Source organism: Kitasatospora sp. NPDC056076 (assembly GCF_042266305.1).
Lineage (GTDB): Bacteria > Actinomycetota > Actinomycetes > Streptomycetales > Streptomycetaceae > Kitasatospora.
In genome coordinates, this window is record NZ_JBHJWG010000001.1 from 50683 (window position 1) to 108353 (window position 57671).

General features: G+C 73.7%; 48 protein-coding genes (1 of these 48 running past the window's edge). 17 read left to right on the forward strand and 31 right to left on the reverse strand.

All coding sequences use genetic code 11. The features are described 5' to 3' along the window. Positions 1–148: 148 nt before the first annotated feature. Complete coding sequence (locus tag ACFC1T_RS00305; RefSeq protein ID WP_375881600.1) at positions 149–568, reverse strand: CU044_2847 family protein; 420 nt, start codon at positions 566–568, stop codon at positions 149–151. A 123-nt stretch (positions 569–691) separates the two neighbouring features. Between ACFC1T_RS00305 and ACFC1T_RS00310 the strand changes: the two genes are divergently transcribed. Further along, entirely contained in the window at positions 692–1924 is a 1233-nt protein-coding gene (locus tag ACFC1T_RS00310) for a hypothetical protein (RefSeq protein WP_375881603.1), read from the forward strand. Here the strand turns inward: ACFC1T_RS00310 and ACFC1T_RS00315 are convergent, their stop codons facing one another. The 7 genes from ACFC1T_RS00315 to ACFC1T_RS00345 form a co-directional block, all read right to left on the reverse strand. Continuing rightward, on the reverse strand, positions 1925–2518 hold the full coding sequence (locus tag ACFC1T_RS00315) for an NUDIX hydrolase (protein ID WP_375881606.1): 594 nt from the start codon (positions 2516–2518) through the stop codon (positions 1925–1927). An 8-nt stretch (positions 2519–2526) separates the two neighbouring features. After that, entirely contained in the window at positions 2527–5646 is a 3120-nt protein-coding gene (locus ACFC1T_RS00320; RefSeq protein WP_375881609.1) for a trypsin-like peptidase domain-containing protein, read from the reverse strand. A 167-nt stretch (positions 5647–5813) separates the two neighbouring features. Then, entirely contained in the window at positions 5814–7145 is a 1332-nt protein-coding gene (locus ACFC1T_RS00325) for an ATP-binding protein (RefSeq protein ID WP_375881612.1), read from the reverse strand. Beyond that, positions 7142–7903 carry a two-component system response regulator CseB gene (gene cseB / locus ACFC1T_RS00330; RefSeq protein WP_375881614.1) on the reverse strand — a complete coding sequence of 254 codons (762 nt, stop codon included), beginning with the start codon at positions 7901–7903 and terminating at the stop codon, positions 7142–7144. Before cseB ends, ACFC1T_RS00325 begins: the two co-directional genes overlap by 4 nt. After that, a complete protein-coding gene (locus tag ACFC1T_RS00335) occupies positions 7900–8763 on the reverse strand; it encodes a hypothetical protein (protein ID WP_375881617.1) in 864 nt (287 codons plus the stop codon). Before ACFC1T_RS00335 ends, cseB begins: the two co-directional genes overlap by 4 nt. A gap of 222 nt (positions 8764–8985) precedes the next feature. Beyond that, complete coding sequence (locus ACFC1T_RS00340; protein WP_375881619.1) at positions 8986–9801, reverse strand: class F sortase; 816 nt, start codon at positions 9799–9801, stop codon at positions 8986–8988. Continuing rightward, positions 9794–10267 carry a hypothetical protein gene (locus ACFC1T_RS00345; RefSeq protein ID WP_375881622.1) on the reverse strand — a complete coding sequence of 158 codons (474 nt, stop codon included), beginning with the start codon at positions 10265–10267 and terminating at the stop codon, positions 9794–9796. The genes ACFC1T_RS00340 and ACFC1T_RS00345 overlap by 8 nt, the downstream gene beginning before the upstream one ends. A gap of 357 nt (positions 10268–10624) precedes the next feature. Here ACFC1T_RS00345 and ACFC1T_RS00350 point away from each other — a divergent pair, with 357 nt between their 5' ends. Genes ACFC1T_RS00350 through ACFC1T_RS00360 form a run of 3 tightly spaced genes read left to right on the forward strand, consistent with a single transcriptional unit; the run spans position 10625 to position 13449 of the window. Then, positions 10625–10762, forward strand: coding sequence for a hypothetical protein (locus ACFC1T_RS00350; RefSeq protein ID WP_375881624.1), 138 nt, complete (start codon positions 10625–10627; stop codon positions 10760–10762). A 60-nt stretch (positions 10763–10822) separates the two neighbouring features. Then, on the forward strand, positions 10823–12634 hold the full coding sequence (locus tag ACFC1T_RS00355; RefSeq protein ID WP_375881627.1) for an ABC transporter ATP-binding protein: 1812 nt from the start codon (positions 10823–10825) through the stop codon (positions 12632–12634). Next, the gene (locus ACFC1T_RS00360) at positions 12631–13449 is read left to right on the forward strand and encodes a serine/threonine-protein kinase (protein ID WP_375881629.1); all 819 of its coding nucleotides are present in this window, start codon (positions 12631–12633) and stop codon (positions 13447–13449) included. The genes ACFC1T_RS00355 and ACFC1T_RS00360 overlap by 4 nt, the downstream gene beginning before the upstream one ends. Positions 13450–13479: 30 nt before the next feature. Here ACFC1T_RS00360 and ACFC1T_RS00365 read toward each other — a convergent pair whose 3' ends face one another. Then, positions 13480–14328: a hypothetical protein gene (locus ACFC1T_RS00365; protein WP_375881632.1), complete on the reverse strand. Its 849-nt coding sequence runs from the start codon at positions 14326–14328 to the stop codon at positions 13480–13482. Positions 14329–14531: 203 nt separating this feature from the next. Here ACFC1T_RS00365 and ACFC1T_RS00370 point away from each other — a divergent pair, with 203 nt between their 5' ends. The 3 genes from ACFC1T_RS00370 to ACFC1T_RS00380 all read left to right on the forward strand — a co-directional run bounded on the left by ACFC1T_RS00370 (position 14532) and on the right by ACFC1T_RS00380 (position 16930). Continuing rightward, positions 14532–15821, forward strand: a complete 1290-nt coding sequence (locus ACFC1T_RS00370; protein WP_375881634.1) for an MFS transporter — start codon at positions 14532–14534, stop codon at positions 15819–15821. A 184-nt stretch (positions 15822–16005) separates the two neighbouring features. After that, complete coding sequence (locus ACFC1T_RS00375; RefSeq protein ID WP_375881636.1) at positions 16006–16239, forward strand: hypothetical protein; 234 nt, start codon at positions 16006–16008, stop codon at positions 16237–16239. Positions 16240–16387: 148 nt separating this feature from the next. Beyond that, entirely contained in the window at positions 16388–16930 is a 543-nt protein-coding gene (locus ACFC1T_RS00380; RefSeq protein WP_375881637.1) for a methylated-DNA--[protein]-cysteine S-methyltransferase, read from the forward strand. A gap of 16 nt (positions 16931–16946) precedes the next feature. Here ACFC1T_RS00380 and ACFC1T_RS00385 read toward each other — a convergent pair whose 3' ends face one another. After that, entirely contained in the window at positions 16947–17993 is a 1047-nt protein-coding gene (locus tag ACFC1T_RS00385; RefSeq protein WP_375881640.1) for an ATP-grasp domain-containing protein, read from the reverse strand. Positions 17994–18322: 329 nt separating this feature from the next. On the opposite strand from ACFC1T_RS00385, the gene ACFC1T_RS00390 reads away from it, so the two are divergent. Together ACFC1T_RS00390 and ACFC1T_RS00395 are read left to right on the forward strand one after the other, a co-directional pair. Continuing rightward, entirely contained in the window at positions 18323–19744 is a 1422-nt protein-coding gene (locus tag ACFC1T_RS00390) for a family 2B encapsulin nanocompartment shell protein (RefSeq protein ID WP_375881641.1), read from the forward strand. 168 nt (positions 19745–19912) lie between these two features. Beyond that, positions 19913–20962 (forward strand): family 2 encapsulin nanocompartment cargo protein polyprenyl transferase, encoded by a 1050-nt coding sequence (locus tag ACFC1T_RS00395; RefSeq protein WP_375881644.1) that lies wholly within the window; start codon positions 19913–19915, stop codon positions 20960–20962. A gap of 95 nt (positions 20963–21057) precedes the next feature. On the opposite strand, the gene ACFC1T_RS00400 is transcribed toward ACFC1T_RS00395, so the two are convergent. Continuing rightward, entirely contained in the window at positions 21058–22098 is a 1041-nt protein-coding gene (locus ACFC1T_RS00400) for an NAD-dependent epimerase/dehydratase family protein (protein WP_375881647.1), read from the reverse strand. Positions 22099–22318: 220 nt separating this feature from the next. Here ACFC1T_RS00400 and ACFC1T_RS00405 point away from each other — a divergent pair, with 220 nt between their 5' ends. Both ACFC1T_RS00405 and ACFC1T_RS00410 read left to right on the forward strand, forming a co-directional pair. Then, a complete protein-coding gene (locus tag ACFC1T_RS00405; RefSeq protein ID WP_375881649.1) occupies positions 22319–23656 on the forward strand; it encodes a DUF1254 domain-containing protein in 1338 nt (445 codons plus the stop codon). An 82-nt stretch (positions 23657–23738) separates the two neighbouring features. Continuing rightward, positions 23739–25073, forward strand: a complete 1335-nt coding sequence (locus ACFC1T_RS00410) for a DUF1254 domain-containing protein (RefSeq protein WP_375881652.1) — start codon at positions 23739–23741, stop codon at positions 25071–25073. A 257-nt stretch (positions 25074–25330) separates the two neighbouring features. On the opposite strand, the gene ACFC1T_RS00415 is transcribed toward ACFC1T_RS00410, so the two are convergent. Beyond that, positions 25331–27277, reverse strand: a complete 1947-nt coding sequence (locus ACFC1T_RS00415; RefSeq protein ID WP_375881655.1) for a hypothetical protein — start codon at positions 27275–27277, stop codon at positions 25331–25333. Between the two features lie 150 nt (positions 27278–27427). Between ACFC1T_RS00415 and radA the strand changes: the two genes are divergently transcribed. Together radA and disA are read left to right on the forward strand one after the other, a co-directional pair. Then, entirely contained in the window at positions 27428–28975 is a 1548-nt protein-coding gene (radA, locus tag ACFC1T_RS00420) for a DNA repair protein RadA (protein ID WP_375881658.1), read from the forward strand. Positions 28976–29177: 202 nt separating this feature from the next. Beyond that, a complete protein-coding gene (disA, locus tag ACFC1T_RS00425) occupies positions 29178–30236 on the forward strand; it encodes a DNA integrity scanning diadenylate cyclase DisA (RefSeq protein WP_350507754.1) in 1059 nt (352 codons plus the stop codon). A 194-nt stretch (positions 30237–30430) separates the two neighbouring features. Here disA and ACFC1T_RS00430 read toward each other — a convergent pair whose 3' ends face one another. Beyond that, the gene (locus tag ACFC1T_RS00430) at positions 30431–31297 is read right to left on the reverse strand and encodes a hypothetical protein (protein WP_375881660.1); all 867 of its coding nucleotides are present in this window, start codon (positions 31295–31297) and stop codon (positions 30431–30433) included. A 291-nt stretch (positions 31298–31588) separates the two neighbouring features. On the opposite strand from ACFC1T_RS00430, the gene ACFC1T_RS00435 reads away from it, so the two are divergent. Beyond that, entirely contained in the window at positions 31589–32506 is a 918-nt protein-coding gene (locus ACFC1T_RS00435) for an A/G-specific adenine glycosylase (RefSeq protein ID WP_375881662.1), read from the forward strand. An 81-nt stretch (positions 32507–32587) separates the two neighbouring features. Here the strand turns inward: ACFC1T_RS00435 and ACFC1T_RS00440 are convergent, their stop codons facing one another. Next, positions 32588–34183: an MDR family MFS transporter gene (locus ACFC1T_RS00440; protein WP_375881664.1), complete on the reverse strand. Its 1596-nt coding sequence runs from the start codon at positions 34181–34183 to the stop codon at positions 32588–32590. Positions 34184–34456: 273 nt separating this feature from the next. Between ACFC1T_RS00440 and ACFC1T_RS00445 the strand changes: the two genes are divergently transcribed. Next, a complete protein-coding gene (locus ACFC1T_RS00445) occupies positions 34457–35086 on the forward strand; it encodes a TetR/AcrR family transcriptional regulator (protein WP_375881666.1) in 630 nt (209 codons plus the stop codon). Positions 35087–35104: 18 nt separating this feature from the next. Here ACFC1T_RS00445 and ACFC1T_RS00450 read toward each other — a convergent pair whose 3' ends face one another. From ACFC1T_RS00450 to ACFC1T_RS00525, 16 genes are all read right to left on the reverse strand, one after another. Further along, complete coding sequence (locus tag ACFC1T_RS00450) at positions 35105–36028, reverse strand: M23 family metallopeptidase (RefSeq protein WP_375881669.1); 924 nt, start codon at positions 36026–36028, stop codon at positions 35105–35107. A gap of 439 nt (positions 36029–36467) precedes the next feature. Continuing rightward, a complete protein-coding gene (locus ACFC1T_RS00455) occupies positions 36468–38819 on the reverse strand; it encodes an immune inhibitor A domain-containing protein (RefSeq protein ID WP_375881672.1) in 2352 nt (783 codons plus the stop codon). A gap of 273 nt (positions 38820–39092) precedes the next feature. Continuing rightward, the gene (locus ACFC1T_RS00460; RefSeq protein ID WP_375881675.1) at positions 39093–41612 is read right to left on the reverse strand and encodes an ATP-dependent Clp protease ATP-binding subunit; all 2520 of its coding nucleotides are present in this window, start codon (positions 41610–41612) and stop codon (positions 39093–39095) included. A gap of 669 nt (positions 41613–42281) precedes the next feature. After that, positions 42282–42632 carry an Lsr2 family protein gene (locus tag ACFC1T_RS00465; RefSeq protein ID WP_375881678.1) on the reverse strand — a complete coding sequence of 117 codons (351 nt, stop codon included), beginning with the start codon at positions 42630–42632 and terminating at the stop codon, positions 42282–42284. A 91-nt stretch (positions 42633–42723) separates the two neighbouring features. Next, positions 42724–43260: an amino-acid N-acetyltransferase gene (locus ACFC1T_RS00470; protein WP_375881681.1), complete on the reverse strand. Its 537-nt coding sequence runs from the start codon at positions 43258–43260 to the stop codon at positions 42724–42726. Between the two features lie 9 nt (positions 43261–43269). Then, positions 43270–43734: a BlaI/MecI/CopY family transcriptional regulator gene (locus ACFC1T_RS00475; protein ID WP_375881683.1), complete on the reverse strand. Its 465-nt coding sequence runs from the start codon at positions 43732–43734 to the stop codon at positions 43270–43272. Between the two features lie 249 nt (positions 43735–43983). After that, entirely contained in the window at positions 43984–45540 is a 1557-nt protein-coding gene (gene lysX / locus ACFC1T_RS00480) for a bifunctional lysylphosphatidylglycerol synthetase/lysine--tRNA ligase LysX (protein WP_375881685.1), read from the reverse strand. A 103-nt stretch (positions 45541–45643) separates the two neighbouring features. Further along, complete coding sequence (locus ACFC1T_RS00485; protein WP_375881688.1) at positions 45644–46393, reverse strand: hypothetical protein; 750 nt, start codon at positions 46391–46393, stop codon at positions 45644–45646. Positions 46394–46558: 165 nt separating this feature from the next. Then, positions 46559–47344: a type III pantothenate kinase gene (locus ACFC1T_RS00490; protein ID WP_375881691.1), complete on the reverse strand. Its 786-nt coding sequence runs from the start codon at positions 47342–47344 to the stop codon at positions 46559–46561. A gap of 59 nt (positions 47345–47403) precedes the next feature. After that, positions 47404–48372, reverse strand: a complete 969-nt coding sequence (nadC, locus tag ACFC1T_RS00495) for a carboxylating nicotinate-nucleotide diphosphorylase (RefSeq protein ID WP_375881694.1) — start codon at positions 48370–48372, stop codon at positions 47404–47406. A 4-nt stretch (positions 48373–48376) separates the two neighbouring features. Then, positions 48377–50050, reverse strand: coding sequence for an L-aspartate oxidase (locus ACFC1T_RS00500; RefSeq protein ID WP_375881697.1), 1674 nt, complete (start codon positions 50048–50050; stop codon positions 48377–48379). A gap of 15 nt (positions 50051–50065) precedes the next feature. Further along, positions 50066–50515 carry an aspartate 1-decarboxylase gene (panD, locus tag ACFC1T_RS00505; RefSeq protein WP_375881700.1) on the reverse strand — a complete coding sequence of 150 codons (450 nt, stop codon included), beginning with the start codon at positions 50513–50515 and terminating at the stop codon, positions 50066–50068. 96 nt (positions 50516–50611) lie between these two features. Continuing rightward, positions 50612–51517 carry a pantoate--beta-alanine ligase gene (gene panC, locus ACFC1T_RS00510; RefSeq protein WP_375881702.1) on the reverse strand — a complete coding sequence of 302 codons (906 nt, stop codon included), beginning with the start codon at positions 51515–51517 and terminating at the stop codon, positions 50612–50614. Beyond that, complete coding sequence (locus ACFC1T_RS00515; RefSeq protein ID WP_375881705.1) at positions 51517–52464, reverse strand: Rossmann-like and DUF2520 domain-containing protein; 948 nt, start codon at positions 52462–52464, stop codon at positions 51517–51519. Before ACFC1T_RS00515 ends, panC begins: the two co-directional genes overlap by 1 nt. A 113-nt stretch (positions 52465–52577) precedes the next feature. Beyond that, positions 52578–53267 carry a response regulator gene (locus ACFC1T_RS00520; RefSeq protein ID WP_375881707.1) on the reverse strand — a complete coding sequence of 230 codons (690 nt, stop codon included), beginning with the start codon at positions 53265–53267 and terminating at the stop codon, positions 52578–52580. Between the two features lie 185 nt (positions 53268–53452). After that, a complete protein-coding gene (locus ACFC1T_RS00525) occupies positions 53453–54646 on the reverse strand; it encodes a sensor histidine kinase (protein WP_375882323.1) in 1194 nt (397 codons plus the stop codon). Positions 54647–54811: 165 nt separating this feature from the next. Between ACFC1T_RS00525 and ACFC1T_RS00530 the strand changes: the two genes are divergently transcribed. Both ACFC1T_RS00530 and ACFC1T_RS00535 read left to right on the forward strand, forming a co-directional pair. After that, a complete protein-coding gene (locus ACFC1T_RS00530; protein WP_375881710.1) occupies positions 54812–55828 on the forward strand; it encodes an SAM-dependent methyltransferase in 1017 nt (338 codons plus the stop codon). Further along, complete coding sequence (locus ACFC1T_RS00535) at positions 55825–56994, forward strand: NADH-quinone oxidoreductase subunit D (RefSeq protein WP_375881712.1); 1170 nt, start codon at positions 55825–55827, stop codon at positions 56992–56994. Before ACFC1T_RS00530 ends, ACFC1T_RS00535 begins: the two co-directional genes overlap by 4 nt. A 225-nt stretch (positions 56995–57219) precedes the next feature. Here the strand turns inward: ACFC1T_RS00535 and ACFC1T_RS00540 are convergent, their stop codons facing one another. Next, positions 57220–57671, reverse strand: partial view of a hypothetical protein gene (locus tag ACFC1T_RS00540; protein ID WP_375882325.1) — the 3' portion only. The gene runs 373 nt beyond the window's last position; only the last 452 of its 825 coding nucleotides appear in the window; the start codon falls outside the window, past its right edge; its stop codon occupies positions 57220–57222.

The window sequence follows — 57671 nt, forward strand, 5'->3', positions numbered from 1 at the left end:
GTCCCTGGTGGCGGGCTTTTTATTTTGTCCGGGGGGGGGGGGGTCTCCCACCCGGCGGGGGGGCCGGGGGCGGGGCCGGGGGGGGCGCCGCCAACTACACTCTCCCCGCCGCCCCCTCCGTGCGTCGGGGCGTCCGTGCGGGACGTGGTCAATCGGTGGCGGCGGCCGGTGGGCCCGATTCCTTCGGCTCTTCGGATTCCGATTCCGATTCCGCTTCCTCTGTCTCTTCCTCTTCGGCCTCGGGGCGCACCGTGGCGGTGGTCCCCTCGTCCTTCTTCCAGGTCGCCGAGACCTTGAGGGAGGCCTTGCCGCTGGATCCCGCGACGGCGCTCACCAGGAGGCCGGACTTGACGGAGAGCTCGATGCCGAATTCGAGGGTGAACTCGTCCGGGGCGGCGGCCCGCAGGCCCGAGCGGACGCTGCCCACGACGGCATGGAGGGTGTCCGTGAGGTCGTCGAGCCGGTAGGTGAGGCCGCGGAAGGCCACGTCGCGGGGGCCGCCCTCGTCCTCGACGCGGGCCCAGAAGGTGCCTCCGTCGGGTGTCTCGACCCGGACGAGGTCCGACATTCCGCCTCCAAAAATGGCGTCGATTCCGCGCAAGCGAAGTGCGGGATTCCGGAAGCCGGTGGCTGGCCGGCGCCCTATTATCCCCGACGGGAACTCCGGTGGAGGGGCGAAGGGTTGGTACCGATGGGCACGGAATCGCCGCCGGTGGGCACGGAGCGGATCTACCTCTCCGACGTGGAGCCGCACGCCGCGGCGCCGATCGACCGGGCGTCCGACCTGCGGTCCCGGGTGCTGTTGCACGTGCTCTTCGCCGACGCCCTGTTGATCGGGGACTCGCAGAGCCTCAACAACCGGTACTTCAGGGCGCTGGTCTCGGCCGAGGAGGCCCGGCAGGTCCCGTGGGCGGAGGAGGGCGCGGAACTGCCGGACCTCGCCCCGCTGCTGGAGTCCGGCCGGATCCGGGTCGCGGTGCGCGCGGGGAGGACCCTGCGGGAGATCAGGGACGACCACAGGCGGCGGAACGTGACGAACGTGCCCGAGCCCGGCTACGTCGCACGGCTGACGGCGATGTCGGCGGCGCACGCGGTGGGCTACGACGGGACGGCGGTGGCGGCGCGCTTCAAGGCCGGTGTGCTGGCCAGGATCGACGTCGCGAGCCGGCACGCCACCGGTGGCACCCGGGCCGCGCTGGAGGACGCGCGGAGCTGGATCGCCGACCAGCAGCCCTTCGACTACAAGGCGCTCAGGGACTGGCTGGACAAGTACCGGGTGAAGGACCCGGGCAGCAGCGCCGAGCTGATCCTCGCGCTGCAGTCGGTGGACGAGTGGGCGGGCGAGTCCTACCGCCGGGCCCTGCCCGGCGTGCTGGACGTCGGCATGGCCGGACCGCGGGACGGGTCGGGCACCCTGTCGGCCGCGCGGAGCCGCCGGATCGTGGAGGAGGCCGGGTTGCCCGCTGTCATGCTCGACAACCTCCTGCTGTCCCAACTCCCCCTGGAGGTGGTGCTGGAGGCCGTCGAGCAGCCCTCCCGGAACGCCCTGGTGCGGGAGCTCGGCCAGGTGCGCCGGGGGCTGCGGCCGGACGACGCGGTGCTGCGGCAGTCGGTCGGCGAGTTCAGCGCGTGGATGCTGGAGGCGTTCGAGCGCACCTTCCGCGGTACGGACGGCCTGGCGTGGGCGCGGCTGCGGAGCGAGACCCGGCTGATGCGCTTCCGGCTGGACGAGGACACGGTGACCGGTCGGCTGGGGGTGGGCCTCGAAGTCCGCGGGGCGCCGCTCGACGGGGCCCGGGACCTCTCGCTCGACGTGGTGGCCGGGTTCGGCGCGGCCGCGCCGGACGGCGACGAGGTACGGGTGGCGACGGGGCCGCGGCGGCACCTCGACCCGCTGCACCGGATGATCACCCTCGGCGGCTGATCACGCCCTGACGGTCGGGGACAGCACGCCGGAGTCGGCGGCCGCGAGGGCGTAGGCGGCGAGCGTGACCCCGCAGGTGATCCGGCCCCCGCGGAGCCACTCCGCCATCTCCTCCGGGGAGACCCAGACCGGCGGGCTCACCGACTCCATCGCCTCCGGCCGGGCGGAACCCTCCTCCGAGGGGAGCACGGTGGCGCAGCAGACGTGGATGCCGGTCTCGATCAGCCCGGTGTCCGCGTGCACCAGTCCGAGGGTCCGCACGGAGGAGGCCGAGAGGCCGGTCTCCTCCCGGAGTTCGCGAGCGGCCGCCTCCTCCGGGCTCTCGCCCGGCTCGCAGCCGCCGCGCGGGAACTCCAGGGAGACGGCGCCCACCGGGTAGCGGTACGAGGGCACCAGGGCGATGCCCTCGGGGCCGACCGGGACCACCACCACACCGGTCTGCGCCCACTGCCAGCGGAGGTACTTGCCGGGTGCGCCGCCCGGGCCGACGACGAGGTCGTTGTTGAGCTGCCCGAAGCGGTTCGCGAAGACCTCGACGGCCTCGTGGCGCAGGATCGGGGCGGGCGTGGCGGACGTCCGGTCGTCGATGGTCATGGCGCTCCCTACCGGCTGTCGGGTGGGCCTCCGGTGGGACGGCCCCGTTCGCCATGATCTCCCATGGCGGCCAGTTGCTCCACCCAAGAGTTCGTCTCGGCCGAAAACTCCCGTATCTCGCCACCGAGTTGGACCAGCACCCGCAGGGACTGCCGTTGGTCCGCGAGGCGTTGACGGTCCCCGGCGGGAAGGTCGGCGCGCAGGTGCGCGGCCTCCCGCATGGCGAGGTACGCCTCCCGGTCCCGGCCGGCGCCGATCAGGGCGAGCGCCTGCCGGTGCAGCCCGTCGGGCAGCCGGGCGAGGTAGCGCCCCGGGTGCCGTTCGGCCAGGTCGCGCAGCAGGGTGACGACCCGTTCGCCGGCCGCCACCGCCTCGGCGGTCCGGCCGGTCCGCCGGTGGCACTCGGCGAGCACCTCGACGCAGGACAGCAGGGTGGCCTCCTGTCGGACCCCCGGAGCGGCCGCCTCGCACAGTCGTACGCTGCGGGCGGCCTCGCCGTGGGCCGCGTCCACCTGGCCGTCCTCCAGGCGCAGTACGGCGAGGAGGCTCAACGCGGTCGCGGTGTCGAGCAGCCGGACCTGCCGCAGCCGGTCCCTCGGTTCGGTGTCGGCGAGCAGTTCCTCGTAGTGGGCGACCGCGGACCTGCTCTGCTCCAGGGCGGGCACGGTCCGGCCGGCGTGGTGCAGCAGCAGGCTCAGGTTGTGGAGCGCCGTCGCGTACTCCGGGAGGTGGCGTCCGGTCTGCTGGACCAGGTCGCGACTGAGCCCGACGGCCTGCCGGGCCGCGGTCAGGGCCGCCGTGTCCCGCGCGCCGCCGGGGCCGGCGGGGTCGGCGTCGTGGCCGGTGCCGTTGTAGCCGGTGCCGTCGGGGTCGACGTCGTCGAGCCGCAGGCTGTAGCCGACCAGCCTGCGCAGCCTCAGCAGTTGGTCCGCCTCGGTGAACTCCTCGTCGGGAAGCTCCAGGAGCCGGCGCAGGACGACGACCGAGACCGGCGACATGCTCGACGGATAGCCGGGCAGCCGCTGTTCCACGGCGGTGAGCAGCGGGGGCTCGCAGGACTCCAGGGCGGTCAGCATGACGGCCGCGAGGGGCTCGGCGTGGGGCAGCAGGGCGCCGTTCGCCGCCAGCGCGGGCAGGAGCACGTCCGGCCGGTCGGCGACGGCGCGCGCCAGCACGGCGTCCAGGGCGCGGTGCGCGGGGTGGGCGGCGATCCGGCCCACGTCCGTGCAGCCGCGGGCGCGGGCGAGCACCTCGACGGCCGCCTTCGCCGCCTCGAACCGCTCCTGCGCGGGGACGGCGAGGGCGGGGTCCGTACGGGTGGGGACCGTACGGGCGGGGTCCGTACGGGCGGGGGACAGCAGCGCGGTGAGGTACGCGTGGGTGTGGCCGGAGCTCTCCGGGGTGCTGAGCACCCGGCGGGCGAGGACCTCGCCGATCCGGTTCGGCCGCAGCGGGGCGACCTGGCCGCCCTCGGCGGGGTAGACCGCCCACAGCGCGGTGCTGACGCGGAGCATGTCGGGGACCGGCCGGTGCGGGAGGACCGCCGCGTGGACCTGCTCCAACACCGCGACGAGATCGGCCCGTTGCCTGCCGGGGGCCAGCGTGGGGACCAGCAGGAGCCCCGCGGCCAGCAGCCTGCCGCTCTCGCCGGCGAACGACTGCTCCCGGGGATCCCACCAGGTGAGCGTGGAGTGCCAGATCCTGATCTCGTGGTCGCAGACCCGTTCGAGCGGATCGCCGTCCGGGGACCAGGTGCGGCCCTGGCGCAGCGTCAGGACCGCGTCCAGCGCGAGTGCCAGCACCCCCAGGAGCGAGCCCTCCCGGTCGGCGCGGGCGTCCAGGGTGGACGGCGGGGTGAGTCGCGGGGAGCCGAGCCGCTCGGCGAAGACCCGGAAGGCGGTGGCGGCCACGGAGGCGTCCCCGGGGGCGGGGACGGTCCTGGCGAGCTGGACCACGCTCGCGTCGGCCAGTACCCCGTCGTCGAGGCCGCTCTGCAGCGCCTGCCAGAGCGGCTTGTCCGCGCGGGCGAGCAGCAGCACACGCAGCCGCATCCGGTCGGGCCCGTACCGGTCGACGTGTTCGAGCAGGGCGCAGACGTCCTCCGGCCGGGCCTGGGCGTGGTCGAAGACGACGAGTACGGGGATCCCGTCGGCGAGGGCGGCGGTGAGCCCCGCGGTCCACTCCGGCCGGTCCAGCGCCTTCCGCTCCGCGACGCCGGCGATCCAGCCCGCCCCGCCCATGAGGCCGCACAGTTCGGTGGCGAGCCGGGTCTTGCCGGAGCCGCCGGGCGCGTGCAGCAGACGCAGCAGGAGGTCGGGCTCCTCCTCGCACCACCGTCGGAGGTCCGCCAGTTCCGGGCGGTCCAGGAACGGCATCGCCCCGTGGGTGAGGAGTTGGGCCGGGGTCGGCGGACGTCTGCTCGGCCGGGGGCGGTCGCGTCCGAACAGCCTGTTCTGCCGTCCGGCCCGGTCCAGCGCGAGGTCGCACCAGTCGGTGCCGGGCCGGTGGTGCCCGTCGTTGGCCTCCGCCAGGGCGGGGAAGTGGGCGCGCACCGCGTCGACCGGGACCAGCCAGCCGCCCGCCTCCTGCCGGTCGTCGCGCGAGGTCTTGAGCACCCCGCACACCCGGCCGGTCCGGAGGTCGAGCACCGGGCCGCCGCTGAACCCCGCGACGACCCGGTCGCCCTGGAGCCTGACGAACCGCCCGCTCCCGCCGGCCACGTGGAGGCGCAGGCTGTCGTGCTGCGGGCCCGACTCCAGGGTCTCGTGGCTGAATCCGTGCACGACCACCTCGGTGCCCTCCTGGGGGGCGCGCTCGCCCAGCCACACACCGGGCAGTGGCAGCGGCTCCCGGAGGTGCAGCAGGGCGAGGTCGGGGAAGCCCTGGACCCGGACCGCGGGGTCGGGTTCGGGGAACACCGCGCCCACGTCGGCGACGAGGGTGCGGCCCTGGGCCGTCACCGTCACCTCCAGGTGGCCCTGGACGACGTGGGCACAGGTCAGCACGGTGTCCTCGGCGACCAGGAACCCGGAGCCGAGGCTCCCCGGGGCGTCGATGGCGACCGTGTGCGAGGCGGCCAGCCGGCTGAGCTCCTCCCGCCGCCGCCACGCCGCGTCCTCGTCCGTCACTTCCGCTCCTCCCCGGGCCCGGCGCGCCGGTCGTCCCGGGGCGCCGGTTGTCACGGCACCAGGGTTCCGTCCGGCGTCGGCGGAATCCAGAGGCTGTGGCGGTTCGGGAGTTCGCCGGTGGCGGACAGGGGGTGGCCGGGCGGGAGTTCGCTGAACGCCGGACAGCCCTAGCCGGGCGGGAGGGTGAGGGTGGCGACGGCGCCGCCGGCGGGGTGGTTGGTGAAGGTGAGGGTCGCGCCGATGACGCGGGTGTGGCCGGTGGCGATGGTGAGGCCGAGGCCGTGGCCGCGGCCGCGTTCGGGGGCGTTGGTGCGGAAGCGCTGGGGGCCGTGGTGGAGGAGGTCGTCGGGGTAGCCGGGGCCGTGGTCGCGGACGGTGATGCGGCGGCCGTCGACGTGGAGTTCGACCGGGCCGGCGCCGTGGCGGTGGGCGTTGAGCAGCAGGTTGCCGAGGATGCGGTCGAGGCGGCGCAGGTCGGTGCGGACCTGCTGGTCGGCGGTGTCGGAGGTGCCGGTGGTGTCGGAGCTGATGTCGACGGTGACGTCGAGGCCGGTGAGGGTGACGGTGCGGCGGACGGCGCGTTCCAGCGGGACGGCGGAGAGGTCGGGGGATTCGACGTCGGCGTCCAGGCGGGAGACCTCCAGGAGGTCCTCGACCAGGGCGCGCAGGGCCTGGACCCGGTTCTGCACCAGTTGGGTGGGGCGGCCGGGCGGCAGCAGTTCGGCGGCGGTGACCAGGCCGGTGAGCGGGGTGCGCAGTTCGTGGGCGACGTCGGCGGTGAAGCGCTGTTCGTCGGCGAGGCGGCGGTGCAGGGTGCGGGACATCAGGTCGACGGCGGCGGCGAGGTCGGCGACCTCGTCCCTGCCGTCGACGAGTTCGCCGATCCGGGTGTCGGTGCCGCCGGCCGCGATGCCCCGGGCGGCGGTGGCGGCGGTGCGCAGGCGGCGGCTGATCCGGTCGGCGACGAGCACGCCGGCCAGCACGGTGGTGAACACCGCGGCGACCACGGTGATCAGGATGATCCGGTCCAGGTCGGCGATCGCCCGGCGGTCCTGGGTGAAGTCCACCCGGACGGAGAGCACCCCGCCCTGGACCGGGCCCGCCGCCCACATCGACTCGCCCTGCGGGTCGGCGGCGAGGAGCGAGCCCTGCCGGCCGGTGGCGGCGAGTTCGCGCAGCCGGGCGGGGAGGGCCGGGTCGTCGACGGCGGCGCCGGGGCCGGGGGTGCCGCGGCCGTAGTCGGTCAGCGCGGAGCCGAGGGCGGTGGCGGCCGCGGTGCGGGCCTGGTCGACGTGCTGGCGGATCATCGCCTGGTGGACCAGCAGGCCGACGGTGACCGCGACCAGGACGGAGATGGTGGCGACGGCGGTGGCGATCTGCCGGCGCAGGGTCATGCGCCGCAGGGCCATGTGTCGCAGGGATATGCGCCGCAGGGCCAGGTGCCGCAGGGGTACGCGCCGCAGGGTCGTGTGCCGCAGGGTCGGCCGGCGCAGGGTCATGCCGGGCGCCGCAGCTTGTAGCCGAAGCCGCGGACGGTCTCGATCCGGCCGGAGCCGATCTTGGCGCGCAGGCGCTGCACGTGGACGTCCACCACCCGGGTGTCGGCGCCCCACTCGTAGTCCCAGACGCGCTCCAGCAGCGCGGAACGTTCCAGCACGATGCCGGGGGCGGCGGTGAACTCCAGCAGCAGCCGCAGTTCGGTGGGGGTGAGCGGGACGAGGCGGCCGTCGACCCGTACCTCCATGCTGTCGGTGTCCACCTGCAGCCCGTCGACGGTGCGGAGGGAGGCGGCGGAGGGCGCGACGGGGTCGTCGAGGACCTCGGGGGCCGGGGTGACGGCGGCGGCCGGGCCGGGGTCGACGGCCGGGGCGACCCGGACGCGCCGCAGCACCGTACGGATCCGGGCCACCAGGACGGCGCTCTCGAACGGCTTCACCACGTAGTCGTCCGCGCCCGCCTCCAGGCCGGACACCACGTCGACCGGGTCGGTGCGGGCCGACATCATCAGGATCGGCAGCTGGCTCTCCTCCCGGATCCGGCGGCAGAGGCCGACGCCGTCGAGCAGCGGCAGCATGACGTCCAGCAGCAGCAGGTCGGGGCGGACGGCGTGGAAGGCCTCCAGTCCCTCCAGGCCGTCGGCGGCGGTGGTGACCGGGAAGCCGTAGCGCTCCAGGGCCATCCTGGTGGCCTCCCGGATCACCTCGTCGTCCTCGACGAGCAGGATGTGCGGCTGGGCGGGGGCGGCTGCGGTGGTCATCGCTTCGCTTCCGGGACGACGGCGGGGCCGGACGGCTGGGAGGTGGGTCGGGCGGCGGACGGGGAGGCGACCCCGGCGGCCGGGGGCTGCTTCGGCCCCGAGGAGGGGCGCGCCGGGCCGGGGACGGGCACGGGGACGCGGTCCGGGCCGGCGGCGGACGTCGCCTCGGCGCCCGGGTCGGCGGTCGGGAGCAGGCCGACGCCGTCCACCCGCCGCTCGACCAGGGCGAGCCGGTGCCCGTCCCAGTGGTAGTGGCTGCTGGTGCGGGTGGCGTAGGTGGTCGGCTCGTACAGCCAGAGGTCGGAGTCGACGGTCGCCGCGCTGGACATCTGCTGGACCTGGGCCCGCAGGATCGGTACGACCCGGTCGTCGGCGAGCGTGTAGACGTGCAGCACGAGGGCCCCGGGGGTGGCGACGGCGGTGATCAGCTCGGGCCGGCCGTCCCCGGTGAGGTCGCGGAACTCGGGGGCCCGCACCTCGCACCCGGCGCAGGAGTCGAGCGCGCGGCGCTCCTCGGCGCTCACCGCCGGGTCCTTGGCGAGCAGGGCGCGGACGTCGACGGCGGCGAGGTCGTGCCCGGGCACGGTCAGGTCGGGTACGGGCTGCGGCGGGGCCTGGGAGGTGGCGTCGGTCGGGGACGTGGGCGGCGGCGGCGCGGTGGCCAGGTCGGGCCAGAGCGGCTTGGCCACCGCGGACGGGCTGGGCGGGGCGACGGCCGGGCGCGGACCGTCGTCCCGCAGGCCGCCGGGGGCGGCGCGGCCGAAGGCCAGGACCCCGAGGGCGGTCAGGGCGGCGAGGACGGCGAGGGCGGCCGCGGGGACGGCGCCGGGGCGGCGGCGGAGCGGGGTCGGTGCTGCCACGGTCGGTGCTCGTCCTCCTCGGTCGCGGTCGGGCCTCTGACGCCGGGCGTCTGGTGTCGGACGTCAGGCGGGCGGTCGGTCGGGCGTCGGACGTCCGGCGTCAGGTGTCGGACGTCAGGCGGTCGGGCGTCCGGGTCCCGGAGTGGGACGCGGTGGGCCGCGGCGTCGGTTCGTCGCTCCCCGTGGTCGTCCCCAGTTCTACCGGGCCCGGCTCCGGCCCGGTCAGGCCGGGTCGGCCAGCACGATGATGTTGTCCGTCCAGTGCCCGTCCGGGCCGATCCGTCCGCCGCAGGTGATCAGCCGGAGCGCGGGCCCGGGGGTGTCGCCGTAGACGGCGTCGGTGGGGAAGCGGTCCTTGGCGGCCTGGAGCAGGCTGCGGACGGTGAAGTCGACGGTGCGGCCGTCCGCCCGCCGGATCCCGATCCGGTCGCCCACGTGGAGTTCCGGCAGGCGCTTGAAGACCGCCGGGCCGTTCTTGGTGTCGAGGTGGCCGATCAGGACGGCGGGGCCGGCCTCGCCCGGGGCGGGGCCGTTGCGGTACCAGCCGACCTGGTCGGCGTGGTCGGCCGAGGGCACCTGGACGGTGCCGTCGGAGTTCAGGCCGAGGTCGGTCACCGGGGCGTCCACGCCGATCGAGGGGATCAGCAGGCGGTTCGGCGGCGAGGGGGCGAGCGGCTGGTCACCGGCGGTCGGCGCGCCGACCGGGGCGGGCGCGCCGGCGGTGGGCGTGGTGGCGGGTGGGCCGGTGGCGGGGGCACCGGCCGCCGGGGCGTGGCCGGAGGTCTCGATCCGCACCACCGGGGTGTCGCGGCCGGACAGGGCGAGGGTGCTGCCGAGGGCGATGCAGAGCAGGCCGGCCGTACCGAAGACGCTCCGCCGCAGCAGGCTCGGGCCGGGCGGGGCGGCCCGCCGCCGCCCACGACCGCCCCGCCGGTCGGTCCCCGCCGCCGGGGGCACCCCGGCGCCGCTTCCCCGCCCGGCCGGGTGCGGGGGAAGGGCGCCGGGGTGCCCGGCGGACCCGGGACGGGTGTCAGCCACGCGCACCGGAACGGCGGCGCAGGACGGCGAAGCCCAGCGCACCGGCGCCGACGGCGGCGACGGCGCCGCCACCGACCAGCATCAGCCCGTTGCCGTCGGTCGCGCCCGAGCCGTCACCGGCCTGGGCGGCGCCCTTCGGCACCTCGCGGACCTGCGGCTGGGAGCCGGCCGGGCCGTGCGACGGGGTGGCGGTGGCGGTGGCGACCGCCGGGGCGGCGCCCTCGGGCGCCGACGCCGACGGCTGGCCGGGCTTGGCGGGGGCGGCGCTCGGACGGACTCCGCCGACGGCCGCGCCGCCCGGCGCGGCGTTGGAGGGGGCGGCGGACGGCTTGGCGGGGGCCGGCTGCGGGGTGCCGTCGGCCCAGGCCTGTCCGCCGGTGACGACGGTCACCAGTGCGGCGCCGGTCAGTGCGCAGACGGCCAGCAGACGGCGGGCGGGCGAACGGTCGGTACGGCTCCTGCTCATGGCGGGGGTCTCCTTCGTGGCTCTGGTGGACGCGTCAGTGGCGGGACCGCGGTTCCCGCCAACGGCGCACCGGGGGCGCGGCCCGTGGTGCTGGTACGGCCGGTGCGTCGTCAGTGACGCTAGGAGGGCCGTGTCGCGGTCCCCGCCCGGCCGCGTCACGGTCGCCCATCGGCTGGGTAACGGTCCCCGGGGCGGGCGGAACGGCCCCGTGACGTAGGCGGGGCCGAGCCCGTGACGTACGCGGGAACGGCCCCGTCAGGAGACCGAACCGGGCCCGCGCCGAACACCGCTGAGCATCCCCGCCCGCCCGTCCGTACCTCCCGGTGTGGGGGTACGACCGAGTGAAAGGTGGCAGTGATGAGCATCCTCGCCAACCTCCTGCCGGCGATGCGGCAGTCCCGCAAGGACCGCGGGCACGACAAGGAGGACCGGAACACCAACAACACGACCAGTCGCGGTCGTCGTCACGGCCGCAAGAACAAGCACGGGCACTGACGACCGACGGACCGCTTCCGGTCCCCTGGTCAGGACGAGCGAGTGTGGTCACTGCGGCGGTTGACGGCCGTCGACACCGGTGACGGCGACGGCCGGACCGATCCGGTCGTCGCCCCGGCGCCGGCCGTGTCGCTGCGGCGCACGTTCCGGCGGTTCTGGCCCTACACCCGCGGGGGCCGGCGCTGGCTGGCCCTGCTGGTGGTGGTCGTCCTGTTCGGCCCGGTCGTCGACGCGGCCATGGTCTGGCTGTTCAAGATCGTCGTCGACGACGTGCTGGTGCCGCGCAGGTTCGGGCTGTTCCTGCCGGTCGCGCTCGGCTACGCCGGGCTGACCGTGGTGGCGGGGGCCCTGGACTTCGCGGACCAGACGCTCTCCACCTGGGTCAGTGAGCGCTTCCTGCTGGCCCTGCGGGCGGACGTGTTCCGGCACTTGCAGGGCCTCTCGCTGGGCTTCTTCGAGCGACGGCGGCTCGGCGACGTGCTGTCGCGGCTGACCGCGGACGTCGAGGCGGTCGAGACCTTCCTGCTCTCGGGCGTCCTGGACGCGGTCGCGTACGTCGCCGAGCTGGCCGTCTTCCTGGGGGTGCTGTTCTACCTGCGCTGGGACCTCGCGCTGACCGCGCTGGTGGTCGCGCCGTTGTTCTGGCTCACCGCCCGCCGGTTCTCGACGAGGGTGAAGGACGCGTCCCGGGAGCGGCGGCGCCGCAGCGGTTCGGTCAGCGCCCTCGCGGAGGAGACGCTGGGCAACATCGCGCTGGTGCAGGCGTACAACCGGCAGGACTGGGAGCAGGACCGGTTCCTGCGGGAGAACCTGGCGCGGTTCCGGGCGACCATGGCGGCGACCCGGCTGCGCGCCCTGTTCGCGCCGATCGTGGAGATGCTGGAGCTGGTCGGCGCGCTGATCGTGCTCGGGCTGGGCGCCTGGGAGTTGGTCCACGGCCGGCTCACCCTCGGTGAACTCCTCGTCTTCGTCGCCCTGTTGAGCCGGCTCTACAGTCCGATCCAGGGCATCGGGCGGCTCAGCAACGGCTTCTTCTCGGCCTCGGCCGCCGCCGAGCGCATCATCGAACTCCTCGACCAGCAACCGCAGGTGGCCGATCCGTCGCGGCCGCTGCGCGCCGCCCGGGTGCGCGGGGCGGTGGCCTTCGACGGGGTGTGGTTCCGCTACCCGGGCACGGCCCGCGCCGCGCTGTGCGACCTCTCGCTCCGCGCCGAGCCGGGCGAGACGGTGGCCCTGGTCGGCGCGAGCGGGGCCGGCAAGTCGACGGTCGCCAAACTCCTGCTGCGCTTCTACGACCCGGAGCGCGGCGCCGTCCGGCTGGACGGCATCGACCTGCGCGACCTGGCACTGACCGACCTGCGCGAGCAGGTCGCCGTGCTGTGGCAGGAGACCCTGGTCATCCACGGCACCGTCCGGGAGAACATCGCCTACGGCCGCCCGGGCGCCACCGACGCCCAGATCACGGCCGCCGCCCGGGCCGCCGACGCCCACGAGTTCGTCAGCCGGCTCCCGGACGGCTACGACACGGTGGTGGGCCAGCGCGGGCGGCTGCTGTCCGGCGGCCAGCGCCAGCGGATCGCGATCGCCCGGGCGATGGTCCGGGACGCGCCCGTCCTGCTGCTCGACGAACCGACCACCGGCCTCGACCCCGAGTCGGGTCGGCGGATCCTGGAACCGCTGGGGCGGCTGATGAACGGCCGGACGACGATCATCATCTCGCACAACCTGCTGACCGTACGGAACGCCGACCGGATCGTCCTGCTGTGCGAAGGCCGCGTGGTGGCCTCCGGCAGCCACCGCCACCTGCTCGCCCACGACGACGACTACGCCCGGCTCGCCCGGGCCGCGACCCCGACGGAAGTCGCGCGGTGAGCTCCCGGGAGCCGATGACCGCCGGGGCGCCGATCGCCCCCGGCTACCAGGTGCTCGCCCACCTCTGCCGCACCGGCTGGCTGGACGTCTACGACGCCTGGAGCGAGGAGCGCGACTGCCGCTGCGTCGTCAAGGTGCTCCGGCCCGACCACCGCCGCGACCGCGAACTGCGCGAGCGCCTGCTCCGGGAGGGCCGCTGGCTGACCGCGTTCACCCACCCGCACCTGGTGCGCGGCTACGGCACCGGTGAACGCCCGCAGCCGTACGCGGTGCTGGAGACGCTCAGCGGTGAGACCCTCGCCCACCTGCTCGACCGCAGCGCACGCCGCCCGGCCGCCACCGACCTCACGCTGCTCGGCCTGCACCTCTGCTCGGCGGTGCGCTACCTGCACGGCCGGCACCTGCTGCACCTCGACCTCAAGCCCGCCAACGTGGTGATCGACTGCCGCCGCGCCAAGGTGCTCGACCTCAGCATCGCCCGCCCGCCGGGCCCGGGCCGTCCGGGGGCCGGCACGGACGGCTACCTCGCCCCCGAGCAGCTCCTGGGCGGCGACCTCACGGCGGCCACCGACGTCTGGGGCATCGGGATCACCCTGTACGAGGCCGCCACCGGCGAACTCCCCTTCGACGGCGAGCCGTTGACCCCGGCGCCCCCGGTGTCCCGACGCCGCCGGCTGCCCCGCCCGCTCGCCGGGGCGGTCGACGCCTGCCTGCGGCTCGACCCGGCCGACCGGCCGTCACCGGCCCAACTGTCGGCGGTACTCGACGACTTGCTCCCGCAGCGCCGCCGCGCTGTCATGCCGCCGGAGGGGTAGTCGAAGGCGCGCGGCCAGGCCCTGTCCGGCCTACCGGGCCCGGGACCGCAGCTGCCGCAAGGTCCAGCCGGCGCCGGGCGGTTCGGACAGCGGACGGGTGTGGGCGGTGAAGAGCTCGGCCGCGCGGCGGTAGGAGAGCCGGGCGCGGCCGGTGTGGGGGCAGCGGTCGGCGGCGGGGGTGCCGGCCGGGGCGCGGCGGTCGGTGAGGAAGAGCGGGCCGCCGGCGCGACCGGCGACCAGCAGCGGGAGCAGCCGGGCGGTGCCGGTGCCCCAGCGGAGCCCGGGGCGGTCGGAGCGGGGGCGGGTGCGGCGGCCGGGGAGGTCCAACTGGTCGGTGTCGAGGGCCAGGACGGACTCGATGGCGGCGCCGGACTCGTGCAGCAGGTGCCAGAGCGTCTGCTCGCGCAGCGGCGCCCGGCGGGCGAACAGGGCGCGCAGCTGCTCCTCGCCCAGCGGGCCGCCCCCGGCCCCGCCCCCGGTGCCGCCCCCGCCCTCCGCCGGTTCGGCGGGCAGCGGGCCGGGGCGCAGGGCGGTGCTCGGGTCGCCGTCGATCCAGCCCTGGGCGCGCCACCAGGCCACGGCCGCGCGCAGGGTGGAGAGCTCGCGGTTGAGCGTGCGCGGGTCGGTGGCGGCGGCGCGGCGGGCGACGGCGGTGTGCAGCCGCCCGGGGGCGTCCGGGTGGTCGAGCAGGGCGAGCGGCAGGACGGGCGGGCGGGCGCGCCGCCGTTCGGGGCCGGTGGGGGCGGGTCGGTCGGCGAGCGCCCAGGCCCAGGTGCGGAGGGCGATCCGGTAGATCCGCCGGGAGCCCTCGGAGAGTCCGGAGGCGGTCAGGTAGCGCTCGACGGCGAGGCCGTACTCGACCGGGGGGAGCTCCGTCACATCGGCCTTCTTCCGCAGTAAACGACCGGCTCACATCACCGTCCAGGTTAGCGGTGATCCGCAGTAAACCGCAGTTCAGTGGCCACGAAAGGGCCGATTTACTGCGGCAGAACCGACCCCTCCCGACATTGAGGCGAAAAGGCTCAACTTTTCCCCCGGAAACCCTTGAACCCGGCTCCCCGGCGCGCGCAGACTGACTGCCCATGGCAGTGGAAACCGAACGGACCCCGGCCCGCCCCCGGCGGCCGGGAGACCGGCTCGCCGTGCTGCGCGAGCGTGAGTTCACCCGCTTCTTCGTCGGGTACACGACCTCCCTCCTCGGCTCCTCGATGGCTCCGGTCGCGGTCGCCTTCGCGGTGCTCGACGGCGGCGGCGCGGGTGGCGGCACCGGCGGCAGCGGCACCGACCTCGGCTGGGTGATGGCCGCCCGGATCCTCCCGGTGGTGCTGGTCCTGCCGGCCGGCGGGGTGATCGCCGACCGGCTGGGCAGCCGCCGGCTGATGCTGGGCACGGACGTCCTGCGCGGCCTCGTCCAGGCGCTGTTCGCCGCACTGCTGGCGGCCGGGCACGCTCCGGTCCCGGCGATGGTCGTGCTGGTGGCGGTGTGGGGGGTCGGCGAGGGGCTGTTCATGCCCGCGTTCGGCGCGATCGTGCCCGCTCTGGTGCGCCGCGAGGAGCTGCGGGCGGACGGCAACACCCTGCTGGGGCTGGCGCGTTCGGTGTCCACGGTGGCCGGGCCCGCCCTGGCCGGGCTGGTCACGGCGACCCAGGGCCCGGCCGCGGTGCTGCTGATCGACGCGCTGACGTACGGCGTCGGGGCCCTGGCGCTGGCCGGCCTCCGGCTGCCCGGGCGGGTGCCGGCCGGTGGCGGGGAGTCGATGCTGCGGGACCTGCGCTCCGGCTGGTCGGAGTTCACCGCGCGCCCGTGGCTGTGGATCACCACCGTGCAGATGGGCCTGTTCAACCTGCTGGTCTGGGCCCCGTTCCTGGTGCTCGGCCCGCTCACCGCGCAGCGGGAGCTGGGCGGCGCCCGGGCCTGGGGCCTGGTGATGGGCGTGTACGGGGCCGGTGCGGTGCTGGGCGGGCTGTTGATGCTCGGTCGCCGCCCGGGGCGTCCGCTCGCGGTGGCGACCGTGGCCGGTCTGGCCTGGGCGCTGCCGTCCGCGGCGCTGGCGGCGGGGGCGGCGCTGCCCTGGGTGGTCGCGGGGGCGCTGGTGGCGGGGGTCGGTTCGGCGGTCTGCGGGACGCTGTTCAGCACCACCACCCAGCGCTGGGTGCCGGCCGAGCTGCTGGGCCGGCTGACCTCCTTCGGGGCGCTGGGCGCCTTCGTCCTCGGCCCGCTGGGACTGGCGGCGGCCGGTCCGCTGGCGGACCGGTTCGGCACCGGTGACGTGTTGTTGCTCGGGGCGGTCTGGCAAGTGGCCGCCGGGGCCGTAGTGTTGGGCCTACCGGCCGTACGGAATCGACGCTGGGAGGAGGGCCCGGGCAGCTGACCCACCCCTCGGACGGCTCCGGGGCGCACCCCCGGCCACCACCGGTGCGGCCCACCGCGCACCGTGACCGGCCGGCCCCGGAGTGCCGCCGGTCGCTCCGCCCACGCGTGCGTGCCTCCGCGGCGGGCGGGGTGGCCGGGTCGGTCGTACGGTGGAGGGGCGGGGGTCACGGAGGAGGTTGACCATGCCCGGTTCGCTCACCATCGGCCACCACCAGGCCGCGGCCGTCCTGGACCACACCGATGCCGAACGGCTGGCCACCGTACTGGCCGAACTGGCCTACCTGCTGGAGATCCCGGGACCGAACCGGATCAACGAGGCGCAGCTCGCCGTGCTGTGCGAGGGCCGGGCGCCGGACCGCGCCGAACTGTCGCGCTGGGCGCGGGCGCTGTCCGCCGAACTCAAGGGGCAGCACTGAGACCGGGGCCGCTCCCTTCCGGTACCCCGAGCCCGCACAACACCTCCGGCGCCCCGCCGCCCCGCCGTACGATGGCGAGCGGGGCGGACCAGCCCCTCGGACGCCGGTACGCCCGCCGTCCGACCCGGTGGAGGGCGGGGGCCCGAGCGTGCCGCAGTCGTCGTTGTCCTGGCTGACCGTGCCCACCCCGCTGCCCAGCGGCCCGATGCACATCGCGGTGACGCCGCTGGGCGTGGCGGCGGCCGGTTACGGCGGGCGGGACGGCGAGGTGCCGCCGTGCACCGACCCGGCGAAGATCGCCGCCGTGACCGAGCGGATCGGCGCCTACCTGGCGGGCCGCACCCGCGAGTTGGGCCTGCCGATCGACTGGAGCCTCAGCTCCGGGCCGCACCGCGCCGTGCTGCGCACGCTCTGGGAGCAGGTGCCGTACGGGCAGACCGTCACCTACGGCGAACTGGCCGCCCGCAGCGGGGTGTTCGAGGACGTCACCGAGCCCGGCCTGGCCGCCCGGACGGTCGGGCAGATGATGGCCGCCAACCCGGTCCCGCTGCTGGTGCCCTGCCACCGGGTGGTGGCGGCGGACGGGATCGGCGGCTTCGGCGGCGGCCGGGTCGGGATCGACGTGAAGCGCTGGCTGCTCACCCTGGAGGGGGTGCTGGAGCCGACGCTGGACTGGAACGGCCCGCTCTAGGGCCGTCGGCACGTCCCTACGACCGCACCGGCACCCGCCGCGGCAGCACCGGCTGGATCCCCGACACCAGGGTGTACTCGATCCCCGCCACGTCCGGCGGCCCGCCGGCCTCGACCCGCTCCCCGAGCGCCAGCCGCACCGCGTCCCAGGCCAGGTTGAGCCCGCACAGCCCCAGTTGGTACAGCCCGGCGGCCGGGCGGGTGTTGACGTCGATGACCACCGGCCGCCCCTGCCACTCGCGGAACTGGACGTTGCACAGGTACGCCATCCCGCTCGCCGCGACCAGCCGCCGTACGGGCTCCAGGTAGCGCTCGTCGGTGGTGAAGCCCCGGCGGCGGCCGTCCTTGGTCCGTCCGACCACGGTGAGCGGGCGGCCGTCCCGGTCGGCCAGGCAGTCCACCGAGACCTCCGGCCCGTCCAGGTAGGGCATCACCAGCAGGTCGAGCGGCTCGCCCCCGGCGGCGGGGGCGGCCAGTGCCGCGGCCACCTGGTCGACCTGCACCCGGTGGTCCCAGCCGGCCAGCCGGGCCGGGTCGTACGGTTTCCGGGTGAGGACCCGGAAGCCCGCGCCGCCCGCGCCGGTGGTGGGCTTGAGGCAGGCGGTGTGCCCGTCGTTCTCGATCCGCCCGACGGCGGCCAGCAGTTCGTCCGGGGTGCGGACCCGCCACCAGGGCGGGGTGGGCAGTCCGGCGGCGGCGATCGCGGCGTAGCCGTCCGCCTTGCCGGCGAAGGCGGCGACCGCGGTGGCGGGCGGGCAGAGCAGGGTGGTGCCGAGGGCCTCGAACTCCGGTCGGGCCAGGGCGACGGCGAGTTGGTGCAGTCGGGGGAGGAAGACGTCGACGGAGTGCCGGGCGCAGTAGTCGAGCGCGTAGCGGACGTAGGCGTCGGTGGGCAGGTCGGCGGGTTCCGGGGTGCCGTGGTCGGCGGCGGCGAGCACGGGGGAGTCCGGGTCGGCGTGGGTCGCGTGGACGACCACCGGGCGTGTGCCGGTGCGCAGTTGCTCGATGAAGTGGACGTTCTCGGAGTAGGTGCGGTTCAGCCAGACCCGTACGGGTGAGTTCATGCGACGCCTCCCGGACCGTAGTTGACGAAGGGTCAGGGCACCCTAGCGGTCCGTTCGACGGCTTCGAACGGCAGGGTGGGCGCGGACCGGATCTGTCAAGGGGTGGCGCGGACGGGGCGGTCGATGGGGGAAGATGGCGGGTCGGAGTCCGGTAGTTTCGAATAAATAGTCGAACAAATATCGATCAGGTGATCTAGTCGTACTATTTGTTCGGTTATTCGGAACCACTCGAATGAGTGATTGCGGGACGCCCCCGAACGGGCCCACCATGAAGCTGCAACATGAATGCGCAAGGCGACACTTCATCGGGCATGCGAAGGGCCTCCCTTATGTCGACCGAAACCAATGCCGGTATTCCTGCGCCGGGCGCGCAGCCGGAGATCCGGCAGCAGCAGTCACTGAGCACGGCGGGCGCGCGGAACCTCGCCACCACCACCAAGTCCGCGCCCCAGATGCAGGGCATCAGCCCGCGCTGGCTGCTCAGGATGCTGCCCTGGGTGGAGGTCTCCGGCGGCACGTACCGGGTCAACCGCCGCCTGCGCCACAAGGTCGGCCGCGGCCGGGTGGGTTTCGTCAAGACCGGTTCCGAGGTGCGGATCGTCCCGCAGACGCTGGCCGAGGTGCCGGTGCTGCGCGGCTACCAGGACGACGCGGTGCTGGAGGAGCTGGCCGGCCGCTTCGTGCAGCGCCAGTTCGCCCCGGGCGACGTCCTGGTCACGGCCGGCACGCCGATCACCGAGGTCTTCCTGATCGCGCACGGCAAGCTGGACCGGCTCGGCACCGGCAAGTACGGCGAGGAGACGGTGGTCGGCACCCTCGCCGACGGCGACCACCTGGGCGACGAGGCGCTCCAGGAGGAGGACGGCGCCTGGCCGTACACCGTCCGCGCCGCCACCTCCGGCACGGTGATGGCGCTCGCCTGGCCGTCCTTCCAGGAGCTGCACGACCGCTCCGAGTCGCTGCAGCTGCAGATCATGGAGTACCTGAACGGCTTCCAGCAGGCCCAGAACAAGCACGGCGAGGCGGCGATCGGCCTCTCCGCCGGCCACCAGGGCGAGTACGACCTGCCCGGCGCCTTCGTGGACTACGAGCTCAAGCCGCGCGAGTACGAGCTGAGCGTCGCCCAGACCATCCTCAAGGTGCACAGCCGCGTCGCCGACCTCTACAACCAGCCGATGAACCAGACCGAGCACCAGCTCCGGCTGACCATCGAGGCACTGCGCGAGCGCCAGGAGCACGAGCTCGTCAACAACCCGGAGTTCGGGCTGCTGGAGAACGCTGAGTACGACCAGCGGATCCAGACCCACTCCGGCCCGCCCACGCCGGACGACATGGACGAGCTGCTCAGCCGCCGCCGCAGCACCAAGATGTTCCTGGCCCACCCCAAGGCCATCGCCGCCTTCGGCCGGGAGTGCAGCAAGCGCGGCCTCAACCCGGGCACCGTCGAGGTCGAGGGCAAGCACGTCAACGCCTGGCGCGGGGTGCCGATCTTCCCGTGCAACAAGATCCCGATCATCGGCGGGCACACCAGCTCGATCATCGCGATGCGCGTCGGCGACCACAACCAGGGTGTCGTCGGCCTGCACCAGACCGGAATTCCGGATGAATACCAGCCGGGCCTTTCGGTCCGGTTCATGGGAATCGACGAGAAGGCCATCATCTCCTACCTGGTGAGCGCCTACTATTCGGCCGCGATCCTGGTCCCGGACGCCGTCGGCGTGCTGGAGAACGTGGACGTCGCCCAGCGCTGACGACGGGCTCCCGGCTCGGCCTCCGAGCCCGAATCCGCGCCGCCCGGCCGGGGCACCAGCCACCGGCCGGGCGGCGCGCCGCGGTGTGCACGGCCACCGGCCCGCCGCCCCGGCGCAACCCGGCCGCCCGACGGGCCGGCCGTCCCACGACATACGGGGGAGGAACCCATGACGAGCTCCACGCTGGAGCGGGACCACAAAGAGGGCCACGAGGCCGCGGACATCCTCGCCCGCGCCCGCGGCCTGGTCGACCCGGTCCTGCGGGCCGCCGTCGACTCGCTGCCCGGCACGATGCGCAAGGTCGCCGGGTACCACTTCGGCTGGTGGGAGGCGGACGGCACGCCCTCCGAGTCCTCCTCCGGCAAGGCGATCCGCCCGGCGCTGGTCCTCGCCGCCGCCCAGGCCCTCGGCGGCACCCCCGGGACGGCCGCCGCCGCGGCCGCCGCCGTGGAGCTGGTCCACAACTTCACCCTGCTCCACGACGACGTCATCGACCGGGACGACACCCGCCGCCACCGGCCCACCGCCTGGCGGGTGTTCGGCACCACCGAGGCCATCCTGGCCGGCGACGCGATGCACTCCCTGGCGCTGCGCCTGGTCGCCGAGGACGCCCACCCGGCCGCCCGCGGCTCGATCCGCCGGCTCGCCGACTGCGTGGTCGAGCTCTGCGAGGGCCAGCAGATCGACTGCGCCTTCGAACAGCGCAACGACGTCTCGCTCGCCGAGTGCCTGGCGATGGCCGAGGCCAAGACCGGCGCCCTGCTCGGCGCCGCCTGCGCGATGGGCGCGCTGTACGGCGGCGGCTCCGAGGAGGCGGCCCGGGCGATGGACGGCTTCGGCCGCGAGATCGGCCTGGCCTTCCAGCTGATCGACGACCTGATCGGCATCTGGGGGGACCCGACGGTCACCGGCAAGCCGGTCGGCGCGGACCTGGTCGCCCGGAAGAAGTCGTTGCCGGTGGTCAAGGCGCTCGGCTCCGGCACCCCCGCCGGGGCCCGGCTCGGCGAGCTCTATGCGCTCGAACGCCCGCTCACCGCTGAGGAGTTGGCGCAGTGCGCGGCCGCCGTCGACGAGGCCGGCGGGCGCGGCTGGGCGCAGGGCGAGTCCTGCGAGCGGATGGCCGCGGCGATGGCACAGCTGGCCGTGGCCGTACCGGAGCCGGCCGCGGCGGACGAACTGCTGGCGCTGGCCGAACTGGTGACCCGCCGCAGCCACTGAGCGAGGCCCGCCGGGGCGGGGACCGGCCCCCGCCCCCGCCCCCGCGCTCAGGCTCCGCGCTCAGGCTCCGCGCGAGGCCCCCGCCCCCGGGCGCCTCACCCGTGTGCGGCCAACAGCCGCTGCTCCTTGGCCGGTTCGATCCCCTGGGTGAACGGCGCCCCCGGCACCAGCTTCCGCCCCTCGGCGTCGGTGTCCTCGGCCGGCCCCCGGGCGCGCAGCCACTCCCAGGTGTCCCGGGCGGTCTCCGCGAACGGGCGGCAGCGCAGCCCGGCCGCCTCGGCGCGGCTGCTGTCGACCTGCCAGATGTACCTCCACTCCGGCAGGTTCGGTGCCCAGAAGGGCAGTTCGAGCCAGGGGTCGACCTGGTCCGGCCCCTCGGCCAGCAGGGCGGCGTCCCCGACCGGGACCAGTTCGGTGCCGGGCGCGCCCGCGAGCTCCCGGCAGGTCTCCAGCCACTGCCCGAAGGTGAGCCGCCCGGGCGGCGCCGTGGTGAGGAACCGGCCGACCGTCCCGGCCGTCAGCAGGTCGAGCCCGAAGGCGGCGAAGTCCCGGACATCGATCACCTGGATGGTCCGCTCCGGATCGCCGGGCGCGAGCACCCGCCCGCCGCGGGCCATCCGCTCCAGCCACCAGGGCAGCCGGCCGCCCAGCTCGTACGGGCCGATCAGGAGTCCGCTGCTGAGCACCAGGGTGCGTTCGGCGCCGAAGCCCGCCAGCACCGCGCGCTCGCCGCCCGCCTTCAACTCGCGCCCGAAGGGCTGGTCGGGCGGGGTGTCGGCGGGGCAGGGGAGGAGCGGGGAGTCCTCGGTGATCACCTGGGTGGCCCAGTCGGCGTAGGCGTGCACCGAGGAGACGAAGGTGTAGTGGTCGGCCCGTCCGCGCAGCAGCCGGGCGGAGAGCGCGGCCTGGGCGGGCTGACGGGCGGAGGTGTCGACGACGGCGTCCCAGCGGCGGCCCTCGACCAGTCGGGCGAGGTCCTCGGCACTGTCGCGGTCGCCCCGGACGGCCTCGACCCCGGGCAGGTCGGGGGCGCTGCGGCCGCGGTTGAAGGTGGTGACCTGGTGGCCGCGGGCGAGCGCCTCGGCGGCGTAGGCACGTCCGAGGAAGGACGAGCCCCCGAGCAGGAGGATCTTCATGCCACTCAGCCTGTCCCCGCCGGCCCGCCGCCACGCCCGGGTTAGCGCTGGGCAGAGCGCCGGACCGGATCCGCCCGCCGCGGGCGCCGCCCGACATGCCACCCCCACCCACCCCCTTTAGCATCCCAGGTGTACCGATCTGCCCCGATCTGTCCTGATCCACCCCTTGTCTGCACTTGTCTGCCCTTGTCTGCCTGATCCGGCCTGGGAGAGCGACAGCATGGTCAACCCGGCACTCGTCGATCCGGCCACCATCCGCGCGACCGCGGCCGAGGCCTGGGTCCGCGCCCACCCCCTCCTGCGGAACTACCGGACCCTCTACACCCAAGCCCTGGACGACGCCGACCCGGGCTACGTCGGCGGCTTCGGCGTCTTCCGCCACACCACCCGGCCGGCCGGGCCCGCCGACACCGACGCCGTCACCCCCGACAACGACACCCTCCCGTCCCGCGCCTGGCTCGACCTGCGCGCCGAACCCTGGGTGCTCTCGGTGCCCGCCACGGACGACTACCGAGCCCTCGCGGTGCACGAACTCGACACCCTGCCCGCCGGGTTGATCGGCTCCCGGACCACCGGCCAGGACGCCGGGGACTTCCTGGTGGCCGGCCCCGACTGGCAGGGCGAGGTCCCGCCCGGCGTCACCGGTGTGATCCGCGCCGCCACCCGGCTGGTCGGCGTCGTCGGCCGCACCCGCCTGCCCGGGGACACCCCCGCCGACCTCACCGCACTACGGGCCGTCCAGGAGCAGTACCGGCTGCGCCCGCTGCACGCGTACGCGGGCACCCCGGCGCCCGCCCCGGCCCCCGAACCGGTCTGGCCGGTCTGGCGCGACGAGGTCCCGGAGGGCGTCGAGTTCCTCACCTTCCTCGACTTCCTGCTCGGCTTCTTCCCGCCGACCGACGCACTCCCGCCCGCCGAGACCGCGCTGCGCGGCCGCCTCACCGACCTCGGCGTCGACGGCCGCGGCGAGTTCGAGCCCGCCGCCCTCCCGCTGGAGGTGCGGGCCGAACTCGGCCGCGGGATCGCCGACGGCCGCGCCCGGCTGACCCGGGCGGTCGCCGAACTCCGCGACTCCGCAGGCCTGTTCGGCACCCGCGAGGAACTCGGCGGGGACTTCCTCCGGCTGGCCGTCGCCGCCGAGCTCGACCCGTACGGCCTGCCCACCGAGGAGGTCTGGTACGGCCGTTGGGCAGCGGACGGCGAGGGCCGCCGCCCGCCGAACGCCGCCGACCGCGACCACCTGATCCGCTTCGCCCCGGACGCCCTGCCACCCGCCCGCTTCTTCTGGTCGGTGACCGTCTACGCGCTCCCCGGGCACCGGCTGGTCGACAACACCCTGGACCGCTACTCGGTCGGCGGCGACACCCCCGGCCTGGTCCGCGACCCGGACGGCGGCCTGACCCTCTACCTCCAGCACAAGCGCCCCGCCAACGCCGACCACTCCGCCAACTGGCTGCCCGCCCCGGACGGCCCGTTCGCCGCGGTGCTCCGGATCCACGGCCCGGAGGCCGCCGTACTGGACGGCCGCTGGCAGCCCCCGCCGCTCACCCCGCGCTGACCCCGTGCCGACCCCGCGCTGACCCCGCCCTGCTCCGCGCTGACCCCGCCCCGCCCCGGCGCCGACCCGACGAAGGACCCCGATGAACCTGCCCGAGCTGGAGGCCCTGGCCGCCGACGCCTACGTCTACGGCTACCCGCTCGTCGCCGGCCTCACCATGGTCGAGCGCTTCGCCAAGGGCGGCCTGGGCACCCTCCCGGCGGCGCCGTTCAACCACTTCAGCCACGCCACCCGGTTGGCCGGCCCCGGCGACCGCTTCGTCTCGGTCAACAACGACACCATCTACTCGATCGCCCAACTGGACCTCTCCGAGGGCCCGCAGGTGCTGCACGTCCCGGACACCGCCGGCGCCTACTACGTGCTGCAGTTCATCGGGGCCTGGACGGACAACGTCGCCTACCTCGGCAGCCGCGCCACCGGCACCGCGGCGCAGACCTGGCTGGTCGTCCCGCCGGACTGGCACGGCACCGCGCCGGACCCGGCCCGGGTGATCGAACTGCCCACCACCGTCGGCACGATCGTCGGCCGGTTCGCCTGCGACGGCCCGGACGACCTGCCCCGGGTCAAGGCCCTCCAGGCCGCGCTCGCCCTGGAGCCGCTGGAGCCCGGCGGCCTGGTCGCCGGAGTCCCCGAGCCCGACCCGGACGTCCCCGAGCGGCTGGCCTTCTTCGAACGCCTGCGGGTGTGGATGCAGGCCTTCCCGCCGGCCACCCCCGACATCGAGTACCAGCGCCGCTTCGCCCCGCTCGGCCTGCTGGACGACGGCGCCTCCCCGTACCGCGCCGCGGCCGCCGAGTGGACCCTCGCACTCGCCAAGGGCCTGGCCGCCGGGCGGGAGCGGGTCGAGGACGCGACCCGCCCGCCCGAGGACCACCCGCTCGGCGAGTGGCGCTCGGCGCTCCACCTCTTCGACTACAACATCGACCACCTGGGCCCCGGCACCCTGGACGACCCCGAGTGGCGCATCCCCGACCGCCGCGCCGCCTACCTCAGCCGGGCCGCCGCCGCCCGGGCCGGCCTGTGGGGCAACCACGCCTACGAGGCCTCGTACGCGATGACCTACGACGACTCCGACGGCCGCCCGCTCACCGGCGCCAACAGCTACACCCTCCGCTTCGAGGAGCCCCCGCCGGCCGAGGCCTTCTGGTCCGTCACGATGTACTCGGTGCCGGACTACTACCTGGTGGAGAACCCGGAGGACCGCTACTCGATCGGCGACCGCACCCCCGGCCTGGTCTACGGCCCGGACGGCTCGCTGACCGTGACCCTCCAGCACGAACCGCCCGAGGACCCGACGGCCGCCGCCAACTGGCTCCCCACCCCGCTCGGCGAGTTCCGCCCGATCATCCGGCTCTACCGCCCGAAGCCGTCGGTCCTGGACGGCAGCTACCAGGTCCCCCCGATCCACCGCCACTGACGCCCCGCCCCCGCCTGCCCCCCGCTCCCACCGCCCGACCCACAGCACGCGGAGTGGGAAGTCGATCCGGCCGACTTCCCACTCCACGCGGCCTTGCGGCCGACCTCCCCGGAGTCCGTCTCCGAATTCCCGCCTGCGGGCCGATGCTCGGGCGCGCCTCCGGTGCACGCACCCCAACGTCGCCGCACCCGTGCCGCGTGGAGCAGGAAGTCGACCCGGCCGACTTCCCACTCCACGCGGCACCGCGGCCCGCCTGCCTAGTGCCCCGTCGCCGCCCCCGTCGGGTGGGGCGAGGCGCCGGCCGTCGGAGACGCCGTGGTCGCGGGTGCGCTGCTCGGCGATCCGGAGGGGGACGGCGGGACTGTCCGGCTCGGCGTGGCGGTGGGCTGGGCCGGGGCCGTCGTCGAAGGCGACGCCGGCGAGGAGGGCGAGGCGGAGGCCGACGAAGGCCCCGAGGGCGCAGGCCCCGAGGAAGGCCCTGCCGAGCTCCCTGCCGAACTCCCCGTCGAGTCCCCCGACGAGGGCTCCGCCGAGGAGGACGCGGTACCGCCCCGGTTCTGCGGTCCGCCCTCCAGGGTGACCACCGCCTGGGAGGGCGGCAGTGCGATCCGGGCGGTCCAGTGGGTGGTGGGCGCGAGGTCCTCGTCCACGGTGACGATCACGGTGATCCGCTGCCCCGGCGCCAGCGTCCCCGAGTCGCGGCTGAGCCGGAGCCAGCCGGCGTCCGTCACCGCGTGCCAGCGGATCTCCGTGGTGCCGGAGTTGGTGAGGGTGAGCACCGTCCGGCTGCCGTACTCCCCGGCCTCGACGGTGAGCAGCCCGGCGGGCGCGGGGTTGCCCGCGCCCGGCGCGGAGGCCTGTTCGACCGCGGGGGCCGGGGCGGCGACCAGGGCGGGGCTGCCGAGCGGGGTCGCGCCGCGGGCCGGCACGGGGACCAGCGGTCCCTGGAGGGTGAGCCGCGGAAAGCCGGGCAGCAACGTTTCTGCACCACTCCCGCCACCTCCGCCACCCGCCCCACTGCCACCCGCACCCGCCAGCTCCAGCCCGGGCATCCCCGCGCCGCCGCCCGCGCCCACCCCGGCCGACCAGGGCGGCCGCTGCCCGGCGTCCGACCCGGCCCCGTCCACCCGCACCGCCGACACCGAGGCCGCCGCCCCCGCCCCGGTGCCGCCCCGGTGCCCGGCCCAGAGCGCCACCACCGGCGCCGCCAGGACGGCCGCGAGGACCCCGGTGGTCACCACCCGCCGACGGACCGCCAGGCTCCGGCCCGCGTCCGGCGCCCGGTGCCGGGGGAAGCCGCCGTGGTCGAAGCGCAGCCCCGGTTCGGCCGCCGCGGTACCCCGCCGCCCCGACACCCCTGCCGCCGGGGGCTGCACCGCGCCGCCCACCGCGGCCGGCGCCGTCAGCAGCGGCAGCCCGGACAGTCCAGACAGCCCGGACAGTCCCGACAGCCCGGACGCGCCCTCCGCCGCCCCGCCGGCGGCCACCCGCTCCGCCGTTCCCCGGCAGGTCGGGCAGTCCACCACGTGCTGCACCAGCTCCCGCCGCAGCGCCGGGCCGAGCACCCAGTCCCGCCAGGACTCGGCCCCGGCCCCGCCCAGCCGGTCCAGCTCGGGGCAGCTACCCACCCCGAGCACCAGCAGCGCCGCCCTGGTCCGGGCCACCTCGGCCTCGGCGGCGGCGAGCAGGGCCCGGGTCCGCTCGAACGGCAGGCCCAGGACGGCCGCCACCTCCAGCGGCGTCAGCCGGTGCCGGACGGAGAGTTCCAGCGCCTCGCGCTGCTCCGGGTCCGTACCGGCCGCCTCCGGCCAGGCGAGCGAGGCCAGCTCGCGCCGCCGCCGGACCGCCTCCGCCCCGGTCGGCTCCGCCCCGGTCGAATCGGCCCCGGGCCCCGCGCCGATCCCGTCCTCCGGCCCGCTGCCGCTCTCCGGCCCGCTGCCGCCCTCCGAACAGGCCCCGTCCGCGAGCCGCCGCAGGCAGCAGTACCGGGCCAGTGAGAAGAGCCAGGCCCGGACCAGTCCGGGCTCGGCCAGCCGGTTGCCGTGCCGCCGGGCCAGTTCGCGGACCTCACGCAGGGCGCCGGCCGCCGCGTCGTGCTCGCACAGCACCGAGAGGCAGTAGGTGAACAGGCCGTCCACCTGCCGGTCGTACGCCGCGAGCACGGCGTCCGCAGCCCCGACGGGCCCAACAGTTCGCGTTGTCACCCGTCCGACGGTAGGAGCAGCGGGCGGTCCGTCCCCGCCGTTCGCCGCGTATGTACTTCTTTCGGGTAACAACATCGCCCATCTGTGTGGGCGCGCGTCCTGTCCGGCGGTGGTCCTCCGCTGTCACACCCAGCCGCTACCGTGGGCCGCATGCCTCCGCGTTCCAAGACCACCGCCAAGCCGCGCCCGGCCTACCGCTGCACCGAGTGCGGCAACCAGCTGCCGAAGTGGGTCGGCCGCTGCCCGGAGTGCAACGCCTGGGGCACGGTCGAGGAGTACGGCGCGGTGCCGATCCGCACCACCGCCGCGGGCCCGGTCAGCGCGCCCGCGCGGCCGATCGCCCAGGTGGACGGCCAGGTCGCGACGGCCCGCTCCACGGGCGTGCCGGAGCTGGACCGGGTGCTCGGCGGCGGCCTGGTGCCCGGCGCGGTGGTGCTGCTGGCCGGCGAGCCCGGTGTCGGCAAGTCCACCCTGCTGCTGGACGTCGCGGCCAAGGCGGCCACCGACCGGCACCGCACGCTCTACGTCACCGGCGAGGAGTCGGCCGGCCAGGTCCGGCTGCGCGCCGACCGGATCAACGCCCTCTCCGAGCACCTCTACCTCGCCGCCGAGCAGGACCTCGGTGCCGTGCTGGGGCACATCGAGGCGGTCAACCCCGGCCTGCTGATCCTGGACTCGGTGCAGACCATCGCCTCCGCCGAGCTGGACGGCGCCCCCGGCGGCCCGGCCCAGGTCCGCGAGGTGGCGGGCGCGCTGATCCGGGCCTCCAAGGAGCGGGGCATGGCCACCCTGCTGGTCGGCCACGTCACCAAGGACGGCCAGATCGCCGGCCCCCGCCTGCTGGAGCACCTGGTGGACGTGGTGCTGAGCTTCGAGGGCGACCGGCACGCCCGGCTGCGGCTCATCCGCGGGGTCAAGAACCGCTACGGCGCCACCGACGAGGTGGGCTGCTTCGAGCTGCACGACGAGGGCATCGTCGGCCTGGCCGACCCGTCCGGCCTCTTCCTGACCAGGCGTGACAAGCCCGTCCCCGGCACCTGCCTCACCGTCACCCTGGAGGGCAAGCGCCCGCTGGTCGCCGAGGTGCAGGCGCTGATGGTGGATTCGCAGATCCCCTCCCCGCGGCGCACCACCTCGGGCCTGGAGTCGCCCCGGATCGCGATGATCCTGGCCGTGGTCGAGCGGCACGGCGGGGTGAAGCTCGGCAAGCAGGACATCTACACCGCGACGGTCGGCGGGGTGAAGCTCACCGAGCCCTCCGCCGACCTCGCGGTCGCGCTCGCGGTGGCCAGCTCCTCCACCGACACCCCGCTGCCCAGCAACCTGGTGGCGATCGGTGAGGTCGGCCTGGCCGGCGAGGTGCGGCGGGTGACGGGTGTGCAGCGCCGGCTGGCCGAGGCGCACCGGCTGGGCTTCACCCACGCCCTGGTCCCGCCGGACCCGGGCAAGGTGCCGCCGGGCATGAAGGTGGTCGAGGTGGCCGACATCGGCGAGGCGCTGCGGGCCATCCCGGGCCGCCGCCGGGCCGCCGCCAAGTCGCGCTCCGAGAGCCGCTCCGAGACCCGCGGTGAGGCCCGTACGGAGGGACGTGGTGAGGCTCCGTCGGCCCCGCCGGCGCCCCGCGCACCCCGGGTCCCGGCGTACCCGGAGGAGCTGATGGACGGCTGGGAGCCGCTCGACTCCGACGAACTGCGCTGACCCAAGCCCTGCCGAAGCCGCACGCAGTTAGACTTTCCCCAGTCTCATTGGCCAGAAGGCAGTACCGGAGCGGTACTGAGCGACAGAGCAACAGACCGCGGACCGGCGCACGGCGCGAGGCGCGCGGCACGGGGTCGACCGGAGGAGTCACGTGGCAGCCAGCGACCGGGGGGCGGACAAGGCCTCCCGTGAGGAGGCCCTGCTGCGGGCCTCCCTCACCGCCATCGCGCCCGGTACCGCGCTTCGTGACGGACTGGAACGGGTCCTGCGGGCCAATACCGGTGGCCTGATCGTGCTGGGCTTCGACAAGACCGTCGAGCCGATCTGCACCGGCGGCTTCGTCCTGGACGTCGAGTTCAGCGCGACCCGCCTGCGCGAGCTGTGCAAGCTCGACGGCGCGGTGGTGCTGGACAAGGACATCACCAAGATCGTCCGGGCCGGCGTCCACCTGATGCCGGACTCCACCATCCCCACCGACGAGACCGGCACCCGCCACCGCACCGCCGAGCGGGTCAACCGGCAGACCGGCTACCCGGTGGTCGCGGTCTCGCACTCGATGCGGCTGATCGCCATGTACGTCAACGGCACCCGCCGGGTGCTGGAGGACTCCACCACCGTCCTCTCCCGCGCCAACCAGGCGCTGGCCACCCTGGAGCGCTACAAGCTGCGCCTGGACGAGGTGGCCGGCACGCTCTCCGCCCTGGAGATCGAGGACCTGGTGACGGTCCGGGACGTCACCGCCGTGGCCCAGCGCCTGGAGATGGTCCGGCTGATCGCCACCGAGATCGCCGGCTACGTGCTGGAGCTCGGCATCGACGGCCGTCTGCTCTCGCTCCAGCTGGACGAGCTGATCGCCGGTGTGGAGCCGGAGCGCGAGCTGGTCGCCCGGGACTACTTCCCGGAGCGCGCCGCCAAGAAGGGCCGCACGGTCACCGAGGTGCTGGCCGACCTGGAGGCGCTCACCCACGCTGAGCTGCTGGACCTGCAGACGGTCGCCAAGGCGCTCGGCTACTCCGGCACGCCGGAGTCCCTGGACTCCGCCGTCTCCCCGCGCGGCTACCGCCTGCTGGCGAAGATCCCGCGCCTGCCCAACACGGTGATAGAGCGCCTGGTCGAGCACTTCGGCGGCCTGCAGAAGCTGCTCGCGGCCAGCATCGACGACCTGCAGACGGTCGAGGGCGTCGGCGAGACCCGGGCCCGCTCGGTCCGCGAGGGCCTGTCCCGCCTTGCCGAATCGTCCATCCTGGAGCGCTACGTCTGACCGGACGCGGACGCGCAGCGGACCACGAACGGTCCCCGGAGAAACGCTTCCTCGGGGGCCGTTCCGCGTCCCCGGACTCCGGACCCCGCGGCGCGGAGCGTCCGACGTGCCGCCGGGCCGACGCACCGACGGGCCGAAGCGCGGAGCCCCCGACCGCTCGGCGGCCGGGGGCTCCGTGGGGACGTGACGGGCGTTCAGCTGTCCAGTCGGATCGAGGTCCGGGCCGACACCTTGTCACCGGAGAGCCCGGTGAGCTCCGCCAGCACCACGTACGTCCCGTTCGCCGGGGCGGTCTGGTCGGCGGTCGCGCACTGCGGCTTGCTGCGGCTGCGGTCCCAGGTGAAGGTCTCGGTCTGGCTGCCGTTCGCCGGGATCTGCACCCAGATGTTGCCCTTGTCGGGCGGGCAGTCGCCGGAGGACCAGACCCGGTCGTTGTTGCTGCCGCTGCTGACCGTGATCACGGAGGCGGTGCGGCCCAGGTCCACCCGGCAGTTGGCGCCGGAGGAGTTCTTGACCGTCAGCGCCAGCTTGGGCTTGTCCTTGGGCTGGTACGAGTTCTGGGTGCCGGCCAGCTCCAGGGCGACCTGCGAGGAGGAGCAGACCGGGAGCGCCATCACCTCGGCGGTGTTCACCGCCGGGGCGCCACCGCCCGCGCCGCCGGCCCCGCCGGGCGCCGGGCTGCCGCCACCGGAACCGCCCGCGCCGCCGGACCCGCCCGAGGTACCGGACCCACCGGTCCCGCCCGAGCCGCCGGTCCCGCCGCCACCCGTGGCGCCGCCGCTGAGGCCGACCTCGCTGCCGCCGCCGCTGGCCACCGGCCCGCCGCCGGAGCCGCCGGCCGGGTGCGCCGCGGGGCCGCTCGGCGAGGCGCCGGGCGTGATCGCCTGAGCGGGCGTCTGGCTCTGGGACGGTACGGGCTGCGCGGCCTTGCTCGACGAGCCGCCGTCACCGCCCCCGCCCTGATCGGTCATCAGCCAGGCGATCAGGGCGACGACCGCCGCGACGGCGACGAGCACGACGACACGCCGACGCCAGTAGATCGAGGCCGGCAGCGGTCCCACGGGTTGACGCAAAGAGGGCACGATCAAACTCTATGGGACTGCGTGTGGCGATTGACTCACCAACACCGCACAGTCGCCCCTTCTTTCACATGATCCGCCATTTGATCCGTTCGAGGGAGTCCTTTCACCCGGATGCCCGGCCGGAAACCGGCGGAAAGCCGGCCGGAGACCCGCTGGAGTCCGGAAGGAGCCCGGGTGGCGACCCGAGCGGAAACCGGGGGAGAACGGTCCGTCCGGAGCCCCCGCATCCGCTTCGATCCGGCTCCGCGGCCGTGGGAGGATCGAAGGGCCATGACTGCCATCACCGCCACCGAAGCCGCCCCCGCGCCGCCACTGCCCCTGCCGCTGCTGCACTCGACCGTCATCGACTGGTACGAGGCCAGCAAGCGCGACCTGCCCTGGCGGACCCCCGACGCGACGCCCTGGGCCGTCATGGTGAGCGAGTTCATGCTCCAGCAGACCCCGGTGAAGCGGGTGCTGCCCGCCTGGCAGGCCTGGACGACCCGCTGGCCCACCCCCGCCGACCTCGCCGCCGAGGCGCCCGGCGAGGCGGTCCGGATGTGGGGCCGGCTGGGCTACCCGCGCCGCGCGCTGCGCCTGCACGCGGCCGCCGTGGCGATCACCGAGGAGCACGGCGGGGAGGTCCCGGACGACCACGCCACGCTGCTCTCGCTGCCCGGGGTGGGGGAGTACACCGCCGCGGCCGTCGCCTCCTTCGCCTTCCGCCAGCGGCACGTGGTGCTGGACACCAACGTCCGCCGGGTCTTCGCCCGCGCGGTGACCGGCGTGGAGTACCCGGCCACCGCCACCACCGCCGCCGAGCGCCGCACCGCGACCGCGCTGCTGCCGGACGACGCCGGGACGGCCGCCACCTGGGCGGTCGGCGTGATGGAGCTGGGAGCCCTGGTCTGCACCGCCCGGGGCCCGGAGTGCGGGGAGTGCCCGCTGTTCACCGTCTGCGCCTGGCAGCGGGCCGGCCGCCCGCCGTACGAGGGCCCGGCCCGGCGCGGCCAGACCTACGAGGGCACCGACCGCCAGGTGCGCGGCAAGCTGCTCGCGGTGCTGCGCGAGGCGCACGGCACCGTCCCGCAGGCCCGGCTGGACGCGGTCTGGCCGGACGCGGTGCAGCGCGCCCGGGCCCTGGACGGCCTGGTCGCCGACGGCCTGGTCGAGCCGGTCGAGCAGGGCGTCTACCGGCTGCCCCAGTAGCCGGCGGCGAGGGCCCCGGACAACGAGGACGGCGCCCCCGGGAGATCCCTTCCCGGGGGCGCCGTCGTCCGTGGGCGGTCGTCAGACGGCCGCCGCCTCCAGCGAGGCCTCGGTCGGCTTCTCGCCCTTGCCGGTGCCGCGCAGCGGCACCTCGCGCAGGAACAGCGCGGCGGCGATGGCGATCACGGCCACCCCGGCGCCCCACAGGAAGACGGTGTGCATGCCGTTGGACACGGCGTGGTGGTAGGCGTCCTGGACGACCTCGGGCAGCTTGCGCAGCTCGGCCGGGCTCACCTGGCCCGGGTCCTTCGCCCCGCCGCCGGCCGAGGCCTGCTCGCCCAGGCGCGAGGTCATGGTGTCCTTCACCCGGTTGTTGAACAGGGCGCCGAACAGCGCGACACCGAAGGAACCGCCGATGGTGCGGAACAGGGTGGCGGTGGAGCTGGCCACGCCCATGTCCTTGAGCTCGACGCTGTTCTGGGCGACCAGCATGGTGATCTGCATCAGGAAGCCCATGCCCGCGCCGAGCACGACCATCCAGCAGGCCGAGGTGAAGCTGCTGGTCCCGACGCCCATGGTGGAGAGCAGGACCATGCCGGCGGTCATCACGACGGTGCCGATGATCGGGAAGATCCGGTACTTGCCGGTCTTGGTGACGGCCTGGCCGACCACCAGCGAGACGACCAGCATGCCGAACATCATCGGCATCAGCAGCAGGCCGGAGTTGGTCGCCGAGGCGCCCTGGACGATCTGCTGGTAGAGCGGCAGGAAGACGGTCGAGCCGAACATCACGAAGCCGACCACGAAGCCGATGATCGAGACCAGGGTGAAGTTCAGGTTCTTGAAGAGGCTCAGCGGGAGCATCGGCTCCTGGGCCCGCTGCTCCACGTAGCAGAAGGCGATCAGCGAGGCGACGGCGAGCGCGGCCAGGCCGAGGATCTCCTTGGAGCCCCAGGCGTACTGCTGGCCGCCCCAGGTGGTGATCAGCACCAGCGAGGTGATGCCCGCGGTGAGCAGCACGGCGCCCGGGTAGTCGATCCGGGCGGTGTTGGTGACCTTCGGCAGCTTGAGGGTGACGACGACCACGGCGAGGGCTATCAGGCCGAGCGGCAGGTTGATGTAGAAGGTCCAGTGCCAGCTCAGGTGGTCGGTGATGAAGCCGCCGACCAGCGGGCCGCCGATGGTGGCGAGGGCCATCACGGCGGCGAACATGCCCTGGTACTTGCCGCGGTCACGCGGCGGGACGAGCGCACCCATGATCGACATGACGCCGACCATCAGGCCGCCGGCGCCGAGGCCCTGCACGGCGCGGAAGCCGATCAGCTCGTTCATGTTCTGGGACAGGCCGGACAGCGCCGAGCCCACCAGGAAGATCACGATCGAGGTCAGGAAGATGCCCTTGCGACCGTAGAGGTCGCCGAGCTTGCCCCAGATCGGGGTGGAGGCGGCGGTGGCCAGGGTGTACGCGGTGACCACCCAGGAGAGGTGCTCGGCGCCGCCGAGGTCGCCGACGATGGTCGGCATCGCGGTTCCGACGATCAGGTTGTCGAGCATGGCCAGCAGCATCGTGACGACCAGGCCGACCATCACGAGGCGGATCTCGCGGGGTGACCGCGGCTGCTCCTCCTCGGTCGCCTTGTCCTCCGGTACCGGGCCGGCGGTCTTGGACTGTGACATGGGGTGGGGTCTCCCGGAGGGGTGTTTCGGACGGGCCTCGCGCCGCGGTGCGGATCACTTACTTGACGCCCGGCTAGTTTATCGATCGTCGGCACGGTAGGCTTTTTACTAGCCGGTCGTCAAGCCAGTTTTAAGACCGAGCGCCTGGGCAGGGAGAATGGGCCCGGGGCGGACGCCACCAAGGGTCCGCAGCCGTCACCGCAGCAACTCACCGCAGTAAGTCACCGCAGTAAGTCACCGCAGCCGTCACCGACGCAGTCAACGAGGCAGGCCATGGGCACTCCGCACAGCCCCCGCAGCGACACGCGGGCTCGCATCATCGAGGTGTCGTTGGAGCTCTTCTCGGAGCAGGGCTACGAGCAGACCTCGCTGCGTGAGATCGCCGACCGACTGGGCGTCACCAAGGCCGCGCTGTACTACCACTTCAAGACCAAGGACGACATCGTCCTGGGCATCGTGGAGCGGATGGCCGCGCCGATCGACGAGATCATCGCGTGGGGCCGGGAGCAGGAGGCCTGGAGCCCGGAGATGCGCGACGAGTTGATCCGGCGCTACGCGGACGGGATGACCGAGCGGGCCCCGCTGCTGCGCTTCTTCCACGAGAACCAGCCCGCGCTGCGGGAGTCCCCGGCCGGGCTGGCGTTCCGGGAGCGCGTGATCACCATGATGCAGCTGGTGCACGGGCCCGACGCCGGGTTCCGCGACCGGCTGCGGGCCACGATGGCGCTGTTCACCGCCCACTCGGCGTTCTTCCTGCTCAAGCAGGACTCCTCCGACTGCGGCGAGACCGAGAACGTGTGGGGCGAGAAGCTGCCGGCCGCGGACCTGGAGGAGGCGCTCGAAGCGGCCCGCGAGGTCGCGCTGGAGATCAGCAGCCGGATCGGCCGGCCCACCACCGGCTGATCACCGCGGCAGGGCGTCCTAGAACGCCGTGACGCCGTGCGCGGAGAGGTAGGCGATCGGGTTGACCACCGCGCCGTAGCGGTTGCTGGTGCGGATCTCGAAGTGCAGGTGCGGCCCGGTCGAGTTGCCGGTGTTCCCGGACAGCCCGACCCGCAGGCCCGCCGGCACCCGGTCGCCGGCCGACACCGAGACCGCCGACAGGTGCGCGTACTGCGCGAAGTGCCCGTCGGCCAGCCGCAGTACGACCTCCTTGCCGTACGCGCCGTCCCAGCCGGCCGAGACCACGGTCGCGTCGCCGACCGCCAGCACCGGCGTGCCGGGGGAGACCGCGAAGTCCACCCCGGTGTGGTACCCGGCGGCGTAGCTGCGGTTGGGCTTCCCGAACGGGTTGCTGGTCGGCGCGTCCGGCGCCGGCGCCGACCAGTCCGGCGCGGGCGCGGGGGCCGGTGCGGCCTCCGGCTGCGCGCCGGGCTGTTCGGCGGGCGCGGGCTCCGCGGCGGCCGGGTCGAGCGGCAGCAGGTTGGGCGCCACGGCCACGAAGGCCTGCGCCGAGGCGGCGTCGTCCGGCAGCTTGTACGGGCTCGGCCCGGCCACCTGCACCAGGCCCGGGTTGGGCACCTCCGCCCGCGGGGCCGTGAAGGCCGAGCTGCCGGGCGTGGTCGGCCGTACGGTCTGCGCCGAGGCGCTGCCCGGAGTGGCGATCAGCAGCACGCCCGCCAGCAGCGCGGCGGCCGCCCCGGCCGAGGCCACCGCGTGGTCGCGCTCGGTCCGCTGCCGGCTGCCCGGCAGGGTGGCGTGCCGGGGGGTCGTGAGCAGCCGCAGCGACGGTACGGCGCGGCTGCGGACGGCCTGGCCGATCCGCGGCTGCCAGACGGCCGCCTGGGCCGTCGCGCGGACGGCGAGCCGGCGCAGGGCCGGCCCCACGGGCGGGACGTTGGACATCGCGGGTCGTACCTCACGGTCGTGCGGGGGCAGCACGGAAACGCCCGGTCGGGCGGTCGGCTGCGCTGGGGAGCACTCAGCTTTAACCGTCACCGAGCGCAGCCCCAAACCCGGCGATGTACTACCCCGTGTAGTCGGCGTGGCGCCGGGGATTCCCACCGAAGGAGTAATGATCATGAGATCGGATCGCCGAGGCCCGACCGGGTCCACGCCGCGGTCCCGCCCCGCCGACTACTAGGCCCGGTCGTACCGCGCCGAACCGCTGTGACCAGCGCCACCCGGTGCGCGCGCTCCCGGGCGGAGCCGGCCGACGGAAAGCGCCGCCTCCGAAGAGCGTCCGGCCGCCGAAAAGCGTCCGGCCCGCCCCCGCGCGGTGGCGGGGGCGGGCCGGACGTGGAGAACTCAGTGCCGCGCGATCACGGCCTGACCGTCAGGACGATCAGTTGTCGACCGGGCGGACCCGGATCCAGGTCTCCAGGTAGTTCGCGGACTCGTTCTCGACCTCGATGCTGGTGCCGGTCTTCGGCACGTCCACACCGGCGTACTGGTCGTCCTTCGACCACCAGGACTTCAGGTCGTTGAACTCGTCGACGCCCTTGGACTTCGGGATGACGGTCTCGACGTCGGCCTTGTGCAGGGTCAGCGCCGGGACGCGGCGCGAACCGAAGGTCGAGTCGAAGCCCTGCATGCGCGGACGCATCAGGGTGCCGTCGGACCACTTGATCGGGGCCGGGTGCGAGTCGACCGGCAGGACCAGGCCGTGGCCCGGGTGGGCGCTGACGTTGTTGTCGGTCTGCGACTCGTCCCAGTACCAGATCAGCAGGCCGGGCTGGTACGAGTAGTGCTCGACCCAGCTGGGCTTGGCGGCCGAACCGAAGTTGTACGGGCCGGTCTTGAGGGTCTGGTCGAACGACACGTACTGCTTGTTCTCCGCGATGTAGTACTGCGCGTAGTCCTTGGTGTACGAGCCGCCGAAGCGGGTGAAGCCGGCGGCGGTCCAGCCGTTGTCGCCGTTCTCCACGTCGTCGCTGAACACGGTGGCACCGTCGGCGACCACGGCGATGTTGTCCGCCGCGAAGCCGCGGTAGTGCAGACCGCCGTCAGTGGTGTTGTGGTAGCGGAACTGGATCTTCTTGCCCGCGTAGGCGTCCAGGTTGAACGACAGGTCGCCCCAGGCGGCGGTGAGGCCGCTGAGGGCCGGGCGGCCGTTCTCCTTCGGGAGGGCGGCGCCGTTCCAGGTGCCGTCCACCACGGTCCAGGTCTTGCCACCGTCGGTGGAGACCTCGCCGAAGGCGTAGTCGAAGTCCGGCTCCAGCTCGTACCAGGCCTTGGCGTTGATGCTGGCCTTGGTCTTGCCGGTCAGGTCGATGTCGCGGGTCAGCGTGACGTTCAGGTTGTCGGCGCTGCCGCTCCACCACTCGTTGTTGCCACCGAAGGGCTTGTTGATGTCGGTGGTGATGCTCTTCTTCGGCAGGTCGACGATGAGCGCCTGCGGAAGGTTGGTGTTGTACTCGACCGGGCCGATGTGGTGCGTCGACTCGGTGCCCGCCTTGGCGCGGTCGACCTTGAGCCAGCCGAGCTGGTACTTGCTCCAGGCGTCGAGGTCGTTCGGCATGTCGCCGATGCTGTCCTTGCCCTCGCCGAGCCAGGAGCCGGAGGACATCAGGGACCAGAAGCCGACCGAGTTGTCGATGCCCTTGCCGGCGGTGTCGTAGAGGTCCGGCAGACCGAGGTCGTGGCCGTACTCGTGCGCGAAGACGCCGAGGCCGCCGTTCTCCGGCTGCATCGTGTAGTCGCCGATCCAGAAGCCGGAGTCACCGACCTGGACGCCGCCGAGCTTGTTGTTGTCCGGGCCGGCCTGGCCGGTCAGGTTGCCGTAGACGTACGAGCGGTGCGCCCACAGGGCCTTGCTGCCCTGCTTGCCGCCACCGGCCGACTTGTCCTCACCGGCGTGCACGATCTGGAAGTGGTCGATGTACCCGTCGGGCTGGTTGAAGTTCCCGTCGTGGTGCGACCCGTAGCGGTCCCACTGGTCGTACGAGGCCAGCGTCGCCTTGACCTGCTCCTTGGTCTGACCCTTCGCCAGCTGGTCCTTGTACCAGATGTCGACGGCGTCGCGGATCAGGTCCTGGGCGCTGGAGCAGACGTTGGAGCCGCAGTAGTCGGAGCCGTAACGGGCCTCGTTCCACGGCACCCGGACCCAGTCCGAGACCACGCCGTCGACCGTGTAGCGGCCCGAGGACTGCTTCTCGTAGAAGGTCTTCAGCGAGGGCTTGTCCTTGGCGAAGTACAGGTCCTGGTAGTGCTGCTGGTTGTAGTCGGCCTGCCAGGCGGTCGAGTTGTTCGTGGCGCGGTCGGGCGCCTCGATCTCGTTGTGCTTGGGGCCGGCCTCGCCGCCGTACTTGACCTTGCCGTCGGCGGTCTTGGTGGTGTTGTCGACCTGGTCGCCGAAGTCGACCAGGATCGTGAAGATCTTGTCCGAGCGCTCACGGGGGAGCTCGACGTACTTGTCCTTGCCGAGCTTCACGCTGGTGCTGCCGTTGTGCTGCTCGACCTGGGCGGTGCCGTTGAGCAGCTGCTCGGTGGCGGCCTTCTTCTCCGCGTCGACCTTGGCGGTCAGCGGGCCCGGGATGTTGTGCTCGGTGTTGACGGACTGGACGGCGTCGGCCGGGTCCTTCGGAACCGGTGCCGAGCCGGCCGCGACGGCGCTGCTCGGGAACAGACCCGCGCCGAGCGTGACTATGACCGCCGCCGCGGTGGTGACCGCTGCGGCTCTCCTGGTGGTCTTCAACGTTGTGACGCCCTCCCCGACCGAGCTGACTCTTGGCCAAGGCCCGGTAAACCAATATGAAAGACAGGTGGACGTCATTTGACCGAAGTGGAGCTGGAAAAGATAGACCTTGACCCTGACATGGCCACGGCGCTATGCTCGCCGATTTCATGTCAGCTGACGGCCGGTCAGAAAACGCCTGGTCCGGGCCCTGCGTGGGAATCCGGAACGCAACGAGCCCCCGGCGCGGACGCCGGGGGCTCGTGGCTGTGAAGTTGTCTGTTAAATGTTGGTCTACTTCGTCAGGTCCGGACCGGACGAAGCGACCTCGGCCGGGGTGTCCGCGACGGCCGACTTCTCCTCGCCGCGGAAGGTGAACTTGGCGTCCTTGCCGTCGCCGTCCACGTCCACGACCACGATGTGGCCGGCCCGCAGCTCGCCGAAGAGGATCTTCTCGGAGAGGTGGTCCTCGATCTCGCGCTGGATGGTGCGGCGCAGCGGACGGGCACCCATGATGGGGTCGTAGCCGCGCTTGGCCAGCAGCTTCTTGGCCTCGACGCTGAGCTCCAGGCCCATGTCCTTGTCCTTGAGCCGCTCGTCCACCTTGGCGATCATCAGGTCGACGATCTGGATGATGTCGACCTCGGACAGCTGGTGGAACACCACGATGTCGTCGACGCGGTTCAGGAACTCGGGGCGGAAGTGCTGCTTGAGCTCCTCGCCGACCTTCGCCTTCATCCGCTCGTACCCGGTCTGGGAGTCACCCGTGGCCGCGAAGCCCAGGTTGAAGCCCTTGGAGATGTCCCGGGTGCCGAGGTTGGTCGTCATGATGATGACGGTGTTCTTGAAGTCGACCACGCGGCCCTGGGAGTCGGTCAGACGACCGTCCTCCAGGATCTGCAGCAGCGAGTTGAAGATGTCCGGGTGGGCCTTCTCGACCTCGTCGAAGAGGACGACCGAGAACGGCTTGCGGCGGACCTTCTCGGTCAGCTGGCCGCCCTCCTCGTAGCCCACGTACCCGGGCGGGGAGCCGAACAGCCGGGAGACGGTGTGCTTCTCGGAGAACTCGGACATGTCGAGCGCGATCAGCGCGTCCTCGTCGCCGAAGAGGAACTCGGCGAGCGTCTTGGACAGTTCGGTCTTACCGACGCCGGACGGGCCGGCGAAGATGAACGAACCGCCGGGGCGCTTCGGGTCCTTGAGGCCCGCACGGGTGCGCCGGATGGCCTGGGAGAGCGCCTTGATGGCGTCCTTCTGGCCGATGACGCGCTTGTGCAGCTCGTCCTCCATGCGCAGCAGCCGGGAGGTCTCCTCCTCGGTCAGCTTGAAGACCGGGATGCCGGTGGCGGTGGCCAGGACCTCGGCGATGAGCTCCTCGTTGACCTCCGCGACGACGTCCATGTCGCCGGCCTTCCACTCCTTCTCGCGCTTGGCCTTGGCCTGCAGGAGCTGCTTCTCGTCGTCGCGCAGGGACGCGGCCTTCTCGAAGTCCTGCGCGTCGATCGCGCTCTCCTTCTCGCGGCGCACGTCGGCGATCTTCTCGTCGAACTCGCGCAGGTCCGGCGGCGCGGTCATCCGGCGGATGCGCATGCGCGAGCCGGCCTCGTCGATCAGGTCGATCGCCTTGTCCGGCAGGAAGCGGTCCGAGATGTACCGGTCGGCCAGGGTGGCGGCGGCGACCAGGGCGGCGTCCGTGATGGAGACCCGGTGGTGGGCCTCGTAGCGGTCGCGCAGACCCTTGAGGATCTCGATGGTGTGCGGCAGCGAGGGCTCGGCGACCTGGATCGGCTGGAAGCGGCGCTCCAGCGCGGCGTCCTTCTCCAGGTGCTTGCGGTACTCGTCCAGGGTGGTGGCACCGATGGTCTGCAGCTCGCCGCGGGCCAGCATCGGCTTGAGGATGCTGGCGGCGTCGATGGCGCCCTCGGCGGCGCCCGCGCCGACCAGGGTGTGCAGCTCGTCGATGAACAGGATGATGTCGCCGCGGGTGCGGATCTCCTTGAGCACCTTCTTGAGGCGCTCCTCGAAGTCACCGCGGTAGCGCGAGCCGGCCACCAGGGCGCCCAGGTCCAGCGTGTAGAGCTGCTTGTCCTTGAGCGTCTCCGGGACCTCGCCCTTGACGATCGCCTGCGCCAGGCCCTCGACCACGGCGGTCTTGCCGACGCCGGGCTCACCGATCAGGACCGGGTTGTTCTTGGTGCGGCGGGACAGCACCTGCATGACCCGCTCGATCTCCTTCTCGCGCCCGATGACCGGGTCGAGCTTGGCCTCGCGGGCGGCCTGGGTGAGGTTGCGCCCGAACTGGTCCAGGACCAGCGAGGTCGACGGGGTGCCCTCGGCGGGCCCGCCGGCCGTGGCCGACTCCTTGCCGCCGCTGGTCTGGTAACCGGAGAGCAGCTGGATGACCTGCTGGCGCACCCGGTTGAGGTCGGCACCCAGCTTCACCAGGACCTGGGCGGCGACGCCCTCGCCCTCGCGGATCAGGCCGAGCAGGATGTGCTCGGTGCCGATGTAGTTGTGGCCGAGCTGCAGGGCCTCCCGGAGCGACAGCTCCAGGACCTTCTTCGCCCGGGGGGTGAAGGGAATGTGACCGGACGGGGCCTGCTGGCCCTGGCCGATGATCTCCTCGACCTGCTGGCGCACGGCCTCAAGGGAAATCCCGAGGCTCTCCAGGGCCTTGGCGGCGACGCCCTCGCCCTCGTGGATCAGACCCAGGAGGATGTGCTCGGTGCCGATGTAGTTGTGGTTGAGCATCCGGGCTTCTTCCTGAGCCAGGACGACAACCCGCCGCGCGCGGTCGGTGAACCTCTCGAACATCGTTTATCGCTCCTCAGAGCGGTCGGGCAGTTCGGGGTCCGTCCCCGCCCTGTCCTTCCGCATGCTAGTCCCGCTCAGCGGCGCGGCCCACGGATTCACTCCCCGGTAGAGGAGCGAGATGCTGCGCGACCAGCCGACACCAATCCCAACCTGATGCTGGGAATCGGTGTTCCCACAGGTGGGCCGGATGCACCGGAAACCGCTACGCCATCGGCGAACAAGAGTCGCCGGGGCGGAGCCGGGTCCTCTTCGGCCGGTCGCACATGCTGCCCCTGGACGGGTCGAAGAACCCGTCCACCTGCATTCATACCCGGTATCGGGGCGGTTCTCGCGCAGTTTCCGCGGTGGCGGTGTTCGCCTGGCGAGAAGTCCGGCCGCGGTGACGGTGGTTCGACGGCGGCCGGGGACGGTCGTACGCCATCCCGGGGTGTCCGCGTTACCGCTTCGCCCCTACAGCGTTGCACAGCTCGTGATTGTTCCGCCGCCCGAGCCCGCAGCCCCGGCCGGCCGGGCAGGCCCGGGCCCCGGGGCCCCCGGTGCGGCGGCCGGCCCGGTGCGCGCCGCGGGGCGCGGAGGTGTCACCTCCGCGCCCCGCGCGTGTGTCGTCGGTGCCGTACGCGGCCGCCGGGGCCCCGCATCCGCTCCGGCGGGCCGGTGGTGGCGCCGGGGTCAGGCCACGTTGGCCTTGTCGTAGGCCTCGCGGACGGTGCTCGGCACCCGGCCGCGGTCGTTGACCTCCATGCCCTGCTCCTTGGCCCACGCGCGGACCTTGGCGGTGTCGGGAGCGCTGCCGGACGGCCGCGCAGCGGCGGCGCGGCCCGGGCGGCGGGGCCCGGCCAGCCGGCCGCTCTGCTTGCGGCCCTTCTCCAGGTAGGGCGCCAGCAGACCGCGCAGCTTGTCCGCGTTGGCGCTCTTCAGATCGATCTCGTAGGCAACGCCGTCGAGCGCGAACGTCACCGTCTCGTCCGCCGAACCGCCATCGAGATCGTCTTCAAGAATGACCTGCACCCTCTGTGCCACGGGCTTCCCTTTCCGCTAAACGACCCATTGCCTAAGGAAAGGAAAGCGCCTTTCTGCGGAAAACACAAACCCTTGACCGGCGCGGAGCCGCTCAGAGGTGCAGCAGCATGCGTGAGTTGCCCAGTGTGTTGGGCTTCACCCGCTCCAGGTCGAGGAACTCCGCGACACCTTCATCGTACGAGCGGAGGAGTTCTTCATAGACGTCCGTAGCGATCGCCGCCGGGTCTGTCGTACCATCATCGGTTTCCTGGAGCTCCCCGATCTCGACGAAACCGTGTTTCGCGAAGAACGGAACCTCGAACGTCAAGCAGAAAATCCGACGGACGCCCAGCCAGCGGGCGGTCTGCACCAGCTTCTCCAACAGCACGTGCCCGATCCCGAAGCCCCGGCAGGACGGATCGACCGCGAGAGTGCGGACCTCGGCGAGGTCCTCCCACATCACGTGCAGGGCGCCGCAGGCCACCACCGCGCCGTTGTCGTCGCGTTCCGCGACCCAGAACTCCTGGACGGATTCGAACAGTGTGACTGTGGGCTTGTCGAGCAGAATGCCGTCGCGCGAGTAGGCGTCGATGAGCCCGCGTACGGCCCGTACGTCCGTGGTCCGCGCGCGGCGGATGGTGACCTCCATGGCGGGACGTTATCGCGTCGCGCCCGGCGGGGTCTCCCCGGTATCCGCTCCGCCGGTATCGGGGCCGTCCGCGGGGGAATCCGGGGCGGGCTGATCCGCCGCTGGATCGGGCGGGAACAAGGCCGCGACCCGCAAGGCGTCCCGGAGGGCCTCGCGCTGCTCCGGCGACATCAGGCCGAAGAAGTGGACCAGGGCCGCCGCGGGATTGTCGCCGGTGGCCCAGGCGTCGTTCATCAGGGCCGCCGTGTACGCCTCACGCGAGGAGACCGGTTCATATCGATAGGCCCGGCCCACCCGCTCGCGGCGCAGCCAGCCCTTTCTGTGCAGCTTGTCCAGGACGGTCATCACCGTGGTGTACGCGATTTCGCGTTCCGACTGCAGATCCAGGAGAACCTCGCGAACCGTCACCGGTCGGTTCCACCGCCACACCCGGGTCATGATGGCGTTCTCAAGTTCGCCGAGTTGCCGGACCATAGTGCGGCCAGGATAGGGAGTGAATGGGGCAAATCTTGTGAAGTGCGCCAAACCGGCGCGCCGCCACCCCCGGGAATCGGGAATGGCGGCGCGGGTGGTTCGGAGCGGCTGACGACGCCAGTCGATCAGTCGGTGTCTTCCTTGGCCTTCTGGGCCCCGCCCTGGCTGCGGATGATGGCCCGCACCAGGAATCCGAAGCCGATCGCCATGACCAGCGGCGGCACGATCGCGCTGACGTAGTCCATCAGGTCACTCCTCCTCGGTCTTCTCCGCCGCGGCGGCGGAGGCCTTCGGCTCCGGCTTCACCAGCGGGAAGAGCACGGTCTCCCGGATGTTCTTGCCGGTCAGCAGCATGATCAGGCGGTCCACGCCGAGGCCCAGGCCACCGGTCGGGGGCATCGCGTACTCCAGGGCGCGCAGGAAGTCCTCGTCCACCTGCATCGCCTCGACGTCGCCGCCGGCGGCCAGCAGGGACTGCGCGGTCAGGCGGGCGCGCTGCTCGACCGGGTCGACCAGCTCGGAGTAGGCGGTGCCGATCTCGGTGCCGAAGATCACCAGGTCCCACTTCTCGGCCACGCCCGCGACCGAGCGGTGCTGGCGGGTCAGCGGGGAGACCTCGGTCGGGTAGTCCTTGATGAAGGTCGGCCGGACGGCGTTCTCCTCCAGCAGGCGCTCCACCATCTCCAGCACGATCTGGCCGTGGCCCCAGTTCTTCTCGAACGGGATGCCGTGCTCGGTGGCCAGCGCGCGCAGCTCCTCGACGGAGGTCTCCGGGGTGACCTCGACGCCCAGGTGGGCGGAGATGCCCGGGTAGACGCTGACCTCCGCCCACGGCTCGGCCAGGTCGATCTCGTGCTCCACGCCGTGCGGGTCGAGGCCCTTGATCACCGTGGTGCCCAGGGCGTCCCGGGCGGCGTTGACGATCGTCGCGCGGATCAGCTCGGCCTGGGTGTCGTAGTCGCCGTAGGCCTCGTACGACTCCAGCGAGGTGAACTCCGGGTTGTGGGTGGAGTCCGCGCCCTCGTTGCGGAAGTTGCGGTTGATCTCGAAGACCTTCTCGGCGCCGCCGACCACCAGCCGCTTGAGGTACAGCTCGGGGGCGATGCGCATGTAGAGGTCGATGTCGTACGCGTTGATGTGCGTCTTGAACGGACGCGCGTTGGCGCCGCCGTGCACCGGCTGCAGCATCGGGGTCTCGACCTCGATGTAGCCGCGGTCCTCGTAGGTGCGGCGGATCGAGCGGACGACCTTGCTGCGCAGGTGCAGGATCTCGCGCGCCTCGGGGTTCACGATCAGGTCGACGTAGCGCTGGCGGACCCGGGCCTCCGGGTCGGTCAGGCCCTTGTGCTTGTCCGGCAGCGGGCGCAGGCACTTGGCGGTGAGCTCCCAGCGGTCCACCATCACCGACAGCTCGCCGCGCTTGGAGGTGATCACCTCGCCCTCGACGCCGACCTGGTCGCCCAGGTCGATGTCGGACTTCCAGGCCGCCAGCCGCTCGGCGCCGAGCTTGTCCAGGGAGAACATCACCTGGAGGTCGCCGGAGCCGTCGCGCAGGGTGGCGAAGCACAGCTTGCCGCCGGTGCGGGACAGGATCACCCGGCCGGTGATGCCGGCGCGCTCGCCGGTCGCGGTGTCGGGTTCGAGGTCCGGGTGCTTGGCACGCAGGTCCGCGATGGTGCTGGTGCGGGGGAATCCGACCGGGTACGGGTCGACCCCGGCCGCCCGGAGCCGGTCCAGCTTCTCGCGCCGGACGCGCATCTGCTCGGGAAGGTCGTCGGTCGCGGGGACAAGGCTCTGATCGCTCACCCCACAAGGGTAGCCAGCCACACACGGTGCTCCGCGACCGGATATCGCCGGAGGGGAGGCCGTCGGACCGACGGCCTCCCCTCCGGGGGCGGGTGCGGGCGGCTCAGCCGGTGCCGGTGGCGAGCTCGACCTCCTCGCCGTCCCGCCCGGCCTCCGGGGCGGGCCGGGCCGGAGGCTTGGGGCGGCGGCCGAAGAGTTCGGCCGGGGTGGGCATCCGGTGCGGGCGGGGCGGGGTCTGCGCGGCGGCGGGCTGCTCCGGGCGGGAGTCCCGGGAGTCGGTGCTGCTCATCGTGATCCGTCCTCCTACAGGGGTGGGGTGACTGCTGGGTGGTGCGGCGGGGTTCGGTACGGCCACCAGGTGGCGCGGCTGCCCGGTGGAGAGCGCCAGGCGCTCACGGACGGCGGCCTCGGCCAGGGCGTGGCAGCGCCCGGCGAGCCGGGAGCGGCGGGCCCGCTCGCCGTGGCCGCAGGGCTGGCGGGTCAGCCCGCGCAGGGCGGTGAGGTCCTCGGGTCCGGGCAGGTAGCCGTCGGTCACCGCCTCCTCCAGGCGCTCCAGGTAGCCGGGGGCGCTGCCGGGCAGGGCGGCGCGGTAGCGGCCGAGGTCGGCGAGCAGGAAGGCGCGCAGCCGGCCGCCCTCCTGGACGGCCTCGTCGATGGCCTCGGTCAGGTGCAGGGCGTCCTGGACGTCCTCCGCCCACAGCTCGGCGCCGGGCCCGGCGAGCGCCGTCCGGTCGGGGGCCTGGAGGTGGACGGGGACGGCGGGGTGCAGGGCTTGGGCGAGGGCTCGGCGCAGCACGCGGACTTCGTCGGCGCTGAAGGCCATGCCGCCGCGCGATCCGTGTGGCGTAGGCATGGGTTGACACTACGTGAGGAATATCCGATTTGTCGGTAACGTCGCGCGGAATTCCGCGCGGTCGGCCCGCTGGAGAAACCTTTCGCCAAGCCTGTGACGCTGCCCCGCGCCCACCGGGTCAGCCGAGTGACCGGGGGTGCGGGGCAGCGGGGACGGCGGGCGGGGTCAGCTCGGCCGGTTGCGCTCGTACACCAGGCGCAGGCCGATCAGGGTCAGCCAGGGCTCGTGCTCGTCGATGGTGGTGGCCTCGCCGAGGACCAGCGGGGCGAGCCCGCCGGTGGCGATCACCTGGACGTCGTCCGGGTCCTTGGCCAGCTCCCGGGCCATCCGCTCGACCAGGCCGTCGACCTGACCGGCGAAGCCGTAGAGGATGCCGGACTGCATGCCCTCGACGGTGTTCTTCCCGATCACGTTGCGCGGCCGGGCCAGCTCGATCTTGCGCAGCTGGGCGCCGCGGACGCCGAGCGCCTCGACCGAGATCTCGATGCCGGGAGCGATCGCGCCGCCGACGTAGTCGCCGCGCGCGTTGACGGCGTCGAAGGTGGTCGCGGTGCCGAAGTCGACCACGATGCACGGGCCGCCGTACAGGTGGTTGGCGGCCAGCGCGTTGACGATCCGGTCCGCGCCGACCTCCTTGGGGTTGTCCATCAGGACGTGCACCCCGGTCTTCACGCCGGGCTCCACGATCACCGCGGGGACGTCGCCGTAGTAGCGGCGGGTCACCTCGCGGAGCTCGTGGAGCACGGCGGGGACGGAGGAGCAGATCGCCAGGCCCTCCACCGCGGCCTCCCGGACCGCGGTGCGACTGCCCGTCAACCCGTGCAGCAGCACCGCCAGTTCGTCGGCCGTGCGGCGCGGATCGGTGGAGATCCGCCAGTGTTCCACCACTTCCTCGCCGTCGAACAGGCCGAGCGTGGTCTGGGTGTTGCCGACGTCGATGGTGAGGAGCACGGGAACGCTTTCTGCGAGTCGGGACGGGATCGGGGCAGGAACCGCTCTCGACCTGACGGTCAGGCGCGCAGGTCCAGGCCGATGTCCAGGATCGGCGAGGAGTGGGTCAGCGCGCCCACGGCCAGGTAGTCGACACCAGTCTGGGCGACCTCGCGCGCGCCGGCCAGGGTCAGTCCGCCGGAGGCCTCCAGCTTCGCCCGGCCGGCCACCAGCGCGACGGCCTCCTTCAACTGCTCGACGGTGAAGTTGTCCAGCAGGATCAGGTCCGCACCGGCCTCCAGCACCGGGGGGATCTGCGCCAGCTCGTCCACCTCGACCTCGACCGCCAGCTCCGGGTACGCGGCCCGGACGGCCCGGAAGGCCTCGGCCACGCCGCCCGCGGCGACCACGTGGTTGTCCTTCACCAGGGCGGCGTCCGAGAGCGCCATCCGGTGGTTGGCGCCGCCGCCGCAGCGGACCGCGAACTTCTCCAGGGCGCGCAGGCCCGGGGTGGTCTTGCGGGTGTCCCGGACGACCGCGCCGGTGCCCTCCAGGGCGTCCGCCCAGGCCCGGGTCGCGGTGGCGATGCCGGACAGGCGGCAGAGCAGGTTGAGCGCGCTGCGCTCGGCGGTCAGCAGGTCGCGGGTGCGCGAGCGGACCGACAGCAGCACCTGGCCGGCCTCCACCCGGTCGCCGTCCTGGACGTGCCGCTCGACCTCGAACTCCTCTTCGCAGACCAGCGAGACGACCGCCTCGGCGACCCGCAGGCCGGCCACCACGCCGGCCTGGCGGGCGGTGAAGTCGGCGGTCGCGACCGCGTCGGCGGGCACGGTGGCCACCGAGGTGACGTCCTCGCCGCCGGCCAGGTCCTCGGCCAGCGCCAGGGTGGCGATGTCCTCGACCTCGATCGGGTCCAGCCCGGCCTCCTCCAGCAGCTCGGCCAGCTGCGGGTCCAGGCCGGTCTCGTAGCCCTCGCCGTCCCCGCAGGCGCAGCCGTCGCCGCAGCCGCCCTGGTCGGCCAGGGGGAGTTCCTCGTGCGCGTGGGTCATGGTTCTACTGCTCCTCGGGAGTGCTGACGGGGTCGCCGGAGGCGGCGAGGGTGGTGATCAGGTGGCGCCGCCAGTGGGCGTCGTCGCGCTCGGGGAAGTCCTCGCGCCAGTGGCCGCCGCGGGTCTCCTCGCGCTGCGCGGCGGCCGCCACCAGGGCGGTGGCGACCAGCAGCAGGTTGGCGGCCTCCCAGGTCTCCACCCGGGGGTCGGCCGGCTTCTCCTCGGCCACGTGGGAGCGGGCCTGCTCGCCGAGCAGGGCCAGCCCGGCCGCGGCGTCGGCCAGCGAGGCGGCCGAGCGCAGTACGCCCGCGCCGCGCGACATCAGCCGCTGGATCTCGGCGCGCGCCTCGGAGGCCGGCAGCGGCACCGGCCGGGCGGCCTGCGCGGCGGCCACGTCCACGGTGCGCTCGGGCAGTTCGCCGGCCGCGTGCCGCTCGGCCAGGTCGGCGGCGATCCGCTCGGCGAAGACCAGGCCCTCCAGCAGGGAGTTGGAGGCCAGCCGGTTGGCGCCGTGCACCCCGGTGCAGGCGACCTCGCCGCAGGCGTACAGGCCGGGGACGGAGGTGCGGCCGTGCCGGTCGGTGCGGATGCCGCCGGCGGCGTGGTGGGCGGCCGGGGCGATCGGGATCGGCTCGGTGACCGGGTCGATGCCGTGCGAGCGGCAGGAGGCCAGGATGGTGGGGAAGCGGTGCTCCCACATCTCGGCCCCGAAGTGCCGCCCGTCCAGGAACATGTGGTCGGAGCCCTGCTCCTGCATGCGCCGGGTGATGGCCTTGGCGACGATGTCGCGCGGGGCGAGTTCGGCCAGCTCGTGCTGGCCGACCATGAAGCGCACGCCGTCCGCGTCCACCAGGTGGGCGCCCTCGCCGCGCACGGCCTCGGAGACCAGCGGCTGCTGGCCCGCGGCGTCCGGGCCGAGCCAGAGCACGGTCGGGTGGAACTGGACGAACTCCAGGTCGGCGGCGGCGGCGCCGGCCCGCAGGGCCAGGGCCACGCCGTCACCGGTGGAGACGGCCGGGTTGGTGGTGGCGGAGAAGACCTGCCCCAGGCCACCGGTGGCGAGCACCACGGCGCGGGCCCGGACGGCGCCGACGCCGTCGCGCTGGCCCTCGCCCATCACGTGCAGGGTCAGCCCGGCGGTGTGGCCCTCGGCGTCGGTCAGCAGGTCGAGGACGAGCGCGTGCTCGATCAGTTCGAGGTCCGGGTCGCTGCGGACGGCGGCGACCAGGGCGCGGGAGACCTCCGCGCCGGTGGCGTCCCCGCCCGCGTGCACGATCCGGTGGCGGTGGTGGCCGCCCTCGCGGGTGAGCAGGATCTCGCCGTCCGCGTCGCGGTCGAAGGCCGCGCCGACGGCGATCAGCCGGCGGACGGCGTCCGGGCCCTCGGTGACCAGGGTGCGGACGGCCTCCTCGTCGCAGACGCCGGCGCCGGCCACCAGGGTGTCGTCCAGGTGCTGCTCCGGGGTGTCCCCCTCGCCCAGGGCGGCGGCTATGCCGCCCTGGGCCCAGCGGGTGGAGCCCTCGTCCAGCACCGCCTTGGTGACCACCATGGCCCGCAGGCCGGCCTTGCGGACGTTGAGGGCGACGGTGAGACCGGCGATGCCGGAGCCGACCACGACCACGTCGGTGGCGGCGGTCCAGCCCGGGGCCGGGGCGGTGAGGCGGTGCGTAGCGGACATGACTCAGTGGCTCCTTCAGCGCGTGGCCGTGGTGGCCGCGCCGTCCTCGTCACGGTACGCCGCGTCGCCGCGGAGCAGTCCGCTGCCCTCCGGGGCCTGCGCCGGGTCGCCGCCGAAGCCGGTGATCCGGTTGTTCCCGTCCACGAAGACCACCTTCGGCTCGTAGCCCTTGGCCTCGGCCGTGTCCATCTGCCCGTAGGCGATGAGTATGACGAGGTCGCCCGGGTGGACCAGGCGGGCGGCGGCGCCGTTGATGCCGATCACGCCGGTGCCGCGCGGGCCGGCGATGGTGTACGTCTCCAGCCGGGCGCCGTTGTTGATGTCGACGATGTGGACCAGCTCGCCGGGGAGCAGGTCGGCGGCGTCGAGCAGGTCCTCGTCCACCGTGACCGAGCCGACGTAGTGCAGGTCGGCCTGGGTCACGGTGGCCCGGTGGATCTTGGACTTGAGCATGGTGCGGAGCATTGCGGGTCACGCCTCCTGTGAGTGCATGCCTGAGGGGTTGAACTACCTGTTCGGCGAACTGTTCAGCGAACGATTCCGTGCTGGACGGTCAGCTGCCTAGCGGCAGATGACGTGAACGTTGTCGATCAGGCGGGTCGAGCCCACCTGTGCGGCGACGGCCAGCACCGCCTCGCCCTGGAAGTCGTCCGCCGCCTCGGAGAAGTCGTGCGGGTCGATCAGGGCGAGGTAGTCGAGGGTGACGCCCTCGGCGCCGTCCAGGACGGCGGAGGCGGCCTCGCGCACGGCCTTCGGGCCCTGCGCGGCGACGTCCCGGCCGGCGAACAGGGCCTTGGACAGGGCGAGGGCGCGGGTGCGCTCCTCCTCGGAGAGGTAGCGGTTGCGCGAGGACAGCGCCAGGCCGTCCTCCTCGCGGACGGTCGGCACGCCGACGATCTCGACGTCGAAGTCCAGGTCGGCGACCATCCGCTGGATGAGCGCCAGCTGCTGGGCGTCCTTCTCGCCGAAGAAGGCGAAGTCCGGGTCGGTGATGTGCAGCAGCTTGGCGACGACGGTCAGCACCCCGTCGAAGTGGCCGGGGCGGGTGGCGCCCTCGAAGCGCCCGCCCATCGGGCCGGCCGCCAGGCGCACCTGCGGCTCGCCGTTCGGGTAGACCTCCTCGACGGACGGCGCGAACACCACGTCGGCGCCGTTCTCCTCGGCCAGCTTGACGTCGGCGTCCAGGGTGCGCGGGTAGCGCTCCAGGTCCTCGGCCGGGCCGAACTGCAGCGGGTTGACGAAGACCGTGACCGCGACCCGGCCCTCCCGGCCGACCTGCTTGCGGGCGGCCCGGACCAGCGCGGCGTGGCCCTCGTGCAGGGCGCCCATGGTCATCACCACGGCGTTGTCCACCGGGCTCTCGTCCGGCCAGAACGCGGCCTCGAAGTCGTCCACGGTGTGGGTGACGACGGCCCGGTGGACCTTCGGCGCCCGCTGGGCCTTGCTCGGCTGCTTCCCGCGTGCCATCAGTGCTTCTCCTCGTTCAGTACGTCCAGCAGCGCCGCCGCCGACGCGTCGTCGATCGTCCCGTTGGCGAGCGCCCGTTGCGCGGTGGCGCGGGCCATCGCCCGGTACGCCGCCGGGATGTCCGGGGACACCGTACTGAGCTGCGCCAGGTGGCGCCGTACGGTGCCCGCGTCGCCCCGGGCGACCGGGCCGGTGAGGGCCGCGTCGCCGGAGCGCAGGCTGTTGTCCAGGGCGGCGCCGAGCAGCGGGCCGAGCATCCGGCCGGGCTCGGCGACGCCGGCCGTGCGCAGCAGGTCCATCGCCTGGGCGACCAGGGTGACCAGGTGGTTCGCGCCGTGCGCGAGGGCGGTGTGGTAGAGCGGGCGGACCTCCTCGGGCACCCACTCGGGCTCGCCGCCCATCTCCACCACCAGCGCCTCGGCGACCGGCCGCAGCTCCTCGGGGGCGGTCACCCCGAAGGGGCAGCCGGCCAGCCGGGCGAGGTCCACCGAGGTGCCGGTGAAGGTCATCGCGGGGTGCAGGGCCAGCGGCAGCGCCCCGGCCCGGGCGGCGGGCTCCAGGATGCCGACGCCGTGCGCGCCGGAGGTGTGCACCAGCAGCTGACCGGGGCGGACCGCCCCGGTGGCGACCAGCCCGGCCACCAGGTCGGCGAGCGCGTCGTCCGGGACGGTCAGCAGCACCAGGTCGGCGGCGGCCATCACCTGCGGCGGGGTGACGATCCGCACGCCCGGCAGCAGGGACTCGGCGCGGCGGCGGGAGGCGGCGGACACCCCGGAGGCGGCGACCACGGTGTGCCCGGCGAGCTGCAGGGCGGCGCCCAGCGCGGGGCCGACCCGGCCGGTGCCGACCACGCCGACGGCGAGCCGGGCCGGTCGGCTGCTGGGGTCGCCGAGGCCGTCGGCGAGCGGGGCGAACTCTCCGAAGTCGGCGAAGTCGGACGAATCCATGTCCACCCTTGTCCTGAATGACCGTTCCGGTCCGCGTCGGGTACCGGACGTACCGCCCCAGTGTACGGGCGGCCCCGGCAGTCGTCCCTGGGCGTGGCTAGGCCCTGTCCGGCCTAGTCGGACGCCCCGGCCCGGATCAGCCCGGCCTCGTACGCCAGCACCACCGCCTGGACCCGGTCGCGCAGCCCCAGCTTGGCCAGGATCCGGCCGACGTGGGTCTTCACGGTGGCCTCGGAGAGCACCAGCCGGGCCGCGATCTCGCCGTTCGACAGGCCCTGGGCGACCAGCAGGAACACCTCCCGCTCGCGCTCGGTCAGCGGGCCCAGGACGTCCGAGCCGGGCGCGCTGTGCGGGGTCGGCAGCACCTCGGCGAAGCGGTCGATCATCCGCCGGGTGGTGGTCGGGGCGACCACGGCGTCCCCGCCGTGCACCGCGCGGATCGCGGCCACCAGCTCGGTCGGCGGGACGTCCTTGAGCAGGAAGCCGCTGGCCCCGGCCTTGAGTGCGGCGAAGGCGTACTCGTCCAGGTCGAAGGTGGTGAGGATGAGCACGTGCGGGGCGTTCGGCAGCGGGCTGCCGTCCTCGGCCAGGCAGATCCGGCGGGTCGCCTGCACACCGTCCAGGCGCGGCATCCGCACGTCCATCAGGATCACGTCCACCTGCGTGTGCCGCAGCCGCTCCAGCGCCTGGGCGCCGTCGCCCGCCTCGGCGGCGATCTCGATGTCGCCCTGCGACTGGAGGATCATCCGGAAGCCGGTGCGCAGCAGTTCCTGGTCGTCGACGAGCATCACGCGGATGGTCAAGGTGGCTCCTTGGGAGTGTCTTGTGGGTCAGGTCGGATCAGACCGCGGCGTCAGGGTGCGTGCATCGCAAGGCGGAGGAGGGAGTCCATGCGGAGCATCGGCGACCGACGACAACGCGGCGAGGTGCGTGCCCTGGCGTCGCGGGCCTGGCCTGATCCACAAGACACTCCCTGAAGGACGGGGGGCTAGTGTGCCGCCTTGAGCGGGAGGACGGCGCGGATCCGGAAGCCGCCGCCGGGGCGGGGGCCCACGTCGAGGCTGCCGCTGACCATGCCGACCCGCTCGCGCATGCCGATCAGGCCGTGGCCCAGACCGTCCGTGCCGCCGGCGGCCAGTTGTTCGTCGGTGCTGCCGCGGCCGTCGTCCTCCACCAGGACGGCCAGCTCGCGTTCGCCGAAGTCGACCGCCACCCGGGCGTGCACGTCGGGGCCGCCGTGCTTGCGGACGTTGGTCAGCGCCTCCTGGACGATCCGGTAGACCGTCAGCTCGACGCCGCGGGGGAGTTCGCGCGGGTGCCCGGAGGTCGCGTAGTCGACCTCCAGCCCGGCCGTGCGGACCTGCTCCAGGAGGTCGGGCAGCTCCTCGACGCCCGGCTGCGGGACGTACTCCTCGGCGGTGCCGGCGGTGCGCAGCACGCCCAGCAGGCGGCGCATCTCGACCAGGGCCTGCCGCCCGGTGGAGGCGATCGTGCCGAGTGCCTCCTTCGCCTGCTGCGGGGAGTTGTCCAGCACGTAGGCGGCGCCGTCGGCCTGGACGATCATCACCGACACGTTGTGCGCGACCACGTCGTGCAGCTCGCGGGCGATCCGGGCCCGCTCGGCCGCCACGGCCACCTTGGACTGGGCGTCCCGCTCGCGCTCCAGCCGGGCCGCGCGGTCCTCCAGCTCGGTCAGGTAGGCGCGCCGCACCCTGGTCAGCCGGCCCCAGGCCCAGCAGAGGATGAACGGGGTGCTCATCAGCACGGTGACCAGCAGCGCCTCGGCGACGCCGTACGGCCGGGAGACGTACACCCCGGTGTGGTCGGTGGTGGACGTCTTCACCAGGTGCATCCGCCAGAACGCCAGCGGACCGGCGGAGAGCCCGGCGAGCAGGGCGAGCCGGGAGGTCCACTTCTGGCCGAAGGCGGCGCCGGTGTAGGCGAACACCAGGTAGGCGATGGAGGAGGCGCCCGGGTCGATGTCGGCGGCGACCTGCCCGAGGCCGACGCCGGTGGCGGCGGCGACGGTGACGTCGGGGAAGCGCCGGCGGAAGACCATCAGCAGCGGCAGCAGCACCGCGACCAGGATCTCGGAGTTGAGGCGCCAGCCGCTGTCGGAGGAACTGTCGGACACCAGGGCGAAGAAGAGCACGAGCGACGCCCAGACGGCGTCGACCACCATGGGGTGACGGCGGAGCCAGGCGTTGAGTCGATGCACGTGTCCAGCCTAGGCAGTCGCACGAGGTGCCCAGGTCCGCCGGTAGGGCGATCCGTCCTACTCCGTAGGTCGGAGACGCCCCCGCTCCGGTTGGGAGGGGCCGCGCACCGGCGGGTAGCGTCCCGCCCCATGACGTGGATGCGGTGGGCGCCCGCCATGGAACGGGCCCTGTACGACCGGGACGGCGGCTTCTACCGCAGGCCGGAGGGCCCGGCCGGGCACTTCCGGACCTCGGTGCACGCCTCGCCGAGGTTCGCCCGTGCGGTGGCCCGGCTGCTGCTGGAGGTTGACGAGGCCCTCGGTCGTCCGGAGGAGCTGGCCCTGATCGACGTCGGGGCCGGGCGCGGGGAACTGCTGGCCGGGGTGCTGGCCGAACTGCCCGGGCCGGTGCTCGCCCGGCTGCGCCCGTACGGCGTGGAGCTCGCCGACCGGCCCGCCGGACTCCCGTCCACAGCCCTGTGGACGACGGAGCCGCCACGCGGGGTGACCGGGCTGCTGTTCGCCAACGAGTGGCTGGACAACGTGCCGCTGGACGCCGGGGAGGTCGACGAGGACGGGGTGCTGCGCTACCGCGAGGTGGACACCGCGACCGGCGAGGAACGCCTCGGCGAACCCGTCTCGGCGGCCGACGCGGCCTGGGCCGAGCGCTGGTGGCCGGCCGTCGAGCCCGGCGAGGTGGTGGAGTTCGGGGCGCCCCGGGACGCCGCCTGGGCCCGGGCGGTGGCCGGGCTGGAGCGCGGCCTGGCCGTCGCCGTCGACTACGGGCACACGGCCGGGCGGCGGCCGCCGTTCGGGACCTTCACCGGTTTCCGGGACGGCCGGGAGGTGGCCCCGGTGCCGGACGGCTCCCGCGACGTGACCGCGCACGTCGCGCTGGACGCCGTCGCCGTCCCCGGTCTCCACAGCCTGTGGACGACGCAGCGCGAGGCCCTGCGCGCGCTCGGGGTCAGCGGCGGGCGCCCGCCGCTGGCGCTCGCCTCCACCGACCCGGCCGGCTACCTGCGGGCGCTCAGCGGCGCGGGGGAGGGGGCCGAACTCACCGACCCCGCCGGGCTGGGCGGCTTCGGCTGGGTCCTGCAAGCCGTCCGCATGCCGGTACCGACGAGCCTGGCGGCCCTGCCGGGATGGCAGACTCTGGGGTCATGAGGGAGACCACGGTCGGCATCGGGGCGGGAGCCGAGAACTTCACCGGCGGGGCGGGCACCACCGACATGGTGCTCAACATCGGCCCGCAGCACCCGGCCACCCACGGCGTGCTGCGGCTGCGCCTGCTGCTCGACGGCGAGCGGATCGTCACCGCCGAGCCGGTGATCGGCTACATGCACCGCGGCGCGGAGAAGCTGTTCGAGGCCCGTGACTACCGGCAGATCATCATGCTGGCCAACCGGCACGACTGGCTCTCCGCCTTCTCCAACGAACTCGGCGTGGTGCTCGGCGTCGAGCGGATGCTCGGCATGGAGGTCCCCGAGCGGGCGGTGTGGATCCGCACCCTGCTCGCCGAGCTCAACCGGGTGCTCAACCACCTGATGTTCCTCGGCTCCTACCCGCTGGAACTCGGCGGGATCACCCCGATCTTCCACGCCTTCACCGGCCGCGAGGACCTCCAGCACGTGCTGGAGGAGGCCTCCGGCGGCCGGATGCACTACATGTTCAACCGGGTCGGCGGCCTCAAGGAGGACCTCCCGGCCGGCTGGCTCGGCCGGGTCCGCGCCGCCGTCGCCACCGTCCGCTCCCAGCTGCCGGTCTTCGAGGACCTCGTCCTCGGCAACGAGATCTTCCGCGCCCGCACCGCCGGCGTCGGCGTGCTCACCGCGGCCCAGGCGCAGGCGTACGGGGTCAGCGGCCCGATCGCCCGGGCCAGCGGCCTCGACCTCGACCTGCGCCGCGACGAGCCCTACCTCGCGTACGGCTCCGAGGAACTGCGGCAGGTGCTCACCGTCGTCACCCGCGAGGAGGGCGACTGCCTCGCCCGCTTCGAGTGCCTGCTGGAGCAGACCGGCAACGCGCTGGACCTCGCCGACGCCTGCCTCGACAAGCTCGCCACCCTCCCGCCCGGCCCGGTCAACCAGCGGCTGCCCAAGGTGCTCAAGGCGCCCGAGGGCAGCACCTACGCGTGGACCGAGAACCCGCTCGGGGTCAACGGCTACTACCTGGTCTCGCGCGGCGACAAGACGCCGTGGCGGCTCAAGCTGCGCTCGGCGTCCTTCAACAACATCCAGGCGCTCACCGAGCTGCTGCCCGGGACGCTGGTCGCCGACATGGTGGCGATCCTCGGGTCGATGTTCTTCGTGGTCGGCGACATCGACAAATAGACCGACCGGTCTACTGACGGTTGTCTGGACCGACCGGTCTACCGAGGGTCGTCTGGACCGACCGGTCTACTGGTAGTTCTGGACCGACCGGTCTACCGAGGGCCGCCTGGACCGACCGGTCTACCGACGGCCGCCTGGACCGACCGGTCTACCGACGGCCGCCTGGACCGACCGGTCTACCGACGGCAGGCCCGGCTCCCCTGAGGGGGACCGGGCCCGCAGCCGCTACTTCTTGTCCTTGGCCTTCTTGACCGGGTCCGCCGGGTGCGGGGCCACCCTGCGGTCGCCCTTGGTGGCGATGCGCTCCTCGCACAGCCGGGCCAGCACCTCGTACGCCTCGCGGCCCATCAGCTCGGTGAGCTCGGGGCGGTAGCTGACGTACACCGCCACCGCGCCCTGGTGCGCGGCCGGGGCGCCGGTGCACCACCAGTGCAGGTCGTGGCCGCCCGGGCCCCAGCCGCGGCGGTCGTACTCGCCGATCGTCACCTGGAGGTAGCGGGTGTCGTCGGGGCGGTCGATCCAGTCGTAGGTGCGGCGGACCGGCAGCTGCCAGCAGACGTCCGGCTTGGTCTCCAGCGGCTCGCGGCCCTCCTTGAGGGCCAGCGCGTGCAGGGCGCAGCCGGCGCCGCCCACGAAGTCCGGGCTGTTCACGAAGATGCAGGCGCCGTCGACCCGGC

Coding starts and splice junctions, on each gene's coding strand:
- ACFC1T_RS00395 (WP_375881644.1), top strand. CDS start 19,913: ATGACGAGCTCCACGCTGGAGCGGGACCACAAAGAGGGCCACGAGGCC.
- ACFC1T_RS00385 (WP_375881640.1), bottom strand. CDS start 17,993: ATGAACTCACCCGTACGGGTCTGGCTGAACCGCACCTACTCCGAGAAC.
- radA (WP_375881658.1), top strand. CDS start 27,428: ATGCCTCCGCGTTCCAAGACCACCGCCAAGCCGCGCCCGGCCTACCGC.
- ACFC1T_RS00525 (WP_375882323.1), bottom strand. CDS start 54,646: ATGGTGGTCGACGCCGTCTGGGCGTCGCTCGTGCTCTTCTTCGCCCTG.
- panD (WP_375881700.1), bottom strand. CDS start 50,515: ATGCTCCGCACCATGCTCAAGTCCAAGATCCACCGGGCCACCGTGACC.
- ACFC1T_RS00500 (WP_375881697.1), bottom strand. CDS start 50,050: ATGTCCGCTACGCACCGCCTCACCGCCCCGGCCCCGGGCTGGACCGCC.
- ACFC1T_RS00445 (WP_375881666.1), top strand. CDS start 34,457: ATGGGCACTCCGCACAGCCCCCGCAGCGACACGCGGGCTCGCATCATC.
- ACFC1T_RS00450 (WP_375881669.1), bottom strand. CDS start 36,028: ATGTCCAACGTCCCGCCCGTGGGGCCGGCCCTGCGCCGGCTCGCCGTC.
- ACFC1T_RS00405 (WP_375881649.1), top strand. CDS start 22,319: ATGGTCAACCCGGCACTCGTCGATCCGGCCACCATCCGCGCGACCGCG.
- ACFC1T_RS00400 (WP_375881647.1), bottom strand. CDS start 22,098: ATGAAGATCCTCCTGCTCGGGGGCTCGTCCTTCCTCGGACGTGCCTAC.
- ACFC1T_RS00370 (WP_375881634.1), top strand. CDS start 14,532: ATGGCAGTGGAAACCGAACGGACCCCGGCCCGCCCCCGGCGGCCGGGA.
- ACFC1T_RS00345 (WP_375881622.1), bottom strand. CDS start 10,267: ATGAGCAGGAGCCGTACCGACCGTTCGCCCGCCCGCCGTCTGCTGGCC.
- nadC (WP_375881694.1), bottom strand. CDS start 48,372: ATGACCCACGCGCACGAGGAACTCCCCCTGGCCGACCAGGGCGGCTGC.
- ACFC1T_RS00440 (WP_375881664.1), bottom strand. CDS start 34,183: ATGTCACAGTCCAAGACCGCCGGCCCGGTACCGGAGGACAAGGCGACC.
- panC (WP_375881702.1), bottom strand. CDS start 51,517: ATGGCACGCGGGAAGCAGCCGAGCAAGGCCCAGCGGGCGCCGAAGGTC.
- ACFC1T_RS00310 (WP_375881603.1), top strand. CDS start 692: ATGGGCACGGAATCGCCGCCGGTGGGCACGGAGCGGATCTACCTCTCC.
- ACFC1T_RS00315 (WP_375881606.1), bottom strand. CDS start 2,518: ATGACCATCGACGACCGGACGTCCGCCACGCCCGCCCCGATCCTGCGC.
- ACFC1T_RS00470 (WP_375881681.1), bottom strand. CDS start 43,260: ATGGAGGTCACCATCCGCCGCGCGCGGACCACGGACGTACGGGCCGTA.
- ACFC1T_RS00515 (WP_375881705.1), bottom strand. CDS start 52,464: ATGGATTCGTCCGACTTCGCCGACTTCGGAGAGTTCGCCCCGCTCGCC.
- ACFC1T_RS00535 (WP_375881712.1), top strand. CDS start 55,825: ATGAGGGAGACCACGGTCGGCATCGGGGCGGGAGCCGAGAACTTCACC.
- ACFC1T_RS00530 (WP_375881710.1), top strand. CDS start 54,812: ATGACGTGGATGCGGTGGGCGCCCGCCATGGAACGGGCCCTGTACGAC.
- ACFC1T_RS00350 (WP_375881624.1), top strand. CDS start 10,625: ATGAGCATCCTCGCCAACCTCCTGCCGGCGATGCGGCAGTCCCGCAAG.
- ACFC1T_RS00410 (WP_375881652.1), top strand. CDS start 23,739: ATGAACCTGCCCGAGCTGGAGGCCCTGGCCGCCGACGCCTACGTCTAC.
- ACFC1T_RS00305 (WP_375881600.1), bottom strand. CDS start 568: ATGTCGGACCTCGTCCGGGTCGAGACACCCGACGGAGGCACCTTCTGG.
- ACFC1T_RS00375 (WP_375881636.1), top strand. CDS start 16,006: ATGCCCGGTTCGCTCACCATCGGCCACCACCAGGCCGCGGCCGTCCTG.
- ACFC1T_RS00435 (WP_375881662.1), top strand. CDS start 31,589: ATGACTGCCATCACCGCCACCGAAGCCGCCCCCGCGCCGCCACTGCCC.
- ACFC1T_RS00460 (WP_375881675.1), bottom strand. CDS start 41,612: ATGTTCGAGAGGTTCACCGACCGCGCGCGGCGGGTTGTCGTCCTGGCT.
- ACFC1T_RS00325 (WP_375881612.1), bottom strand. CDS start 7,145: ATGACCCTGCGCCGGCCGACCCTGCGGCACACGACCCTGCGGCGCGTA.
- ACFC1T_RS00390 (WP_375881641.1), top strand. CDS start 18,323: ATGTCGACCGAAACCAATGCCGGTATTCCTGCGCCGGGCGCGCAGCCG.
- ACFC1T_RS00475 (WP_375881683.1), bottom strand. CDS start 43,734: ATGGTCCGGCAACTCGGCGAACTTGAGAACGCCATCATGACCCGGGTG.
- cseB (WP_375881614.1), bottom strand. CDS start 7,903: ATGACCACCGCAGCCGCCCCCGCCCAGCCGCACATCCTGCTCGTCGAG.
- ACFC1T_RS00485 (WP_375881688.1), bottom strand. CDS start 46,393: ATGCCTACGCCACACGGATCGCGCGGCGGCATGGCCTTCAGCGCCGAC.